The organism is Nocardiopsis alborubida (assembly GCF_012396365.1).
Classification (GTDB): Bacteria; Actinomycetota; Actinomycetes; order Streptosporangiales; family Streptosporangiaceae; genus Nocardiopsis; species Nocardiopsis alborubida.
Window position 1 is genome coordinate 112520 of record NZ_JAAXPG010000002.1, and the last position, 54487, is coordinate 167006.

Here is a 54487-nt window from a genome sequence, read left to right on the forward strand (position 1 = left end):
CTTCGCCATGAGCACTCGCTGCATTGCCCAGACGCGTACTCCGGTATCCCAGTCCGGCCGCAGAGTTACGTGCCGTCCGCGCCTCTTGCTCTCCCCTGGTGTCGGGGCAGCCAATACGTGGCGGCGCTCGGCGTCACAGAGGGTCTTCAGTGCGTTGAAGGCGTGCTCTCCGGACGGCACGTCCGTGCTGAGCTGGGAGACGAAGAAGGACGTGGTGTCGAAGTTCGACAGGAATCCAAGCTGGCCGGTGAACATGGGGGCGGGCAAGGTGGTCCTCCTGGTGGTTGTGTGCCGTGGCGCTCGCGGGGATCGAACCCGCGACCTCTCGTGCGTCGCCCTGCGCCGGGCCTGTCGCCTGGGTCTGCCCTCCCGGTGGTCGCGATGCGGAGTCGAACCGCGGGCAGTCAGAACGCCGAGTGCTCTACCGCTGAGCTAGAGCGCCGAAGTGATGGTCGTGCATCGGAATGGTGGTGACCCCAGACGGACTCGAGCCGCTCGCACCGCAGTCGCGGCGCGTCCTCGTGCGGTAGTTCGGCACGAGGTCCTGCATCGCCCGTCCAGGGAAGCGGTGAAGATCTTCTTCGGGGAAACCCCGGCGAGGCTGTGCCGAGCCCTGCGGAACGTCGGCGGAATCGCTCCTCCGGGCTGCACAGGTGGCAGTGAACAGGCCCAGGTCCAGGTGCAGTCACACCGGGCGTAGAGGACCTCGCGTGCGTCGGACTTGGCCGCGACGGCCGCATCGGCCCCCGTCCGTGCAGTGCTGCCCTGGTCCATATGTGGTCGGACATGGTGTTTTCCTTCAGATGAAGATCTGGGTACCGCGCACGATCTCGATGGCCGGGATTCTCAGGCGGTGGCCGCCGACGGGGTAGGCGGGATGGTCGGAGGCGACGACGATGCAGTCCCACGAGCCGGAGTGGCGCTTGCGCGGCCGTGGCTCGCGCTGGCGGCCAATGGCCGGTTCGGTCTCGGCGTGGAACTGGAAGGGCACTACGACGACGCGGTATTCACTCTCCCCGGTAACCCTCCAGGGCAGTTCGATGAGCAGGTCCTGGGGCCACTCGAGGATGGTCACGGGCAGCGTCGACAGCGCGTGGGTCTTCGAGCCGGTCGCGGCGGAGGCCAGACGCTCGCGCTCCTGTTCTGCGGTCTCGGTGAAAGGACGGGTGAATGCCATGGTGATCAGTGCTCCTTGTCGGCCTTCTGCTGGGGTCGGTTGTTCAGGCGGGCCTTCGTCGAGACGGCTTCGACCTCGTCGCCGGACTTGGCGATGCGCGTGGTCATGACGGCCTCCCGGGGGTGATGACGTCTTTACGAAGAAGCTCCCGAGCTCGGCTGCGCCGAGCCTGACGAGCACGAGAAGTGCGGTGACAAGCCTCGGAGTCGTGAACCACCCGCGCCTCGTCCTCCATGGGGTCTTCATCCAGGAGCACCCACGGACCCGCATGCTGGTCCGGATCGTCGACCAGCGGACCGTTCGGCGGGGTGGTGACCACCATGTACGAACCGGGCCCGGGGACGAAAACAGTGGGGCCCGTGCCCTCGCGCGCGAGCGGAAGATCTGCGTGCGCCAGAGCCCGGGCCAGAGCGATGACCACGCCGAATCAAGTCACCTCGCCCCATAGCTCGACCGCCTCCTTGGCGTCATCAGCGCTCAGAGCGGTGGCAGTCATCAATACCGGTTCCCAGGAACAGGGTTCATCGCTGCTGTCGACAACCGCCATGATCACGAACTCCCCGTCGTCGGTATCACGGAAGGCGTCCAAGGTAGCCGCAGACGTGAGCGTGGGGAACGAGCCGATGACAGCTCGGGTGGTGGGCAGCCAAGGGTCATCAACGGTCAGAGCACGGTCGGCTACGGTCTTGTCGAGACCGCGGGACTCTTCGTTCCAGGCCATGAGCGGGCACGGTCATGGATGGCTCCGATCTCGTCAACGATGGGCCCACCGCTGCCGCGAGCGGCTTGCGCTCGGTCATCCCCGACCAGCGATGCGTGGCTCGGTCACAGCCGGTCCCATCGTGGTCATGCGCGGCAGGGTTGTGGCCCCGGCACTGCGCCCATCGCCGGGCTGCCTCAGCCCGGCGATGGGCGGGGTTCCCCCGGGTAGCAGCACCTCGCGATCGCTCTTCGCGTCAGCGATGGTCGCGGGACTTCTTCGTCTCGGTGGTTGCCCGGCCCGCGCTTCTGATGTCAGCGGCCAGGGCTGAGATGAAGCGGGCGACGTGGGCGGGCCAGGTCAGGGTGAGCCGGACGCGGCCGGCCCACGAGCGCCGCATGGCGACGCGGTTCTCCGTGGGCTCCTGGCGGCACAGGTTCCACCAGTAGAAGTAGCCGAGACCGGTCACGACGCCAATCACCAGGGAGATGTAGAGCCAGGCGGTGAACAGGAACGTGATGATGGGCATGTCAGCCCCTTTCGGTGATGGGTTCGGTAAGGCCTTGATCAGCTGATCGCACGGAGGTCTGGTGTCAGGGTTCGGGCGCCTCGACGCCGAGCGCGACGCAGAGGTTGTTGACCTCGCCGCAGGGTTAGTCGGGGGAACTTGTCGGTCATGCCGACCTCGACGACTGGACAACCTCCGCCAACCTTTACGTCGTAGATCGATACAGGCACCGTGGGTCGGCTTAGGTGATCACCTCGGTGACCTGGCTGCCCGCGACCTTCCAGGTTGTGCGCAGGTACTCAGCGAAGGTCTCGTCGGTGACTATCGCCCCTGTTCCCGCTCCGTCCTCGGCGAATATGAAGCCGCCGTGGGTGATGTCGGAGACGATCTGGCCGGTCCTCACCGAGGTCCCGTACGGGGTCGTGCGGGTGATGCGCACCCGGTCCCCGCGCGCCAGCTCAACCATCACCGCTCACCGGCCATCGCGGTCTCCAGCTCGCTGGCGCGGCGGGCGTCGATCAGGGTTTTGCGCTGCGCGGTGGAGGTGTCCTGTGTGGTGTGCATGGCGAAGCGGTCCTTTCGTGTGGTTTTGTCTGCGGGTCCTGAGCACGTTTGTCGAGACGCTCGGCTGGGAAACACCAGCCGAGCGTCTCGCTAAGCTCCTCCAGGCGGCCAACTAACTTCACGTGTTGCGACGACCGTTGGAATCCGCCATGCCGAACAGGGGCTATGGAGTCCAGAAACGTCATGCACAGGAGTCGCACACCAGGAGCGATCGCCCCTCACGGTCGGTGCTGGCCTCCTCCCAGAGACCGGCCAGCGCCCGCGCGCGGGCATCGTCCTCGTCGTGGCCATGCATGAGGCTGACGCAGCCACTCTCAGCGGTGTGGTCGGGGGAGGCGCAGCCCTCTACATCAGGACCATCACAGTCACATTCCAGTAGGTAGCAGTAGTACGGCAGCTGCACCGGGGTGTACGTCGGAGCCCAGTAGCGACCGTGGGAGGCGGCACTCTCCTGGGTGGGGAAGTGCTCCACGACCTCGGTCACCCGGGACTGGGTGTAGTGATGGCCCGCAGCGTCTTGCAAGATCCAGCATTGAGTGCGGTTCATGGTTTTGCCTTTGATCAGCTGGTTGGGTGGTGATCTGGGTGTGCAGGGAATTCTGGAGGAACCCCAGGGTGGCGACAGCGTGGGCCATCGCCTCGCCGGGTTCCTCGTCGGCTCGCAGACCGGCCAGGGTGGCCCGGTCCGCGGCTAGGCGCCGGGCGATCTGACGGCGAGCCCGGGAAAGAAAGAGCCCCGGTCACGGAGCGCTGGCTCCGTGACCGGGGCTCTCAGGCGTGCTCAGCGGGTTCGCACCGGGCAGCGGCGCGGCCGATCGACTCAGTACGGAAGCTCGTTGACTATGGCGTTGCCCTGGGCCTGTGCGACCCGAGCGGGCACGGCCATCGGCTGGCCGGCGGCGGGCTGCGGCTGGGCCTGAGCGGGCACCGCGACAGGAGTCTGCTGGACGGTCTGCGCAGGCTGAGCGACCACGGGCTGTGGCTGCTGCGGGGCAGCGGACGGGGCCGACTGCGCGGGGGCCTGGTTCCGGGAGGCCTTGGCCTGGGCGCGAGCCTCGCGGATGGACTTCGGTTCGACGAACCAGATGTCGTCGACAATGACCTTCGGACCGGCGTAAACCATCTGACCGGTCTTCTTGTCGCGGTACGAGCCGTCCTCGAGGTGGTAGGCGATGTTGACGATGTCGCCCTCGCGCATCGCGGCGAAGGGAGTCTTGGTCGCATCGGTGGTCTCGCGGATGTAGGTCTCGAAGGGGACCTTCTGCGAGCCCCAGTTGCCGTCGCGGGACTTGAAGTTGTTGTCCATGTAGCCGCTGAACTTGATGTTCTTCGAGCCGTTGGCGTTGCTGAAGGCGACGGGGTCGGCGGCGAGACGAACGGTGGCGTGGCCGAAGTTGTTGGGATTGGTCATGTCAATCTCCTCATGTGAGCTGCTGTGCGGGGCCCGGGAGTCGGGCCTCGCACAGCGGTCGGTCGTGCTGTTGATCCCTTCCAATGCCCCCTGCGGATCGACTTCGTCGATCGAGAGGTCTCATTTTCGAGAGAGCTTCCGGATCAGCTGCGCTGATCGACTCTCCCCGCCCCCTCCTTCAGTCCAGGAGCACCCGGACCTCGTAGGCGGTGGAGCTGAAGGGGCCGACGACCAGTCGGTCCTCGATCTCAATCAGCCCCTGCTCCTCCAGGGACTCGGCCAGGCCCGCGTGCTCCGACCAGCCCTTGACGAACACGCAGCCGTCGGCCGGCAACAGGCCGTAGCTGGCGAGGCTGGTCGACAGGGGTTCCGGGCCCTCGTCGGTCTCGAGCACGAGTACGGAGCGCTCGGCATCGTGAATGAGCCTGCCGGTCAGCTCGATGCCGACGGGGAAGGCGACGGTGGTGTCCTCGCGGACTGCTGCGGTCGTCATGAGCGGTGGGCTCCGTTCCTTCAGGACGTGGTGGGACAGCGGTACGAACCGGAGGCAGTCGGTGCGCCATTGATCGGGATGTCGACAGGGAGAGAGCGGGCCCCGGGTGCTTCCAGCAGCGGTCTGGTTCGAACGTGCAGTGACCCTCCCGGGTCGACTCCGTCGGCCCCTCCCCCGAACCCCGTGACCAAGCCGGGGAGTCCGCCCCCCGGTTCGGCAGGCACATAGGACCTCTCGTCATGGACTCCGAGGCGGCTGCGCCGCCTGGTCCCCCTCGCGCTGTGGCCGCCGGTGCATGCGGAGCCGATCGAGGACAAACATCTTCCATTGATCAATCACTTCCACAATGGATGAATGATTGCATAGCATGTTCTCGAAGACCAGTGGAAACGACACCGTCGACGATTGGTTCGATGGAGGATGGACGACGAGGATGGGATCACGGATCTGGAGGATGGCCGCCGCGCCGCTGGCGGCGCTCGTGGCCGCAGGGCTGGGCCTGGCCGGCTGTGGCGGCGGGGCGAAGGAGACGGCGAGCCCGCCGCCGAAGACGACCGCGGCCCCGGTGACCGACGAAGAGCTGGGCGAGGCCCTCGGCGCGCTGGTCGGCCACGGCCAGCCGTCGAGCTCCGACGAGGGAGCCTGCTTCGCCGAAGCCGTCAAGGACTCAGGTGTGTCCGAGGCTGGCCAGGCCTTCATCGTCGAGATCGGCGGTGACGACCTCGCCGCCGTTGCGAAGGGTCTGCGAGCAAAGAAACTGGGTGACGACGCCGAGGCGCTGCTGTCGAAAGACATGCGCGCGAGCTTCGACGCCTGCGTCGACGACCAGTTCCCTGACGCAGGGAAGGAGGCCCCGGACTACGTGGCCCCCGAGACGCCGAAACCCGCCGAGCAAGGCAAGCCGGACCTGCAGGCCAAGTACGAGGTCGATGAGCAGGTCGACATCCGCTCGTCGACCGAGCTGGTCGACGGCGTGGTCTCGATGTTCTCCTCCTTCGCCCTGGACGACGAGCAGAGGACCATGTACTCCGAGTCCGGCGAGTGCATGGCCAATGTGGTCTTCACGTCGGGGCTGAGCCAGGAGTCCCTGCACTTCATCGCCGGCGGGGCTCCGATCGGCACCGGTTCGATCGCCGAGCACCTGGCCAACGACGAGGACAAAGAGACCTGGCGCTCCGACGCCTTTCGAGCCGCGCTGGTCGACTGCTCCGAGGACGATGACGAGGCGGAGCCGTCGAGCGCTCCCGGCGGAGCGGGCAGCGGCCAGCGCTCGAGCAGCACGGGCGGGCCCGGCTCAGGGAGCTGATTGGTCTCGCAGACTCGTCGTCCTTGTCGTTGAACGAGGAAAAGGGGCCCTGCGACGACGGCGCCGCAGGGCCCCTTTTCCTCGCCCGCGTCGGGTCTCCGCCACCCGCCGCCCCGACCGGGAGTCGCGGGAGTCGCCGGAGTGCGAGCGGCGGAAGGGGCATGGAAGGCGCAGAATCCCGTGCAGGCGCAACTCTTCCCTCTATTGCCAACGGCAACTAATACCTATTGACATCACGAATTTCCATAAGCATCTGATTGACGATTAGAATTGATTGCAAGGCCAGTCGAATTGGCGAAGGAGGAACACGTGACGATCACTCGGGACCGCAGGCGTGCCGCCGGGTCTGAGGCGGGGCGGGACGGTGAGCGGGAGCGCGTCGGGATCAGGCTGAGCTCGGCCGACAGGGAGCGGGCGGCCTACTGGGCCGACAAGCGCGGCTACCCCTCAGTCAACGAGTACATGGCCACCGCCGTGATCGAGAAGATCCGTAGGGAGAACGGCGACTTCGACGTCCCCGACCTCCTCACAGGCAGGCTCAACCAGCTCATCGACGAGAACAAGGCGCTGTCGACGAACGTGGCCAACCTCGAGCGCGTGTTCACCAGCAGCCTGGACAGCCTCATCGGCCTGACCAGGGGCGAGACCTACTTGTCGGACCAGTACGAGGACGGCGAGCTATGAGCGGGGGCGGAGAGCTCGACGACGCCCTGACGCCGACGGTGACGAGCGAGGCGATGGACGTCGACACCTCGTTCCTCGACGCCTACCGCTCCGGCGGGGCCGAGGGCCTGGCCCAGTACCGCCGCGAGGCCGAGGCGGCCGACTCCCTGGAGACCTCACAGGCGGTGGCCGACGAGCTCGACGACTTCGCGGGCCGCTTCGACGCGTCCTCCGCCCAGCGCGGCGGGGCGTCGGCGAGCGCCCCCGCGACCCCTGGCTCCGAGGCGGGCACCGTAACTGCTCCTGAGCCCGGGGCGTTCCAGGCCGACGAGGAGGTCGAGCCCGAGCACGAGATGACGGGCCCGGTCAGCGCTCACGACAAGCAGATCGACGAGGACGCCCGCCGGGGTCAGGCCCTCGAGCACACCGATCTCCAGGAGGCCGTCCAGTCTGCAGCGGTCCGCGCCGGCGACGAGTCGACGGGCGGGGGCGAGCTGCCGATCACGGCGTTCAGGGTCGCCGACGTGGTCAGCCAGCCGACGGTGCGCGCCCTGCCCGAGGCGGTGATAATCGGCCTGCGCGAGCAGCTGCGGGGCGCCGCGGTGCGCGAGGCGGGCGCGTCCGACGACGAGGCGCAGGCCTTCGCCAAGCGTTTGTCCCAGGCCAGCCTCGTCACCGCGTTCCTGCTTGCCCACCTCGACCTGGGCATCGGGGTCGACGCCGCCACCGCGCGCGCTGCCGAGCTCTTCCGCTCGCGGGACCCGCTGCTGGGCCGGGTGGCCAGCCGCCTCGACGCCCTCATCACCGCCGAGGCCGCCCGCGGTGATCAACTGGACCAGGTGCGCGAGGACCTGCGCGAGGTACGGTCAACGGCTGACGTCCTCGAGCAGGTGCTCGCCTACTCCGTGGCCGACCGAACCGAGCACCTGGCCCGGGGCGCGGCCGGCGTCGGCGATCTCGATCTGCGCCACGACAGCGCAATCCGGCTGCGCGACCAGGCCCGCGAGGCGACGAGGAAGCAGCACCGGGTCGAGGCCGACCGTGACGGGCGGCGGCTGAAATGAGTGCCCGGTGCACGGCCAAGCACGGGAAATGAACGAATCGACGGCGGGGAAGGAGGCCGTGTTTGGCTGGGACCCTGTTCCCGCAGCGCCAGCGCTGCAAGAGCAGTTCTGGTCTGCGAGCAGAGGGGGTCTCGGTTAGAGTCGCGCCCATGACCTCGTTGGAACGCCCTGATCAGGTCCCGTCCGGCTCCCCTTCCGCGCCGCGGTTGGTGGTGTTGAGGGGTAACTCCGCCTCAGGCAAGTCCACCGTGGCCCAGACCCTACGGGCCGCATACGGGCGGGGGCTCGCGATCATCCCCCAGGACGTGGTGCGCCGCGACATCCTCAGAGAGCGTGACCGCCCAGGCGCTGTAAACGTCGAACTCATCAACCTCATGGCCCGCCACTCCCTGAGCTACGGATTCCATGTGGTGCTGGAGGGCATCTTCTACGTTGCCCACTACGGGGACATGCTCACCCGCCTGATCCGCGACCACCCGGGTGTGGCCCACTGCTACTACTTCGACATCCCTTTCCAGACCACCCTGGAGCGGCATGCCACTAAACCTGTCGCGAAGGTGGTCGGGGAAGCCGAGCTGCGTCAGTGGTGGCGGCCCCGGGACCTGCTTCCCGGCGGGGTGGAGGAGATCGTCGACGAACACAGCAGCCTCGATCAGACCGTGGCGCGGATCCTGAAGGACAGCGGCCTGGCACCCCGGGAAAATCGGGTCTGAAGGCCCCTTCGCTGCTGTGAACCGGTGGGCTCGCCGCTGTGTCCTGGTTGTCACCGAAGCTCCCTATTATGCCTGCCTACCAGCACCAAGGCAGGCGGGAGAATCCCATGCCCCTGACCCCGACACAGGGAACGATTCTGGCTGCGATCCACGCCCTGACCACCGAACACAAATACGCACCGACGCTGCGCGAGATCGCCGACCGGGCGGGCATGGCCAGCGCCTCTGCTGTCTCCCGCCAGATCGACCGCCTGGTCGAACTGGGCTATGTCGAGCGCCAGCCCGGAACCTCGCGCAGTATCCGCCTGGCCCAGGGCATCACCCACGCAGCAGTACCGCCCAGCCCCGAAGACCCGGTCGGGGCCGTGTGCGATGCCGACCAGCGCGCCCGCCAGGCCGAACGTGCCCTGTCCGCCGCGCAGGCTGAGATCGGCCACTCCCGTAAGCGTGGGGCCCGCTGGAAAGCCGAAGCGAAAGCGGTGCGTGCTCTGCACCGGGTGGTGCCTGAACACCCCCGCGCCCTGCTGGAGGGGCACGCCCCCGACCGGGAGTGCATCGAGTGCGGCCGCAACGTCGACCTCGACACCAACCGCCATCACTGGGACCTGGACTCGAGCTCGTGGCGGTGCACCGCCCGCGGCGCCCGCTCACCGATGGTGTGCGGCCACTGCCGAGACCACCACGGCCGACCGGTGCCCGCGCCCTGCCCGACCATCGAGGCGATGAACCAGGCCTGACCCTGGCCCTCACCCGAGGCGCAGCACCGCGAGGTACTTGGGTCCCTGCTCGTGGATGGTGTCCCAGCGCCACGGCGAGGGGCCGATGAGACGTTCGAGTTCGTGCGGGTCCAGCAGCAGGTAGTCGAACCATTCGGTGGCCAAGACACCGGCCCGGACACGCATGCGTATCTGGCCGGGCATACGCCCCCGGGCCCTGTTGCGGTCCTGGTAGGCGGTGTGCTCGGGGTCGCTACCAGCAGGGTCCATGCCGGTGCCGAGCAGGAGGGCGCCGGGGCGGGCCAGCGACGCCAGCTGACGCAACACCGCCGGGGCCGCCTGCTCGCTTTGGAGGAGTCCGAGGTTGTTACCCATTATGTGGAATCAGATTTGTCAACCTCCGTCCGGGCCTGCCCCGATGACTGCCAGAGGTGTACCTGTTCACTCCTGGCACGAGTGGCCAGGGCGGTCAGCGCACCGAGCATTGCCAGGGCTCCCAGTACCGCGAACGCCGCCGGATATCCGCCCATCGGGCCCGCCAAGGCGGCGCCTGCCCAGGGCGCCAGCGCGATGGCCAGCATGAGTGGGGTGTGCATGATGCCGTTGAGGACCGCGTAATGCTCTGTTCCCCAACGGTCGGCTACAGCGGTTGCCTGTAGGAGAGTGAGAATGCCGCGTGCCATCCCTGCCAGCACGGCGATGGCCAGGACCAGTCCCAAGGGCCCCGGCGTCAGTGCCAGGAGAAGAGTGGTCACCGAGCACGCCCCCAGCACGGCCACGGCGCGGACGACCGGGCCGGTCCCCCGTTCCAGGGGCGCGTAGACCAGGCGGCCGAGCACCTGCCCCACTCCGCCGAGTCCCAGGGCCCAGGCCGCCTCTGTCGTGCCGAATCCTCGGCCTTCCAGGAGGGGGATCAGGTTGACCACGACCGCGAAGACGGTGAAGGACCCCAGAGCCAGGGCCGACGTCAGAGCCCAGAACGCCCGGGTGCGTACAACAGCGCGCGCGTTCTGTCCTCGGCTGGTCGGCTCCTCGCCCCTGGCGGGGAGCGAGTCTTGGGGGAGAGCGAAGGCGTGCAGGGGAACGACCACGACGAGGAGCACGAGCGCGAGGACCAGATAGGTGTTCCTCCACCCCCAGGCCCCCTCCAGGAGCGCGGCCAGGGGAGCGAAGATGGTGCTGGCCAGCCCGGCGACCAGAGTCAAGGCCGTCAGAGCCTGCACCTTGCGTTCCGCGTACCAGTGGGTCAGAGCGGCGAAGGCCGGCGGGTAGAACAGGCCGGCCATCGCTCCTCCCGCCACGAGCCAGGCAGCGGCGAATCCCCACAGGTTCGGTGCCAGTGCGATGGCCGCTGTGGCGGGAGCCGAGAGCAGGGCTGCGGCCGTCATCGCCGGGCGCGGACCCCGGGTCTGTACCCAGCGTCCCACCGGGATCCCCGCCAGCCCCGCCACGACCTGGGAGGCGGAGAACAGCGCGGTCACCGTGGTCAGGGACCACCCGGTATCGGCGGCGATGCTCGGGGCCAGGACCGGGAAGGCGTAGAACAGCACCCCGTAACTGGTGGTCACGGTGATGCACAAGGCCACCAGACCCCGGCGTGCCCCGACCGTGGGAGTGATCGTGGGCACGCCGGAGACCTGGGAGGAGGCACGTGTCACGAGACTCGGAGCGGTTCGGCCGACTCGGCCTTCTGCGACGAGGCGTCGGAGCAGCCGCTGCTCTCCGCTGCGGGCTCCTGCACAGCCCCGGGCACAGGACCACAGGAACCCTCGGCGTCAGTCGTGGTGGCGGCGGGGTCCTCGGACACTCCGGCTCCACTACAGACTCCGGTCTCGGGCAGCGTCAGTTCCACCCGGGCGGCGGCCTCGTGGTCCCCGGCCAGGTGGGCGGCGATGCTGCGCACCTGCTCGTAACCGGTCAGGGCCAGGAAGGTGGGGGCGCGCCCGTAGGACTTGATCCCCGCCAGGAAGAGCCCCTCCTCCGGGTGGGAGAGCTCGGCCGCGCCGTGGGGGTAGACGGTGCCGCACGAGTGCTGGTTGGGGTCGATGAGCGGGGCCAGCTCCACGGGTGCCTGCAAGGTGGCATCCAGGCCCAGGCGGACCTCGGACAGGAAGGACAGGTCGGGGCGGAACCCGGTCAGCGCCACCACCTCGTCCACAGGCTCCAGCTCCCGGCCGCCCTCGTCGACGAGCACGAGGCTTTCGCCCGCCGAGCGCACCTGGGCGGTGCGGAAACCGGTGACCACCCGAATGTGCCCTGCCTCGACCGCGGCCTTGGCCCGCTGCCCGAGCTCCCCGCGCGCGGCGAGCTGGTCAGCGTCCCCGCCGCCGAAAGCGTCACCGATCTCCCCGCGGCGCAGCACCCACACGGCCCGGGTCGCGGGCTCCTGCTCAGCGAGCGAGGCCAGCGCGACCAGGGCGGTCAGCGCCGAGTGCCCGCGCCCGGCCACGGCCGTGGTGCGGCCCACGTACCGCGCACGGACGTCGGGGTCGGCCAGGTCGGGGACGAGGTAGGAGATCCGCTCGGCGGCTTCCGCCTCGCCCAGCGCGGGCAGGCCGTCGCCGCCCACCGGGTTGGGGGAGCCCCAGGTGCCGGAGGCGTCGACGACCGCGCGGGCCAGCACGCGCTCCTCGCCCCGCTCGGTGCGGACCCGGACGGTGAAGGGCTGCTCGGCGCGGTCGGCGTCCACCACCCGGTCCCGGCCCAGGCGGCTCACCCCGGTCACCTCGGCACCGAAGCGGACCCGCTCACCCAGGGCCTGGGCCAGCGGGGCCAGGTAGGCCTGGATCCACTCGCGGCCGGTGGGGTAGACCGCGTCGTCGGGGCGCTGCCAACCGGCGGCGATGAGCAGCTTCTCGGCGGCCGGGTCGACCAGGTCGCGCCACATCGAGAACAGGCGCACGTGCCCCCACTCGGCCACCGCGGCACCGGCGGAGCCCCCCTTCTCCAAGACCAGGAGCGGCTGTTCATGCGCGACCAGCTCGGCTGCTGCCGCCAGTCCTGCGGGGCCGGCTCCGATCACTACGACGGGACGCTCGTCAGCCATGACGCCTCTCCTGTTTCATCGACTTGTGTCTATGAATCAGGACTCTATCGATGGAAATCGATGGACGCAACCATAGATCATCGTCGATAATGAGGGCATGACCGTTGCGCCGCTCGAACACACCGAAGGCTCGCTTGCCTCGACTGACGCCGAGACCTATGCCGCCTGGTTCGCCTGCCTGGCCGAACCCGTGCGCGTCCAGCTCCTCCACGCCATCGCCACCACCCCGGGATCGGTCAGCGTGGGCGAGCTCGCCGAACTGGTGGACATCCGCCAGCCCACGGTCTCCCACCACCTGCGCAAACTCGCCGACGTCGGCTTCGTGACCCTGACCAAGGTGGGCACGTCCACCCGGGTCGCCATCAACCCGGACTGCTGCACGGGCCTACCGCACGCCGCCGACGCGGTCATGGGCATGCTCAATGCCCGACCCTGCTGCCCCACCGACCTGCCCGCCGACGTCGCCACCCGCGCCATGGCCGACGCCGATCTGAACGCGGTCCGGGAGATCTACGCCCAGGGCATCGCCACCGGCGACGCCACCTTCGAGACCGAGGCCCCCGACGTGGGCGCGTTGAAGGCCACGTGGCTTTCCGGGCACCGCTGGGTGGCCGAGGCCGACGGCCACGTGGTCGGCTGGGCCGCGGCCTCGCCCGTCTCCGATCGCGAGGTCTATGCCGGGGTGGCCGAGACGTCGGTGTACGTCGCCGAGGGCGCGCGCGGCCGCGGTGTGGGCAAGGCGCTGCTGTACCGGCAGGTCACCGAGGCTGACGACGGCGGCCTGTGGACCCTGCAGGCCTCGATCTTCCCCGAGAATCGCGCCGGCCTGGCTCTGCACCACCAGTCGGGCTTTCGCACGGTCGGCCTGCGCGAACGCATCGCCCGCCACCACGGCCGCTGGCGCGACACCGTCCTGCTGGAGCGCCGCCGGGACCAAGAGAGCGACGCCTGCGCCGTGGCCCGCACCAACGGTTCCGATCGCCCGACCTCCTGATCCGCCACCGCGCCCGTCCCTCCAGCAAGGAGATCCATGCCTGCCCCCACCGCTTCGGACTGGGTCCGACAAGCCCGTCTGGCACACGTCGAGGAGATGTCCCGGCTCCCCAGACCCGGGTTGGCCCACGTGCGCGACCTCAGCGCCGCCGGCCTGCGGGCGCGGCTGTACCTGCCCGCCACGGGGGTCGCTCCGCCGGTGCTGGTCTACTTCCACGGCGGAGGATGGGTCCTCGGAGACGTCGACTCCTACGACCCGGTCGCGCGTACCCTCGCCCTGGCTTGTGGAGCGGCCGTCGTCTCCGTGGACTATCGCAGACCACCCGAGCATCCCTTCCCCGCAGCGATCGACGACGCCGAGGCCGCTGTCCGCTGGGTCGCGGCCAACGCCGAAGCCCTCGGCCTGGACCAGACCCGTATAGGAGTCGCCGGTGACAGCGCGGGCGGACAGATCACCGCAGCTACCGCTCTGCGCCTGGCCTCCCACCCCGACCCGCTGAAACTGGCCGTGCAACTACTCGTCTATCCCGCACTGGACCTGAGAGCAGCCCCGCCCGCAGGACCTTCCTCCTCCGCCGAAGCCACCAGAAAGCTGCTCGACCGGATGTTCGCCCTCTACCTGGACGGGGCCGACCGCACTCGTCCCGAGGTGTCGCCGCTGCTGGCTTCCGACCTGGGCGGGCTGCCCACCACGGTTCTCGTCACCGCCGAACACGATCCCCTGCGGAGGCAGGGGGAGGAGTTCGCGCATCGTGTCCTCACAGCTGGTGTGCCGACGTCCTTTGTCTCCGGCCGTGGGCTCGCGCACGGGTTCCTGGGACGCGAACCCGGCCCAGGCTCCCCGGCCTCGGCCACCCACCGCGCGGGGCGGCATGTCCGCGACGCATTCACCATGGAGCCTGACCGCGCCAAGTGACCCGCCTGTTCTCACCGGATACCCACCGTGGCCCGCCACAGGCGCCGATCTACCCGTTCAGCAGGCGGAAACCGAGGCGGTGATTGCGGTGGGCAGGAGGTGTGCCGTGTGTTTTGGCTCTCAGAGAGGGGGGATCGAGGCGGCGGCGCCAGCAATGGGCGAGGTCTGGAATCACCTAAGGACGTCCACTCGGTACTCACTCCGGAGAGTGGTCGGATGGGATTCAAACAGTGACCCCCAACTCCCGCAGGAGCGTGCGCACGCGCTGCTCGATGTCGTCGCGGATGGGGCGGACTGCTTCCACGCCCTGGCCCGCGGGGTCGGGCAGGGTCCAGTCGAGGTAGCGCTTGCCGGGGAAGACCGGGCACACGTCGCCGCAGCCCATGGTGATGCACACGTCCAAGGCCTCGACGGCGTCGGTGGTCAGGATTTTGGGGCTCTGGTCGGTGATGTCGATGCCGACCTCGTCCATGGCCGCCACGACGGCGGGGTTGACGGTCTCCGCGGGCGCCGAACCCGCCGAGCGCACCTCCACCCGGTCGCCGGCCAGGTGCCGTAGCCAGGCGGCGGCCATCTGGGAGCGGCCCGCGTTGTGGACGCAAACGAAGAGCACGGACGGGGTGTCGGCCATGGGGATCCCACTTTCTTCTCCGGATCTAACCTGGTCGTCGGTCCAGGTCAGTGAATGATTCGCATCAGCCTCGAATGATATGACATCATCAGTACATGCTGACATCAGTAAAAACTGATTTAATCAGGGTGTTGGGAGACCCGCTGCGCCTGCGTATCGTCTCCCTGCTCGCCCACGAGACCCTCTGTACCACGCACCTGGTCGAGGAGACCGGCGCGAGGCAGACCAACCTGTCCAACCACTTGCGCATTTTGCGCGAGACCGGTGTGGTCGAGACCGAGCCCTGCGGGCGCTACACCTACTACCGGCTCCGCCCCGAGGCCCTGGAGACGCTCGCCGGGGCCCTGGGCGACCTCGCCGCCACCGCCCGCCAAACCATCGCCACCGACACCAAGAGGGCCTGCCCATGACCCGCGCAGACACGTCGACCACCGCCTCCGGCTCCGTCGTAGCCAAGCTCTCCATCCTCGACCGGTTCCTGGCGGTGTGGATCCTGCTCGCCATGGCCATCGGCCTGGGGCTGGGGCGCCTGGCCCCCGGCCTGAACGGGGTGCTGGCCTCCATGGAGGTCGGCGGGATCTCCCTGCCCATCGCTCTGGGCCTGCTGATCATGATGTACCCGGTGCTGGCCAAGGTGCGCTACGACCGCCTGGACACCGTCACCCGCGACCGCCGCCTGCTCATCTCCTCCTTGGTCATCAACTGGGTGGTCGGACCGGCGGTGATGTTCGCGCTGGCGTGGATCTTCCTGGCCGACCTGCCCGAGTACCGCACCGGACTGATCATCGTCGGCCTGGCCCGGTGCATCGCCATGGTCATCATCTGGAACGACCTGGCCTGCGGGCACCGCGAGGCCGCCGCCGTCCTGGTGGCCCTGAACTCGATCTTCCAGGTGCTGGTCTTCGGCGCGCTGGGCTGGTTCTACCTCGACGTGCTCCCCGGGTGGCTGGGTCTGGACACCGGCGGCATCGACGTCTCCCCGTGGATGATCGCGCTCAACGTCGTGATCTTCCTCGGCATCCCGCTGGCGGCCGGCTTCCTGACCCGCACGCTCGGTGAGAAGAAGATGGGTCGGGAGCGCTACGAGTCGGCGTTCCTGCCCAAGATCGGCCCCTGGGCGCTGTACGGGCTGCTGTTCACCATCGTGCTGCTGTTCGCCCTCCAGGGCGAGACCATCACCAGCCAGCCCCTGGACGTGGTGCGCATCGCGATCCCGCTGCTGGCCTACTTCGCCATCATGTGGTTCGGCACCTTCGCGCTGGGCAAGGCGATCGGGATGGACTACGACCGCACCACCACGCTGGCCTTCACGGCGGCGGGCAACAACTTCGAACTGGCCATCGCCGTGGCCATCGCCACGTTCGGTGTCACCTCGGGCCAGGCCCTGGCCGGGGTCGTCGGACCGCTGATCGAGGTGCCGGTCCTCATCGCCCTGGTCTATGTCTCCCTGGCCTGGCGCAAGCGGTTCGCCCCCGAACGGCGATAACGCGTCGATCCTTTCCCTGAGCGGGGTCCGCCCGGCCCGATGCGCCGGACGGACCCCGCCGTCGTGTTCACACGGTGATCTCCAGCTCGGCCAGCAGGGCGCGAACCCGCTCCTCGACCTCGTCGCGGATCGACCGCACGGCGGCCAGGTCCTGGCCTTCGGGGTCGGCCAGGGTCCACTCCTGGTAGCGCTTGCCCGGGAAGATTGGGCAGGCGTCCCCGCAGCCCATGCTCACCACCACGTCGGCGGCACGCACCACCTCATCGGTCCAGGGCTTGGGGAACTCGGTGGAGATGTTGATGCCGATCTCGTCCATGGCCTTCACCGCGACCGGGTTGACCTCCTGGCCCGGCTCAGACCCTCCCGACCAGGCGATCGCCCGCTCCCCGGCCAGGTGTTGGAAGAAGCCCAGCGCCATCTGGCTGCGCCCGGCGTTGTGCGTGCACAAAAACAGCACGACGGGGCGGCCGTCGTCCACCTTGTGCTCGATCCGCGCCACGGCGCTCAGGCGCTGGCGGGCGAAGCGCTCGGCCAGCAGCGGCAGGAACTGGGCGATGGTGGCCCGGGCCGCGAACTGGTCGTAGCTGGAGTGCAGGAACCGTTCGATGGTCTCGGTGTTGAACACCCCCGCGAACTCCTCGGCGAGGTTGTTGGAGGCTACCCCCAAGGCGTACTGCTGGTCGACGGTGAACTGGCGGGACTGGGCGGTCATGGCGTTCCTTCCGGATGGACGGCGGGCGCGAGCCGCTCGACGCGGTCGCTGATCTGGGCGAAGGCGTCCTCGAACGCCTCCTCGGTGCCGGTGGGCACCGGGTCGGGGACCGACCAGTGCAGCCGGGTGTGGGTGCGGGGCAGCTCCTCGTGAGCGCTGTCGCAGACCGCCACCACCAGGTCGTCCTCGCGGAGTACGTCGTGAACGTGGGCGGTGCGGTCGGCCTTCAGGTCCAGGCCGTGACGATGGGCGGCAACGACCGCGCCCTCGTGTACGCGTGGTCCGGGGCGGGTCCCGGCCGAGACAGCGGGAACGGGGCTGCGGTGCTGCCACAGGGCGGCGGCCAACTGGGAGCGGGCCGTGTTGTGGGTGCACACGAACACCACACGCGGAGCCCGCAGCAGAGCGGCCGGGGCCAAGGCGGTGAGCGCCTCAGGGAGGAGGCGGATGTAGACACGGCGGTGGTCGGCCTCAGAGCGGGTGCGGATGATGACGTCGGCCTCGGCCAACACCCGTAGGTGGTGAGCAATGAGGTTGGACCGCATCCCCAACCGCTCGCCCAGCTCCGAGGGCGAGGCGTCCCCGGTGCACAGGGTGTCGGTGATGGCCAGGCGGGCGGGATCGGCCAAGGCGGCGTGGAGCGCGGCCCGCCGCTCTAGCGGAAGCTCAGTGTTCATTGACTCAATAGTCACTGAGCTACCTCATGAGGTCAACTGTCTCCATCGGATGTACGCCTGGTGTTCGCCCGGCCGTCACCCACAGTCGCGTTGCCGCACCGCGACTCAGCTCACAGCAGGTTGCTCTTCCCCTCGTAATCGCAGGCTCACCCAGCAACGCGGCAACCCACGCACTGCGAGGCGGGACCTTCTCGCCAGTGAAGGGTTGACCGCTCCGATGCCTTACCCGTGTGCCTGACCACTCTCGTCGGCGGCCAGGTCCATGACGGTGAAGGCGACCTCGTTCAGGGTGGGGGCTCGAGCCCCCACGTTGGTGGCGTGGACCTCGAACCGGGCACGCTACGACGTCCACCTTGGCCAATACGGGCCGCATCCGAGTGTCAGGTGCCGTCGTTCTGCTGTACCGGCGGGTCGAGGTTGGCCGCGCATGGATGCTCGCCAGCATGAGACTGCTTTCCAGTCCGGGTGATCTGAACGATCGGCAGGAGCGTCGCTGCCCCAGGAAGGCCGATTTCGCGGGGAGTCGAGCCTGAGGGCGTTGGAACGTCCGTGAGTCGATTGAGCAGGTTGTCGAGTGCAGCTTGCCCCTCGTCCACAGCTGCGCGTTCGTCCTCACTCAACGGGATCGAGGCAACCATGCGCTGGAGATTCTCCTTCGCTTCCAGGAGCTGCCCCCTCGACGAGTCCTTCGGGGTGTAGAAGTCGCACTTCGCGCAGGCCATGCGGTGGGGGCACTGCTCGAAGAACGTGTAGGTGCACAGGCCGTGGCCGAGATCGTAGTACTGCCACGGTTGCCCGGCAGCGGCCGCGCCGGAGGTGACGGCGTCCCGGTCGACCAGGACTTCGATGGTGCGGACGTTGCGCTCGAAGTAGCCGGCGTCTCGGTAGGCCCTGGCCAGCGTGTTCGGAGTGATGTTGGCGTAGTGCTGGGTGGTGTCGACCGACCGGTGTCCCAGCCACGCCTGGAGTTCGAACAACGTCATGGGTTCCTTGGCGTTGTAGAGCTGGGAGGCGATCGTGGAGCGGGCGCGGTGGCTGGTGATGTTGCCGCGCACATCGGCGGCTGGCACGCCGGCCTTGCGGCAGAGCAAGGGGATGATGGTGGAATTGATGTAGGTCTTGGCCACAGCTTTGGCACGGTACGCGAACAGAAAGTGCACCTGTTCGGAGGTCTTGCGGTCCAGCATGGTCGGCTGCTCAGGACGAGCATTCTGCCACGCCTCAATCGTCTGTCCCAGCAGCGGATCGATGGGGGGCATTCCCCCTGGAGTGTGGACACCTGATGATCAGGCAGCGAGCTCCAGGCTAACCGCTCGCTGCTCGTAGACAAGCGGGCTGAGCTGGCCGTTCGCTGAGTGCCGTCTACGGGTGTTGTACCGGCCAATCCAGGAGGACACCGCCAGACGGGCCACCTGAACACTCGGCCACCGCTTCAGCCCCCTCCCGTCCAACGTCTCGCGCTTGAGGCTGGCGTTGAACGACTCCGCGACGCCGCTCGGCCCGAACCGAGTGTCTCTCGTCCCGCGAGGCGGCGGGTAGCGCGGGCTCGCAGAAGACGGGCTCGCACACCTCGATGCCCAGACCGATGACTGCGCGGCTCCGGTCAGGCCGTCCGTCGTCTTGTCGCTCGCCGTAGCGGGAGATCGGTGACTTGACCTTACGGGTGCTGACCCGCAGCCGCCGAGCGGGCAACAGAGCGGCCAGGACCCGGCGCCCGATGGGACCGACCAGGTCAGCGGCCACGCTGATGACGCCGACGGCCTGGACCACGTGCTCGCGTGCCGCCTGGAGAGCGATGGTGAAGGAGCACCGGTCCGGATCCGTCCTGGGACGCGACTGGGCGGCATCGACCATCTGCGTGCGCAACGCCTGGTAGAGCACCAGTAGCGCCCACATTTCCTGCTCCACCCCCACCGGGTCGCCTGAGCGCAGGATCCGGCCGCCCATGAGCGTGTGCCGCAGCGCGTAGTAGGCCGATTCGTGCTCCCACCGCTGGTGATAGAGGCCGATCAGGGCGGGAGCCGGGTAGCGGCGCGGGTCGGTCAACGTTGTGACCAGCCGATAGGAGGAAGCGAACTCGGTCCCGTCATCACAGGTCACCCTCACCCGGGCGTCGATGACGCGGACCCGGACCCTCCCGATCACCGACAGGTAGGAGCCGTCGCGCAGGCGGGACAGGGCCGGTGTGCGCCGGTTGGAACGCAGCCTGCCCAAGACCTGGGCCCCGGTGCTGGTGACGTCGGCGAGGAAGTCGTTGCCGTCGAACCCCTTGTCCCAGAGCACGAGCATGCCCGGATCCAGCAGGTGCAGCAGCCGCCGGGCGTAGCTGGTCTCTCCCTCGGCCGTGGGGCCAAAGACCGCGCCGATCAGGGCTCGGGTCCCGGTCTCCACGAGTGTCACGAGTTCGAGCATGGGGTAGCCGTTGCGGTCCGAGGCGCCGAAGCGGGCCCGGTTGCGTTCGGTGTCAGGGGCCTTCAGCGAGGAGCACCCGTCGAAGGAGACCGTCCGGTAGGGGCTGAACCGTACTCCCAGGGTGCTGGGCCGGGCCAGGGGGCCGGAGAGTACGTCGAAGAGCGCCCGCATGGGGGCGATGCCCACTCTGCGGCGCAGGTCACGCAGCGCCTTGGCTGTGGGTGAGACGAGGGGTATGCCGGTCAGGGCGGTGGTCATCTTGTCCCAGACCAGTTTGTATCCGACTTCGGGGAACAGGCACATGGCCAGGAGGAAGTAGACGCCGACTCTGCAGGGCAGGGCGCGTAGTCGCTGCTGGACACTGCGGGTCTGTTCGAGCATGGCATCGACGACCTCAGCGACGGTGCTGGGCTGGTGACGATGGTTCACCGCCTCACGGCGGCCATGAGCGTGGAGGGACGGGCGTGAGGGCGCGCGATCGGCGAAGGAAGACCTGAACCTTCCCCTCACATATCCAGGGGCGTCCTGTGTGATCGGCGCGATGGCGTGGAGCGGGCGACAGTTCACCGTGGTGCGAGACAACCAAGCAGCGTCACTGTCAGGGTGTTCGTGCATGCTGACAGAGGTGCCGTCCCCGCCGATTCGGCTGACGGGGACAGCACCGTCTCAGCGCTTCTTCAGGGAGACAAGGACAGCGTTCCACTCGCCTCCGGAAACTTCTAACGCACCCAAGGATCGATAGGCGGTATCACGTACGGCACACCTCTTCCCCTCCCGGGTCTCCACGCAGTTGCCGCCGGAGCTGCCGCTGTAGGACGACTTCTTCCAGTCCACCCCTGCATCCGACGTGCTCTCCCTATCTGCCGTACTCATGCTCGTTCGAGGACGTCGCGAACTTCAGGAACGTCACGAAAGCTCTGCAACACCGATCGCACCACACGTTCGCGCTCCGCCGTGCGATCACTGCCCAGCCCGCGGGCGTGCGCGATCATCCTTGCCGCCACCCGTGCCGCCTCCTCGGGTTCGTTGGCGTCGGCGTAGGCCACCGCCAACCAGGACAGGTACAGCGCCATCTCTCGACCGTGGGTGGAGTCATACCGCTCCAGGACCTGTTCGAGCAGGGGCACAGCCCGCAGGGGCCGGTGGAGTTCGGTGTGGACCCGGGCCTCCATGATCTGGAGTTCTCCTTCGTCTACCCAGTACAGCCACTCCGGCTCGGCTCGTCCCGAGTCGTGTTGAGACAGAGCCTCTGAGGCCTGCGCCAGGGCCCGGACCGCTGAGCGGATATCGGCCCTCTTGGCGTGTGCCCAGGCGAGACGGTCCCAGTACAGGGCGCGGGCTCTGGCCGGGGCGGTGGGTCCGGCTTCCTCGATGGCCGCTTGCGCCAGTTCGACCCCACGGTCTTCGGCGCCGGTGTTGGTGAGTTGGTAGGCGAGGGAGCCGGCGAGCTGTGCGGCCAGGGTGGTGTCTTGGGCCTCGCGTGCGGCTCGCAGGCCGAGGCGGTAGACGCGTTCGGCGCGTTCGTGTTGTCCGGCGTCGGAGGCGATCCAGCCGGTGATCTGGGCCAGTTCTCCGACTGCGGTGCGCAGTTCTCGCCCCACGGTGTCGGTGTGGGTGCTGGTGTCGAGCAGGGTGGTGGCGGTGGACAACTCTCTCAGAGCGGGGGCGAGGAGATCGTTCCCGGCGATCACATCGTCGGCCAGCCGCAGTGCGTGGACACGTTGCGCGAGCCGCTCGACGGTGGTGTGGGAGATGCGTCGCCCGTGGCCGACGTGGAGTTGCGCGGCGAGGTCACGGGTGGGGAGGAAGGAGTCCACGTTGACTGGAGCAACGGGGGCTGGTTGAGAGGAGGTTCCCGTAGGGGTGGGTGGTCCCCCGAGCCCGTCGAGTGCCTGAGCGATGCGGTCGTGGTGCTTGAGTTCGATCTTGCCCGAGATGATGTCGGAGATGGTGGACTGCGCCAGGCCGGTCATCCGTGACAGAGCGGTCTGGGACAGGTCGGTGTTCCACCGCACCAGGCGGATGACGGCGGAGGCGTCCCGCTCCGCCCACGCCTGCCGCATCTCAGGCAGTTCCCACACCTCAGGCGGGATGCACCGGCACTGGTGCCGTCCGCCCGTTCTGCGTGGTCGGCCGCACGACCCACAAAGGACCTCGGTCGCGTCATCGGGCATGGCTACCTATTCGACGAAGGGGCCGTTCGTCGCTGGAGACGACGTGCCACGGGGGGTGGTCATGAAGTCGGGGGTTCCATCACGATCGTCCACCCCAGGCGGGGATGGTTCGATGTGGCGTGACACCACGTTCGTGCATGCTGGGACCGTTGCCGCCCCCGCCGATTCGGCCGGCGGGGACGGCAACGCCTCAGTGTCCCTTCACAGCACCCAGCATCGCGTTCCACTCTGAGCGGGAGAAAGGCAGGTGCTCCTGGTCCGGGGTCTTGGTGTCGCGTATCGCGACTGCCGAGCCGTCAGGGCGCTGTCCGATCTCTGCGCACTGGCCACCCGACCCACCGCTGTAGGTCGACTTGCGCCAGTTCACCCATGTATCCAATGTGCTCTCTCCCTAACTGCCGTACTTATCGTCCAGCAGGTGCTGGACAAGCTGACGAGTCTGCTCTGGGCCCAGGGCCCTCTGTTGGATCTTCTCGAACAGCCCGTGGTAGTGCTCGGTGTCCACAGGGCGCTCCAAGAAGAGTCCTCCGCGGGCGTACTCGATGTAGACGGCGTCCCCTGAGACCACGTCGTCGATGATCACGGGGAAACGCAGGATGACGAAGTTCCCCTCGGTTCCGGCGTGGGCTCCTGCGTTGAAGGGGAGACAGCGCAGATCCACGTTCGGAAGCCGGGACACTTCCAGCAGGTGCGCGAGCTGTTCGCGCATCACTTCAACTCCACCGACCTCGCGGTGCAGAGCTGATTCGTTGAAGACAGCGGTCACCTGGAGTGGGTGATCCTCGGTGAGACGTCGCTGGCGGCGCACTCGCGCGGTGACGTGGTCGTTGATCTGTTGGGGGTCATGGCCGTTGGGCATGGCCTCGATGAGCGCCCGCGCGTACTCGGGTGTCTGCGCCAGCCCTGGGATCAGACCGTCGTCGTAGTTGTAGACCGCCTCCGCCTCGGACTCCGCTCCCAGGTAGGGCGCGAACCAGTCAGGGACGCTTGGCCACCAGCGGTCGAGGTCGCGCTCCTTGGCCAGCTCCACCAGGCGATCACGATCGGCCGGGTCCATGCCATACATGTCCGCGAGCGCGTAGACCACGGGCGGCGGCCATGGGTGTTCGGAGCGCTCGTACTTGCTCAGAGTCCCTGCGGAGAACCCCATCTGGGCGGCTGCCGTCGTTCCTTGGATGCCCTTGGTCCGCCGAGCTTCACGCATGACCCGGGAGAGGGTTCTTCGGATGATTCCTACGCGTGGCGGCACGGGGGTTCCTCCTGGGTGGTGGTGACGGCGTCCCAAGTTTGACGCATGCACCCACGAAGAACCAAACGACGAAAACTCTATATTGGAAATTTTCGTACGCAGGGGTTGCGTTGACGATGTTGGTTGTTGAGAATCAGAGCGTACAGGGAAGCCCCCTCTCTGTGAGGTGGTTTCGGGGCTTCCTCGACGGCTGCGCCCCTACGACTCGGCCGTGCACCACCGCTTGTGAGCGGGTGTCCGCACTTGCCGTTACGGAAACGGCATCGCGGACCGTGGCTTCCGACTTCAGAGGTGACCTGTGTTCGTCTCCCCGCACCAGACCCATGAGATACATCTGAGCTGCCGTCCGACTTCCGTAGCCGCTGGCCGAGAACACGCGATCGGTCTCCTTCCTCCGGAGACCGATGTTGGGGTCCGCGACGACGTACTCCTCGTGACGAGTGAGCTGGTGTCCAACGCGGTCCGCGAAGGAACCACCTCCACCTCCCCGGGGTTGGTTGGCGTGAGCGCCGACCTGGTCGAGGACGGCCTGATGACCCTCACCGTGGAAGTCACCAACCCCCACAGCGAGACGGTCGACCCCCTCCAGGAACAGGACCCGGACCCGGACGCCGAACACGGGCGCGGTCTGGTCATCGTCGACGCGTTCACCGACTCCTGGGGAACCCGGCTCGACGAGGCGGGCCGCCTGGTGGTGTGGGCGATGTGGTCCTGGCTCTCCCCCACCCTGCTCGACCGGGGGTGGCTGGCCGGATGGGAGCCGACCCGCGACACGGCCGGACGAGTGCGGGCCCACCACGACGACGAGGCCCTGACCCTGCGCGGTGGGACGACGCTCGCGTCCCTGCACCGACCCATCGCCTCCGTCAACCAGGTCCTCGCCCTGCGCGCGCACTACCCGGGGTGGGAGATCACCTACGACCGCACCGAGACCAGACCCATCTGGTTCACGGCCCGCCGCCGCACCCCCGCCACCCACCGCACCCACGGCGTCCTCGACACCCTCACCGCCCGCACTTCCGCCGAGCTGGGCGACCGGCTCGCCGCCCAGCGCTACGCCACCAGCCGCGCCGACCGCCACCGCGCACACCGCGCCGTCGGCTGACCCACCACACCCCGAACGGAGACCCCTGTGATGACCATCGCCCTGTCCCAGAAGCCCACGTCCCCCCAGCGGCTGATCCTGGACCGGGAACGCTGCGGCCCCACCCGGGCCTTCTCCCCCGCCCTCCTGCCCGGGGCGGTACAGACCCGGGACTACGCCCGCGCCGTGATCACCACCTGCGCCCACGACACCGACCCGGTGACAGTGCGGCGTGCTTTGGAGGTGCGGATGCAGCGCCATGAGGAACTCCTCCACGGCGCCGGGCACCACCGGACCTACGTCATCACCGAGCTGGCTCTGGTGTGTGGGCTGGTGGAGGAGACGGTGATGGAGGCCCAGCTCGCCCACCTGCGCCGTGTGGCGGGGCTGGGGCATGTGGACCTGAGGCTGTTGCCCGCCGACACCGCCGAGCCGTGGACCCTAGGCTTCGTGCTCCGTGATGGGCAGGTCAGCCTCGAAGGCCCCTCCGGGCTGATCGCGTTGGCCCCTGCTGCCGCCCCGTTCTACGAGGCCCACTTCGAGCAGCTGGTCGCGGCCTCCCAGACACTCACGCCCCACTCCTTCTGAGAGGGCCTTTCGTGACCGGCCGTCCGTCGCCTTCCCCGGTCGGACGGCCCCTACGCCAGAGTCCGCGGACAGGGGGAAGACGCGGGCCTCCACGCCACCCTTCGCCTCCCAGGGTCGGGCCTGGCCCTTCGTCCAGGCCCCGCCCCTCCCCTTCTCTCGTCCCCGCGGACAGGAACCCCGCCATGCGACTGCGCCCCGACCATCCCCGCGTCCACCACCTGCTCCAGACCTCGCGCGCCGTGTTCCGGTTACAGACTCGCCCCCACCGCCCCGGACCCCGGGCCAGGCTCACCAGGGCCCCCGCCCCTCACCGGCCGGGGACCCTCGCCGTCCCCGGGACGGTGGTGCGCTCGCGCACCCTCACCCGCATCGTGGTGGTGGATGAGGTGTGGAGCGGCCCCCTACCGGTTCACCGGGTAGCCGGAGTCCACGCCTGCGGTGTGGTGCCCGGGGAGGTCCTGCGTCTGCTGCACACCGGCCCGCAACGCGCCCTGGTCGAGGGGATGGACGACTTCGTGCTGTGCGACGACACCCTCCTCGCCTTGGACTTCGACGGCTTCGACTTCGAAGGTCTGGCAGTGGAGGTGCTGACCTCCCCGGCCCTGGTGGCAGCAGCCCGGCGTGATGCCGACCGGCTGCGCGCGGAGGCCACTCCCTACGCCACCTACCTGGCGCGGAGCCCGGCACTGTGCCCCTGACCGGTGCGGTGCGGGCGAGGCCCACCCAGGCGCACCCACGGCGCCACGGGGAGGAGACCCCTGCACCGCACCACCCACCCCCTACGACACGACCCCACGACCCAAGGACCCCCTTGTTGCCGACCACCACTCCGCCCGCCCTCGTGGAAACCCTGACCGGGCGCACTCTGGCGCTGGCCGCCGCCGGTGAGGACATCCCCCGCGCCACCGCCGTGAAGCTGACTGGCTTGAAGCCGCGGCGCTTGGGGTTGCTGATCGACGAGGGCACCCTGCGCCCCAGCCCACGCCGCACCCACATCCTCACCCGCAGCCTGGTGGACTACCTGGTGCGCACCACCGACGGCCTCGTCACGCTCTTCGACCTCCTCCACCACAACACGGAGCGGGCGGGCGTGGCTTCGCGGTTGCAGGGCAAACAGGTCTCCTCTGCCCGTTCCCGCCTCACCCAGGCCGCCGACCAGCACGGCCTCCCCCGGTGCCTGCTGCGCCTGACCTCCATGCCCCCCATCACCCCCTCATGGGAGAAGTGGTACCGGGGGGAGCAGGGGCAGGCGTTGGCCGACATGCACACCTGGCACCAACGGCTCCGCGACCGCGAGCGCCGTGTCGCACGGCACGCCCCCCACGGCGCGGACCGCACCCGGGTGGTGTGGGTGGCGCCCACCACCCCCACCCCCTACACCCGCTACCTGCGCGAACGGCTGGCCTACCGCGCGAACGCCGGTCAGCAGGTCCGTGTGGCGAACTGCGCGCACGTCGCCTCCTTGGAGCGCGCCGGCCCCCTCCCCGAGATCGAGGTGTACGTCTCCGGAGTCATCCTCGTGCACCACCACACGATGCTCGGGGCCCCTGACGGCACCACACATCTGACCGACCCCGAGCTGGCGCGAGGGCTGATCGCGGTGATCGACGAGCTCGCCTCCACCGGCCGACCGCTGCACAACCACTCCTTCCACCTCGCGAGGAGGGACACGTGAGCGTCGACGCCCGGTCTTGGCGCAGCGACGCCTGGCCCCGCCCCGACGATGCCCCTGGGCCAGCGCACGCACCCAATACCTGCCGGGGGTACGTGGAGCGCGTGTTCTCCCCCTGCGAGGACACCTCGGCCACCGAGGCGCACGGGGGCCGTGCGCCCCATCCTGGCTTCCCCCGTTGGTTCCTGTCCTTCCTCACCCGCTCCTGACCGTTTCCCACACCGAATCGAGGCCTCTCATGCCCACCCCCGCCTCCCTTAGGGAGACCGCCCGACACCTTCAGGCCCAAGGCGAACTCGTTGAAGCCGAACAGGTTCTTCAGCAAGCCGAGCACCTGCTCGCCTCCACCGGGGACCGCGCCGCCCGCGCCCAGGTCCATGAGGAACTCGGGGTCCTGGCGCTGCACCGAGGGGATGCCGCTCTGGCGCAGAAGCGGTTCCTGCGGGTCCTGGAGACGGCCGGGGATGTGGGGTGGGAGGAGCGGGTGTGGCGTGTGCGCAGAAGGATGGGGGAGGTCGCCCTCGCCGTCGGTGACCATGCCAAGGCGGTCAAGGACCTCACCGCAGCATGGGATCGGGCCACCGACTACCAGGACATGGACCAGATCGTGGGGATCTCCGCCCCTCTGACCCGGGCCCTGCTGGCAGTGGGAGAGACCGGCCGGGCCCGCCAGGTGGTGGAGGTCGCCCTGCCCCACGCGCAACGCCAGCACCTGGGCGCGCACGTGGAAGAACTGTGCGCCCTTCAGCCGCTCACGCTCGGGGGTGATCGGTGCGGGTGAACGTGGGCTCGGTGATCCGTGCCAGGCGAGAACACCGCGGATGGTCGCTCACTGACCTGGCCAACATGGTGGGCATCGGCCAGGCACTCATCGAACAGTTGGAGGCAGGGCGGCCTCTGCCAGGGCGCCCCGATGTCGTGCACGCGGTCCTCGACGTCCTGGACATCACCGCGCAGGTGGTGTGGCGGCAGGTACTGGGGGCGGCTGGCGCCCGTACCGCCCAGGTCGATGTCGGCTGGGTGCCGATGACGGTGGAGATGGCGGTCATAGCCGACGTCGCGACCCCAGAGCGCATGGAGGAGGCGTGCGAGAGCGTGTACGGGACGAGCAACCGCCCGCCGGGACTCGTGGTCGCCTCCCACAGCAACGGACCAGAGGGGGAGGGTGAGGAGAGGTCGCTGGAGCTCGCCGCCACCATGGGCGCATGGTTTGGCCCCGCCTACCAGGTGCGGAATGGGGCAGGGTTCTCCCTGTTTTGGGATCCGAGCCTGCTCACCCTCCAGAGGTGGGACATCGACCTTCCAGCCGCGAAAGTGCGGACAGCGGCGGGAACGACCCTGACCATCACCCCCCAAGCGAGGGCTGTGACGCATGGCCAGGCCACTCTGGTGTGCCCCACGGATCCACTTCCCGAACGGGCAGCGTTGCGACCGCTGAGCACACACCTGTGGGCCACACCCGACCTCCACAACGCCGTCATACCCGACAGCACACGCCAGAGCGGTCCCATCACCTCGACGGCCTTCCTCCTCCCCCTGACGCGGGGGAACTCCTTCTCCTCGGCGAACTGATCGGATCCCAGGCCGTGGCTGCGGACTCCACCGGAGCATCCCGGGGACCGCGCACGGACCCGTGTTCAGGCATTCCGCACTGTTCTACCTTCCAGCCCAAAGCGCAGGCAGGGAAGTTGTCCGGATGCGAAAAACCACTGGCGTTCACCGTGGTTGAGAGATCACCCAGGGCTACTGTCCTCCGGAGGGGGAAGAGGGGGAGAGACGGGTAAGCCCACGCCCAAGCCGCACGTCGGAGTACGGAAAACGCTGCACGGATCAGTTCCCGCACTTCCCCGCGAAGGAGCGTGTCCGCTTGGTCGAGTGTGTGCCAGCAAACGGCGCTTAGCTGAGGATCACTCAGCCTCAGCTCGCGTGTCACCCGTGGAGTGACCCGCACGGTTATCCATGGCCTCCGACCTGGCCCCGTCAACGGGACCGTTCCGAGGAATTGATCCCGATTTCCATGCCATGTCCGGTCACGTAAGTTCGGTACATGGGATGTACGGAGGGTTCGGGGGACGGTAGCGGCCGTTGGACCGTTCATGGTGAACGCACCATCTACGACAACCGGTGGGTGCGGTTGGGCAAGGCGGACATCACCACGCCCTCCGGATCCAGGTTCGAGCACCACACGGTCACCCTGCCCTCGGCCGCGGTGATCGCCATCGTGGACCGGTCCGATGAGCATGTCCTGATGAGCTACCGGCACCGGTTCGTGCCCGACGTGTGGGGGTGGGAGCTACCCGGCGGGCTCCTGGACCCCGAGGAGACACCGGAGCAGACGGCCGTACGCGAGGCTCTGGAGGAGACCGGCCACCGGGTCGGCTCGGTGGAACACGTGGCCACGTTCGAGCCGATGATCGGCACGGTCCGCAGCCCCCACCACGTGTTCGTCGGCCGTGACGCCGAACTGGTCGCGGACCCGACCGAGTTCGACGAGGGCGTCTACGAGTGGGTGCCCTTGGCCAAGGTTCGCAGCCTGATCTCCGAGGGAGGCATCCAGAGTTCAGGTACCCTCGTCGCCCTGCTCCACATCCTCGCCTCCTGAGGCCGAGCTCAGCGGGAGCAGTCGGGCCAGTCGGGTTCGCTGGCGGACGGAGCCGGACTTGTCCGACAGCTCTGCTGCGCGTTCCACCTGCCGGCGTGCCTGGGTGGTGTCGCCGTGGGCGGTGTAGGCCAGGGCTAGGTCGGTGCGCAGTCCGGCCTCGGCGCGCCCGAGCTCCAAAGGGGCGATGCTGTCGAGCGCGCGAGTAAGGTCCTCGATCGCCTCACCATGTCCGAGACGTGCCAGACAGTGGCCGCGCCAGCGGAGCAGGTGGGTGTGGTCGAGCATGAGGAACGGCAGCGAAGGGTCGTGCGGTTCTGAGGGGAGGAGGGCGAAAGCGCACTCCAGGGCCCGCTGGGTCTCAGATTCCCGTCCCAACGCGGCGTGCACTTCACCTTCGGCAGCCCACAACCACGAGGACAACAGGGCAGGCAGCGAAGCCCCCAAGACGTCGCGTGTAGCCCCGAGAGCGGCGAGGGCTTCATACTCGCGCCCGCTGTCCAGAAGGACGTAGACCTGTTCGGCGCTCACGTGCGCCAGGACAGTCGCGTCCCCACTCTCCCTGGCCGCGGCCTTGGCGATCTCGTAGTAGCGCCAGGCAGTGGAGGAGCGTCCGGAGTCGAGGGCCTGCCATCCGGTCAGGGACGCAGCCTCGGCGAGGGCCCGGGCGAGGCCGCGCCGTACGGCGCTGGGGAGCGAGTGAAGCAGCAGGTCGTGCATTTGCTGGACATGGGCCTGGCTCTGGGCCAGAAGGTAGTGCGCTCCTAGTTTGCGGTCGATCAGCCGCAGGTTCTGTGTCTGGGCCTCGAAGAGCCCGATGAGAGCCCAGTCGATGGACGCGATCTCCAGCCGCTCTTGCACTTCTCCCAAAGGTTCTATGACCTGTGGCGTCACCGTGAGTTCGGTGGTGGCCTTCGGGGACACCGGAGGTCGAAGAATGTCGAGACCGTTGAAGACGGCGTCACGGCTGGATTGGCGGGCGATCTGCGACTTTCCCGAAACCGCTTCGGAGATCGTGGACTGCGAAACACCGAGGATCTGCGACAACTTCGTCTGTGAGAGCTCTGAGTTCCACAGCACCAACCGCACCACCGCTGCGGCGTCCCGCTCCGCCCATGCCCGCCGCATCTCAGGCACCTCCCACACCTCAGGCGGAATACACCGGCATCCGACCCTGACGGTTCCTGCCACCGGGCGGCCGCACGCCCGGCACACCACCGCCTCCGCCGCTGGCGTTGATGAACGACCGCTGGGGGGCGTCGCCATGGTGGGCCTGGACCTACCGGGTGAGGGGTGGGGGCACATGGAACAACGGTAACCACACACCGACGCCCATGGCCACGCATGTCCGAAAAAGGACCAACGCCAGCCACCAAGCCATTCCGCTTATACCATATCGGCCAATGAAAGACCATCGGCGGCGCCGATAAATAATATCGGTGCGCCGATACCTCAGGCCCATTTGCTCCTTGACGATGAACGGGTGCGGCAGCCCCTCGGCGGACCAGGCGAGAGAGCCAACGATCCGTGACCACCTCTGCTGCACGTCGTACGCGGAGCCGCCGGAAGCGAGCTGGTTAGGAAGCCCCGCGATACCGGTAATCCACGCGAACCACCTCCTTGAAATCGGAACTCCTGAGGACTGCCGATGGATACTCCCCCCGACCATGTCGTGCTCGTCGCCTCCGGCGGCCTGGACAGCACGACTCTGGCCCACCTCCTCCATGCCCGCGGATCCCAACTCACGTTCATGACCGTCGACTACGGTCAGCGCCACCGCATCGAACTGGCCTTCGCGAAGCGTGCTGCCTTGCGGCTCGGCGCGGACTTCGAGCAGGTCGACCTATCCGGCCTGACTCCGGTGTTGGCGGGTTCGTCCTTGACGGACCCCTCCGTGGAGGTACCGGACGGCCACTACACCGACGAGCGGATGGCCAGCACGGTCGTGCCCAACCGCAACGCCCTGATGCTGGACCTGGCGGTCGCTCTCGCTGTGTCCAGGGGCGCATCCGCTGCCGCGTTCGGCGCGCACGCCGGCGACCACCCCGTCTACCCGGACTGCCGCCCGGCGTTCGTCGAGGCGTTCGCACAGTCGGCGCGTGTGGCCAACGAGGGATTCCTCGACCCCGGGTTCCAGGTACTGGCACCGTTCCTGACCATGACGAAGGCACAGATCGTCTCCATCGGTGCCGAGCTCGGCGTGCCGTTCGAGGAGACGTGGTCGTGTTACCGCGGCCATGAGGCGGCGCACTGTGGCCGGTGTGGGACGTGCGTGGAGCGGCAGGAGGCGTTCTCCCTCGCCGGAGTCCAGGACCCCACGACCTATGCCAGCACCGACCACATCGCGACGGGGCGGTGAGCCTGTGTACCGCATCGCGAAGGAGTTCGGCTTCAGCGCCTCCCACCAGCTCCCCCAGCTGGATCCCGGGCACAAGTGCGCGCACCTGCACGGGCACAACTACACCGTCACCGTGTTCCTGTCCTCTCCCGGCTTGGACGAGCGGGGGTTCATCGTCGACTTCGCTGATCTGGCCCCGGTCAAGGCGTTCCTGGACTCCTGCTGGGACCACCGGCACCTGAACGACTGCGTTCCCGTCCCGCCCACCAGCGAGCACCTGGCGAGGTTCCTGTTCGACTGGTGCCGGGACAACCTCCCCCTACCAGGCGCGCAGGCGCTGGAAGCGGTGCGGGTGTCGGAGTCCGAGTCCACCTGGGCCGAGTACCAACCCGACTCGTCCGAAGCACCCCCGCAGAGCGAAGCGACGGAAGGAGCGGCATGAACAGGCGCAAGGAGGTGGAGAAGGCTCCCGATCAGCGGGACCTGCTCATCAGCGAGATATTCGGGCCGACCTTCCAGGGAGAAGGGGCCTCCCTGGGTCAGCGGGCCGCGTTCGTCCGGCTGGCCGGATGCAACCTCGACTGCGGCTTCAGCCAGGGCCCCGAGACCGCCACGATGCGGTGCGACACCCCCTACTCCTGGAACTGGGAGGCATTCGACAAGCGCAACCACAGCCACCGCACACCCCAGATGGAAGTGGTGGAGAAGGTCCGTGCGATCGGGGCCGACCTGGTCGTCTTCACCGGCGGTGAGCCGCTGCTCCAACAGCAGGCGTTGATCTGGGTGATGGACATGTGCCGCGCGCAAGGGATGCGGGTGGAGGTGGAGACCAACGGCACGCGCATCCCTGGGGAAGCCCTGATGGGCGTCGTCGACAGGTTCTCGGTCAGCCCGAAGCTGGCGGGCAGCGCGGTGCCCTACACGCAGCGGATCCGCCCGCAGGCCCTGCGCCGGTACATGTCCAGCGGCAAGGCCGTCTTCAAGTTCGTGGCCGCCGACCGGGACGACTTGGAGGAGGTGGCGGCTTTGGAGCGCGACCTGGGGCTGGCGCCGATCTGGATCATGCCCGAGGGCACGACGGCCGAGGCGGTGCTCGAACGCGGCCGGGAACTGGCCGATCCGGTGCTGGAGCGGGGATGGAACCTCACCACGCGCCTGCACACGCTGCTGTGGGGTGATGAGCGTGGACGCTGAGCCCCGCAGAGGGCCTGGACGGGGCCGTCGTTCCTCTCACCCCGGGTCGCGCGTGCAGTGGTGCAGACCAGAAAGCGGCGGTGTGGGGATCGTTCCTGCCGTCCAGACGAGCACCACCGTAACCCACGCCCGGCCCGCGCGCCACTCCCTCATGCCGTTGTTGGGGGAACGCCAGCTCGCCCAGGCCCTGCGCCGCGCCGCCCGCCACTCCTCCTCCCCGGGGGCGGACGGGATGACTTGGGGGGACTTCCGCAAGATCGCCGGACAGCGCGTCCCCGAGCTGGCCCGTGCCCTGCGCGAGGGCACGTGGGAGCCGCAGCCGGTGCGTCCCCTCACCGTCACCACCTACACCGGCAAGCTCATGCCCGCGGCCATCCCGACCATGCAGGACCGCGTCGTGCACGGAGCGCTGCGAGCGGCGGCGGAGCCGGTGTTGGAGGCGTGGGCGTTCCACGACTGGGTGTCCGGCTACCGCCCCAAGCGCAGCCGCATCACCGCCGTGCGCCACGCCGCCCGCCATATGGGGGCCGGCCTGGGGTGGGTGGCTGATGTGGATGTGCAACGGGTGAGCGAGGGCGGCGACGTTGAGGAGGTGATCGGATGGTTGGCCTCCTACGTCAAGGACGGCGCGTTCCTGGCCCGGTTCGCCACCGCGCTCCAGGGCCTGCCCTCACCGCTCGTCCCGGGTACCGGGTTGTGGCCGCTGCTGCTGAACCTGCGGCTGCACCGGGTCGATGTGCCCCTGTCCGACCTGCCCGTGGTGCGCTTCGCGGACAACTACTGCGTCTTCGCCTCCACCGAGGCCGAGGCCGAGCGGTCGATGGCGCGCATCGTCCAGGCCTTGGCCTCGGCCGGGTTGTCGCACCACCCGGGCAAGAGCCGCGTCCGGGCGGTGGTCAACCCCGAAGACCTGTTCCTGATCGGAGGCTGAGCGTGACACCTGCGTTCTCGGAGCCGACCTGGGTCCTGGTGCCCGGCGGTACCTGCCTGTTCGGTGACAATGCCAAGCCCCTACCGGTTCCGCCCCTGCTGTGGTCCACCACTCCGGTACCGCACGGCTGGGTCGAACAGGACCGGCAGGACCGTGCGGCCCTCCCGCTGACCGGTATCACCCATACCGAAGCCGCCGCCGTGGCGCGCCGGTTCGGGGGACGCCTGCCCACCTCGGTGGAGTGGGAGTGGATGGCCACAGGCCCCCGGCGTCGCCTCTCCCCCTGGGGCGAGGAGCCCTGGAGTCCCGGGCTGGCGAACCTGGCTCCGGCCGGGACGGGAGGGCCCAGCCCGGTCGGTGCGTACCCCGCAGGTGCGACCCCTGAGGGGGTACTGGATGTGGCGGGCAACGTGTGGGAGTGGACCAGCCGCACCACCATGGGCAACGGTGCGGTGATCCGCGGTGGCTCCTACGTCTCCCAGCCCCTCTACGCCCGCTGCACCTTCCTCAACGCCGCCCCGCGCGAACTGCGCTCGCCCGGCATCGGCGTGCGGGTGGTGCGAGAACCATGACAGGCCGCCTGCTGATCCTGGGATGCACCCGCGACAAGCTGGCGACCACGCGCCCCGTCCCCGCGATCGAGCTGTACACCGGGGACAGCGTGCCCCGGGTCCGCGACCGTCTGGACCCTGAGCGCCTGTCCCGCACCCTCTTCCTCTCGGGGCTGCACGGCCTCATCCCCGCCGACGCCCTCCTGCTCCCCTACGACCGGCGCCTGCGCCCTGAGGACACCGGTGTCCTCAGCGAAGCCTCCTGCTCCCGCCTGCTGGCGTTCGCATGCCTGCACGGGGTCCCCGAGGAGGTGCTCCTGGTCGCCGAGGCCGACTACCAGGCCCTGCTGGAACCGGTACTCGCCACGTGGGAGCGCACACGCATCACCCGCATCTTCGACCCCTGCGCCCGGGCCGACATCGCCCGGGTCCTGGACTCCTGGAGTTGGACATGACCAACCCGCCCTCCCTCAGACAGCTCCTCGCCACGCGAGGCAACGACCACCGCCCCCACACCTCGGCGTTCGAACACCGCACCGGCCTGGGCTGGCACACCCCCACCCCGCCCGACACCCCGGCGGCCCCGCTCTCAGTTGTCATCCCCGCCCACAACGTCGCCCACTGCCTGCCCCGGGTCCTGGACGCCCTCCAGCACCAGCGCACGGCCGGGCAGGTGGAGGTGATCGTGGTCGATGACGCCAGCACCGACGACACCCCCCGCATCATCACCGGCCACCCGCGTGTGGACCTCGCGCGACGCCTGCCCCGACGGGCCGGTGCCGCCTCGGCCCGCAACCTCGGTGTCGCGCTGGCCTCGGCGCAGACGGTCGTGTTCGTGGACGCCGACATGGTGCTGCCCGAGCACGTGCTGGCCGACATGGGTGCGCGCGCCACCGCCGAGGCGGTCCTGGTGGGCTTTCGCCACAACCACCCCGCCCACCTGCCGCCTCCGGCCTCGGGTGACCGGCCCGACCTGTACGCCGATCATCGGGTGAGCTGGCGGCCCCCGGCCGGCGTCCCCCTCATGTACTCGGGGACCGTGGTGGAAGAGGGGCGCGTCTTCCATCCGCTGGACGAGACCGAGGACCTGTGGGCCCTGGGTCACGGCGCTCTCTACTACGACTGGGACCTGTCCCGCATGGTCGTCACGGCGCTGGTGGGAGTGCCCCGCCAGGCCGTGCTGGAGGTGGGCGGCTTCGATCCGCGATTCGGACAGGTGGGGTGGGGGTGCGAGGACACGCACCTGGGCGCCAAGCTCATCGCCCACGGGCTGCTCGTGATCCCCGTGCGTCAGGCGGTCGGGTTCCACCTGGACCCCCCGGACGCCGAGGAACAGTGGAAGGGCAAGCTCGCCTCCTGGGCCGCGACGATGCACCTGTACCGCCGCCACCTCGATCAGCCGGTGCCCGACCGGGGCGCGGCGCTGTTCAACGAGCAGGTGTGCCCGCTGGTGGATGTGTGCGAGGTGCTGCGATGAGGCGCGTCTTCGCCGCCGCCTACCGGGGCGGGCGTTGCCTGGTGCACGACCCCGCGACCGGCCTCACGCACACCAGCCCCTCCCCTGTCTCGCTGGGGCGGGTGGAGTTGGACGAGGGCACCGTGTCCTCGTGGCCGATCGTCCACCCCGGCGAGGCCGGTGCCCGCGTCCCGATCAGTGTGTGCTGGTCCCCGCTGGTGCGCTGCAACCTGAGCTGCCCGCACTGCCTGGACGACAAGACGCTGGCCGAGCAGTCGTCGGCCGACCGGTTGCGTATCGCGCGGGTCCTGGCCGGATCCCAGGTCATGGGCGTGGACATCTCCGGCGGCGAACCGCTCCTACTGCGGGACCTGAGTTCGCTGTGCGAGGTGTTGACCGGGGCTGGCCTGGTCGTCAGCCTCACCACCAACGGGTGGCACCTGGAGCGCCGGGCCCCTGAGTTGCGGGGCCGGGTGGACGCTGTCGCCGTCAGCCTGGACGGCCCCACCGCTGACGTGCACGACTCCTGGCGCGGGAAGGGGAGTTTCGACCGCGTCCTCGCGGGTGTGCGCGCCTGTGCCCGGCTGGGGCTGCGTGTCCAGCTCCAGACCGTGCTCATGGCCGACACCACCTCCCATGCCCAACAGGTGGTGGACCTGGCCGGGGAGCTGGAGGCGGGTGGGGTGACGTTCTTGCAGATGCTGCCCATCGGTGACGGCGCGGCGCTCGCCCCCTCCCAGATGCTCAGCGACACCGACGCGCGGAAGGTCGTGGACGGCCTCACCACCCCCCAGGGGGTGCGAGTCCGGTTGCGGCGGCGCGATGCTGCAGGCGGGTTCAGTGTGATCCGCGCCGACGGACGCCTGTGGCGCAACGCCCCCTCCGCCGAAGGGATCGGTGCGTTGAGGGTGCTGCGCGAGGTGGAGGACCTGGCGCTCGACGGCAGGGACGGTTCGGCATGACGCACCCTTCTCCCGCCCCGACCGGACGCCGTTACTTCGGGCACCGCAGGATCCACCACGTCACAGAGAGGCGATTCAACCAGGCCATCACCCACCTCGCTGAGCAGGTGCGCTTGGCCCACCCACGGGTGGGGCTCGTCGTCGGAGTCGCCCGCGGCGGCACACGGGCCGCCACGGCCCTCGCCGGGCTCCTGGGCGTACCGTCCACCCTCGTCTTCGCCCGCCACAACACGAGCGAGGCCACCCATCTGCCCGCCTCCGGCGACGTCACGGTCGACCTCACCGACCTCCCCCTTCGCCTGTCCGACATGGCGGAAGGCACGGACGTCCTGGTGGTCGACGACATCTGCGGCAGCGGCGCCACCCTCCAGGCCCTACGCCGCGCTCTGTCCCCTCATCTGGGCGCGGACACCGCACCGGTCGAGGCGGTGCTGTGCCGCAACCTCGGCAGTGCCCATGCCCCCGATCTGGTGGTGTGGGAGGTCGATGACTGGGTGCTCTTCCCCTGGGAAGACCGGCCCGCATCTGCCCTGCCGCTGGTCGAGATTCCCGCACCTTCGGAAGGGAAAAGCTGATGCGACGCTCCTTCGCGTTCGTCCTACTCTCCTATGCCCCCGACGTCGCCGCAGGCATGGAGCGGGCCACGGCCGGGCTCGCCCACGGCCTCACCCAGACGGGCCACGACGCCGTCATCATCACCGCCGCCCAGGTGCCCGACCGCTTCCCCGGGGGCGAACGCCTGCACTCTCTGCCCTTGCCTCCCTCCGGGGAGGATGAGCACCTGCGGCGGTTCATCGTCGAGAACCAGGCCGCCGTCCACCGCGAGTTGGGCGCGGTGTTCACCGCCCACCGGGTGGACACGGTGATCTATGTCGACGCCCTGTGGGGCATGGGTCGGGCCATGTCCGACCACCCGGCGCGTCGCGTCCTGGCGGTGCATGTGGTCGGGCACGACGAAGACCTCGCGCCGGCCCTTGCGGCGGCCGACGCCGTTATCGCCCCCTCCCCCACCGTGATCCGCCAGGCCACCGAACGCGGGTACCGGACCGGAGACTGGAAGGTGGTACCCAACAGCCTGCACCGGGAGCCCCCATCCGCACCATCGCCCGCCCGGGTCGAGGAACGGCGCACCTGGGGTCCGGTGCGCGTGCTCGCGCGCCTGGGTCCGGAGAAGGGGGTCGACCGCCTGTTGGCCGCACCTGCTCCCCGCGGGCACAGGGTCGACATCGCCCTGGCGCCCGCCCCCTTCGCCTCCTCCGTTGGGGTCCAACAGCGGCTCCTGGACACGTGTCGACGCCTGGCCGATCGCCAACCACAGGTCCGCGTTGTCGGTGGCGTGCGGTGGGAGCGAGTCCCGGTGTGGTTGGGGCAGGCCGGGGTTGTGATCGTGCCCTCCCTCAAGGAGACCTTCGGCCTGGTCGCTCTGGAGGCCATGAGCGTCGGGGTTCCCGTCGTGGCCCACGACGTGGGCCACCTGCCCGACCTAGTCGGCACCGAAGAGACAGCCGGGGGTGTCCTCGTGCCCCTCGGCCGTGGTGCGGAGGGTTTGTGGGAAGCCGCCCGCGACCTGCTCGCGAATCCGGTAACGTACCGTGCCAGAGCACAGGCTGCGTACTACCGCGCGCGGGACTTCCGGCCGTCCACCGTCGCTGAGTCATGCCTGAAAGCGGTACCCCGATGACGAACACGCCCCTGCTCCTGGTCGATGGCCACAACCTGTTGTGGCGCGCGGCCTTCGGCTTTCCTGCGGAGATCCGCTCCCGCGACAAGTCCCGTGACCTGACCGCCGTCTTCGGGTTCTTCGCCTTGCTGCGTGTGGCGATCCGCGACGAATTCCCCGACCTGCCCGAGGTCCTGGTGGTGTTCGACGGCGAGCACGGCAGCGACGACCGCAAGCAGGACGACGCCGACTACAAGGCCAACCGCCCCGCCGACGGTGAGGCCCTCAAACCGATCCTGGCCCTGCCGCACGTCAAACAGGGCCTGGACCTGCACGGCATCGCGTGGGTCGAGATCGAGGACGCCGAGGCCGACGACGTCATCGCCACCCTGGTGCATCTGGATCCGCAACGGCCGACCCGGATCTTCTCCACCGACCGCGACTACTACCAGTTGCTCACCGACCAGGTGCACGTGCTCAACACCTGCATGCACCCCGGCAAACGCCACATCGGCCCTGCCCAGGTGAGTGAGCGCTACGGCATCAGCCCCGCGCAGTGGGCGTCCTTGCGTGCCCTGAGCGGGGACAAGAGCGACAACATCCCCGGTGTCACCGGCATCGGGGACAAGACCGCCGCCAGACTTCTGGCCAACGGCGCCCAAGTCCAGGACCTGCCCGCCTCGGGCAGGCTCACCGGCCGGGCCGGGGAGCGTGTCCGCGCCCAGTGGGAGCAGGTGCTCACCTGGCACCGGATGATCACCATGGACACCTCCGTCCCCCTCCCGGCCAAACCCACCGGAAACCCCTCCCCCCTGCTGCCCGCACCCGCCGCGGTCGTGGAGGAACTGGGGCTGTGGTGAGGCCGCCCGAGTCGGTGATGACGGTCATGGCCCACCCCGACGACGCCGAACTGTGGGCCGGGGCGTACCTGGCGCTGTGCGCCCGCACCGGTTCCCAGGTCACCGTCGCCCTGCCCCGCCATGACCCCGAACGCGACGCCGAGGCCGAGGCCGGGGCCGCCGTGCTCGGCGCGCGGGTGCGGTTGCTCGACCACGCCGACCGTGCCGGCCTGGCCGCCCTTCTGGAGCAGGAGCGGCCCGAGGTGGTCATCACGCACCCGGTGCGCGATGTCCACCCCGACCACCGTCGTGTGGCCGAGGCGCTGCTCGGAGCGCTCCCTGAGGTGGTGATCTCCACCGGGCACCCCCGACGCGTCTACACCGCCGACTCCTACAACGGGCTCACCCTGGATGGCCCGATCTCTCCTGCGACCGTGATCGATGTCAGCGAGACCTTCGAGGTCAAGCTGCGGGCCCTGGAACAGCACCGATCCCAACCGATCGCCGACCACTTCGGGCCCATGGCCCGCACGCTCGCGTACCTGTGGGGCGCGCGCATCGGTATGACGTACGCGGAGAACTACACCCCTTTGCCCGTCCTGGGCCGTCTTCCGTACGCCATCCACCTGTAATCGTTCTCCGGCGAACCACACAGGAGTACCGCATGCCTGGACTCGACTCTGCCGTGTACCAGTACAGCACTCTGACCTCCCCTGCCCAGACCGCCGCCGCCCAGACCCTCCTCGCCTCCGGGAAACTCAGCTCGATCGGCGGTCACCACCTTCAACAGCTCGAATCCCGCGTGGCCATGATGACTGGCCGTTCCGGAGCAATGTCCTGCGCCAGCGCTTCCGCGGCCGTTGAACTGGTCCTGCGCGCTCTGGACCTGGGACCGGGAGATGAGGTGATTGTCCCGGAGGTGGCCTGGGTGTCGTTGGGGGCAGCCATCGACCACGTGGGCGCGCAAGTGCAGGTGGCGCCGGCGGGTACGGACCTCACTCCTCGGTGGGAGGATCTGGTCCCGCTCATCGGCCCGTCCACCCGGGCTGTGATCCTCGCGCACCTGCGTGGGCGCCCCGCAGCGGACATCGACCGCATCACCGAGGAACTTCGGCGCCGGGACATCCTCATGATCGAGGACTGCGCCCAAGCCTGGGGAGTCACTGCAGCAGGTCGCCCTGCTGGTGCGCGCGGTACCGTCGCGGTCTTCTCCTTGAACCATCACAAGCTCGTCTCCACCGGAGAGGGCGGCGTCGTGGTCACCGACGACACCGCCCTGCTGGAGCGGCTGCGGGCCCTGGCCGGGGACACCCGCATCGCACTTACCGGCCGGTGGCGGACCAGTCTGCGCCTCAGCGAACTCCACGCGGCCCTGGCCCTGCCCCAGCTCGACTTCCTCCCCGAGCTGACCGGGCACCTGCGCCGACTCCAACACCAGCTCAGCGTCGCCGCCTCGGCCTCACCGCTCACCGTCCAGGTCCTCCCCCAGCCGGGAAGGGGCGAGGAGGGGAACGGTTGCCTGCTGGGGATGTGGGTGCACGATGTCCAGACGGCACGGGAGTTGTCCGACCGGTTCTTCTCGCTGGGCGTCCCTTCCTGGCATCCGAGTGAGGGCGACCTGCACCTGGCCTCCTCCTGGCCCACTCACGCCACGGGATCGCGCGTCGATCTCGGCTCCTACCTCGACATCGGTGTCCCCTACCTGCCTGAAGAACACCACGACGCGTTCCTGGCCGTGTTCACCGACACCCTGTCCGAGGTGGCCCACACACGCGGCGGTGCGCATGCCTGAACACCCTCCTGTCCAGTGTGTGATCGTGGGGTGCGGGATGGTCGCCCAGGAGTACATGGCCACCCTCACCGCCCACCCCGACCTGGTGCGGGTGACGGCGTGCGCGGACCTGGACCTCGACCGCGCCCGCGCCTTCGCCGACCGTCACGACCTGACGCCGGTCACGGTCGAACAGGCCGTGGAGGGCAGGGCAGGCGACCTCGTCGTCATCCTCACCCCACCCCACACTCACCTTGCGCTAGCGGAACAGGCGGTGGCGGCAGGGGTCGCGGTGTACCTGGAAAAGCCCTTCGGGGATGACGCGGCGGCCGCGCGCCGCCTCCTGGACCGTGCCCAGGCGCAGGGCGTGGCCCTCGGGTGCGCGCCGGACACGATCCTGGCTCCGCCGGCGCGCCTGGCGGCGCAGCTCATCGAGGAAGGGAGACTCGGGTCCGTCACCAGTGCCAGCGCCACGCTGGTGGGGCCAGGCCCGGAGAGCTGGCACCCGGCACCCCAGGCCCTGTACGGGCAGGGTGCCGGGCCGTTGCGGGACATGGGGCCCTACTACCTAAGCATGCTGGTCCACCTGCTCGGCCCCGTCTCCACCGTGCACGGTTCCGCACAGCACCACCGCACCCCCCGCCACACCCCCGGCGGCGAGAGCTTCCCTGCACAGTCTCCGACCCACGTCAACGCCCTACTCGGGTTCACCTCCGGTGCCTCGGCCACGCTCACGGTCGGATGGGACGGGTCCATCTCCGCTACACCGCACCTGGAGGTCCGCGGGACCGAAGCGACCCTGACGCTCCCCGACCCTAACTTCCACCACGGCGCCCTGAGGCTGCGCCGCTCCTGGCGCGATCCCTGGGAGGAGCTCCACCCGCCCGCGGCCGACCCACCGCCCGGCCGCGGCATCGGTGTCCTGGCCACCGCCCGCCACCTCACCACATCCCATCCCCAGTGGGACAGCGCCGAGCTAGCGCTCCACGTCCTCCACCTCATCGAAACCATCGAGCACGCGGCCACCCGCGAGCCCTGCCCGGTTCCCGCCCACACACGATGACAGAAGAGGCGCCATGGTCCACCGCTCCACACCCCACCTGCGGGACAGCACCCATGCCTACCCACAGGAAACAGCCTGGTGCCGCCTGTCCCAGTACCTGGGCGAGGGCTTCCAGCCCCGCCTGCTGGACTTCGACGAACTCCGCCGGCACCTCGACCGGGAGTGGTACGACCTCGGCCCGAACTTCTACACCCACAGCCAGGGCTACCTCTACGACCTGACCCACTTCCACTACATGGAGGCCAAGCGCACCTTCCTCCACTCCCTGCGGTCCTTCGCCGTCCACCACCGGCTCACCACGATCGCGGACGTGGGCTGCGGCATCGGCCTGGACGCCCAGGCGCTCCTGCACGCGAGGTACGACGTCGATGCCTACGACCTGGACAACCCGTCCCTGGCGTACGCGCGGTGGCGCTTCGACCGTGATGGGGGAACAGGTGAACGCATTCACACCCTCACCGAGTTCCCCCGACGCGTCTACGACCTGGTGTACGCGGTCGACGTGATCGGTCACAGCTCCGATCCGAACGCCACTCTTGGCCAGCTGTTTCGAGCCGGACGGTACGTCTGTGTCACGTTGCCGCCCCATGATGATCGCCACCGCTACGGCCCAGCCGATCTGCATCCTCAACTGGACCACGAACAAGTGCTCCCTCTGATGCAGCGCCTTGGTGAACTGGTCCGGGTGGAAGGCACACCGGGGAGCACGATTTCCTTCTGGCGAAGCCTTCGCCCTCAGCGGCCACTAGCGGGAATGTGCCCGTGAATGGTGAGCAGTTCTTGGAAAAATCCCTCAGAAACTTCTCGAACGCCTTTCTCCTTAAGCTCGGCAACACCAAAGCGATAGACCTCATAACGAGCTAGCCTCAGTTTCCTATCTTCGGCAACCATGGAGGCGTACCGACCAGCATCGGCCTCCCCGTGCTCGTCGGAATAGTGGTGTCGACCATCAATTTCTACCACAACTCGAACACCACCGGGCATCAGCAGCAAAAAGTCCATACGTTGCCGCGCGAGAGCACCCTCACGCCGCCCGAGTTGCTTACGCGTGTAAGGGTCGTAGTGCATATATACTTGAGGAATGAGAGCGGGTATATCGTAATCATACTTGCCGTACAGGCTTGCATAGCCTTTGAAGAAATCCGCCTCTACACCGTTGTGCCGCATGGACCGCAGCAAGCGCTCGTAAAGTGATATTGCATTTTTCCGCTCCATTCCCTCGGTGAGTTTTTCGCGGTCAGTCCACCAGGTGACCAGCTCACGCCAGGTTAGTCCACGTTCAGTCAGCGGTCGATTGTATACCAGACAGTACTGCTCGTTTTTGGTGATGCGAATAACGTTGTTTAGCGCATCGGTGAGAACAATCTCAGGCTTGGGTCCGTCTGCCGAAAAAATTAGATTCTTCAGATCACCAGATACACCGCGGACACCCAAGCGCCCTACCAACTTGGCGAGTTCGTCACCGCCAAACTCATCGACGATCTGGCGCGCAATGTCCACCAGTTCGGGCATGCCGCGTGTGTGCAGACGATGGCGGACGTAAGCGGCTTTGCTGTGGTGCGGATCCTCGTCTTCACGCTGAAGATCCAACCCCAGGGCTACACACACTTGGGCCAGATCATAGGACTTGATGTGCTGCTTGAGAGTGTCGGCGATCTCCTCACGAAGCATGTGCGGAGTCACACGGCCAGTTTGGAGAGTAGAGGGAACAGGACTCACAGCACCTCGCATTGGGAAAGAGAGGGGGCCCAACGGACCACACCAAAACTAAAATCGGCAACCACATCAGAATCTTCGATGCCCACGAAGGCCGATTATGGTCATTTGGTCGACATATAAAAACAGCGGTACCGACCGCTGAAGCTCATCTCTGTCACGGTGCTCAGGCAGCTGGAGTCCACGGCCATGGACGCTTCCCTCGCCGACCGCGCAGGCAGTCGATCCGGAGTTGGGCTTCTGTGCGCATCCGTTCCTGTGAGGAGTGTTGGACGAAGTACAGGGTCATGCGGAGTTCGCGCAGGTCGCGCATGACGGTGAAGCCGGGCCAGTCGGTGACGTCGTGGCCGCCGTAGACGCGGACGAAGCAGTCGTACTGCTCCTGATCGAGCCAAGGCACCGAGTTGGTCTTGATGGCGGTGGAGACCAGGTCCCATTCAGGTGGTCCCACCGAGCAGCGCTCCAGGTCGAGCAGAACTGAGCCGTGGGCGTGCCGAGCGACGTTGCCGATCCAGGCATCGCCGTGGACCACGGTGTGCTGGCGCCCGTCCGGGAGCTGGGACCAGGCTTCGCGGAGGGACTCCAAGCGGTTCCTCAACCAGACTACGTCGTCGGGGGCAAGGCCTACGGCGTCATCGATGCGCTGGGGCAGGCGAACGAACGGGTCGAGTTCCCCGAGGGCGAGATGGGTAGGGACAGGCAATGAGTGAAGGCCGCGCAGGAGGTACGCGACGTCCTTCACTGTTCCGGAGGTGTGTTCGGGCAACACTTCCCAGAAGGTGACCGCGCGGCCTTCGACGACGATGGGCTGCTCCACGTCTAGGGGTGTGGTGACGGGGAACCCGTGATCGGTAAGCCAGCGAGCGACCACGACCTCACGTCGCGCCGCCTGTTCCTGTCCGGGGCGGGCGATGCGGGCGACCAGGTCAGGGAAGCCGATGACCGCGTTCTCACCGATGCGGATGGGTGAAGCGGTGGCGAGGGATCGGTTCAGGCCGGCGTGAGCCAGGGCCTGGCTGAGGATGCGGTCGTACTCGGTTGTGTGCGGGAGTGTCATGGGTGGGCCTCGATGCGGTCCGTGATGTGTCGGCTCAGGTCGACGAAATGGTGGGACGTGGTGATGGCGAGCTCTCTCAGGTCGTCCTCGGCGCGGCGGGATTGGACCTGCCCCATGTCCTCCAGGGCGCGCAGTACTGTCCCATGCCCCTGCTCGGGGGCAGTGCGCATCTGGAGGGAGGCGAGTTTGATGCCGGAGATGGCACGGGAACGGCGGTAGGCGTCGGTGTGACCGTCGACCGCCGCCTGGAGTCGTTCCTGCGCTGCGGGCATCGGGTGCAGCCGGGCGATGGCCAAGTCCCACAGGGCGTGTCCGGTGTCTCCTGCATGTTGGGCGGCGTCGTAGTAACCCATCCACACTGGGGATGGCACCCCGCTTTCGGAGGCGAATGCTTCGTCGGCGCTACCTATCGCGGCCAGGGTTTGTTGTTTGTCCCCGAGTTTGGCAAAGGCGCGGGCGTGGGCGGTGAGGAGCATCGCGACTTCGGGTGGGGAGAGTCGGTCGGATCGCACCAAGGCAAGTTCGGCGTAGGTGAGACCTGTATCGGGATCGCCGCACCAGATCTCCTGGCGGGAGCGGTGGGAGAGGATCTTGGCGCGCAGATGCCAGTCGTTGGCGTGTTCGGCTGCCTGGGTGGCGAAGGCGAACATCTTTCGGGCGTCGTCGTGAGCGTAGGCGTCGAAGGCCACGAAGCCGCAGACCATGGCGAGTCGGGCGACGGCTGAGAAGGTGCCGGAGCGCAGGTGGACAGGGATGTCACGGTCCAGTAAGCCGATCGCCCAGCCGAGGTGGGCGTTGACGGCAGCGCGTGCGCTGCTACCGCCGTAGGTGTGATCCCATCCGGAGAAGACGGTGGATGCTTGGTTGATCTGGTCAAGATCTTGGTGTTGGACGGTGGCGAAATCTGTTCGCAGGTGGGGGAGCTCGAGGAAGGGAACGAGCGCGGCACCGGTGCCGACCACTTCGAGGAAACGTCGTCGCTTCACATCTTCCAGCTTCCCCGCTGATCCTGCTTCAAGGCCACCGTCCATGGGTTCGTTCTGGATGACCGTGGTCTCATTGGGACGGCAAGCCGGGGTATTGGGGAGAGGCCGAAGTGCGCCGAGTCCTTCGAGGGCGGTGTTGATCTTGTCGGATCTCTTCAACACCAGCTTGCCCGAGATGATGTCGGAGAGCGTGGACTGAGCCAGACCGGTGAGCTTGACCAACGCCATCAAGGACAGGTCGGTGTTCCACCGCACCAAACGAATCACCGCGGAGGCATCCCTCTCCTGCCACGCCTGACACATCTCAGGCAGGTCCCACACCTCAGACGGGATACACCGGCACGCGGATCTGGCAGCTGCCGCCACAGGACGACCACACGCCCGGCACACCACCATCTCCGCCCCAGACGCCCCCACACGTCCTTCGGGTTTCGTCGCGGCATCGGGCCCCCGCCTGCCGGGTGAGAAGTGGGTCATAGAACAACGGTAACCACACTCCGACCACAAGGCCACGCGTGTCCGGAAAAGGACTAACGGCAACCGCGAAACCATTCCGGCAGTACCACATTGGTTGCTATTTGACCATCGACGGCGCCGATACTTTTTATCGGCACACCGATACCCCTGATCCGTGTGAACTCCCACGATGGGGCGCATGAGCACAGCCCGCCTCCAGGCGCCAGGACCATCGACCTCTGACGGTCCACCACAGCGTCTGCACGATGAGATCACCGTACTCGCCGAAGAGCAGGGTGTTGACGTGTTCGTCTTCGCCATCGACGGCCGCCTCCTCGACACAAGCCCCGGGTGCCCCGCAACGATCGAGCAGGTCGCCGCCACCAGCTCAGGAGTCGTGAACCTTTCTCGCGGCTACGCCTCACGAGGAGATCGCGGCGGGGTGGAACGTCTGGTGACCCGCTACGAGAAGGGCGTCCTGATCCTGCTCCCCGTCAACGAGGCGGTGTGGGCGGGCTGTCTCACCGATCGCAACCGGGTGAAAAACACGGCTCACACCTTGGCCCTGTTCACCGAACGGGCCGCTCCGCTGGCGCCCCGTGAGGTGGGGTTGAATCTGCCCGCGGTAGCGCTGTCGGCGACCGGGAACGAGGTCCGACGATGACCGCCTCCCGCCCCCTCCAGACTTCAGGCGCCACTCCCCCGTACGTTCCGGAAAATCCGCTGCTGCCCATCATCGGAGAGCACACCCTCGTGCGCACGATCGGAACCAGCGGTGTGTTTCCCGAAGCGACCGAGCTGGACCATCTGGTTGCGTCCCTGTGGCGACTCGTCCACGACCTCGGAGGTACCCGCACACATCCGTTGTCGGTGTTGGAGATCGCCTCACGGTCCGGGCTCAGCCGCGGCACGGTGATCCTGGCCGTCGCCGAGCTGCTGCGTCGCCACCGGATTCGGGTGAGCCGTCCTCACACCGCCCCTCGCACCCCGATCGAGGAGGTGCGCGACGGCCTATCCTCCACCCACTACGATCCCGCTCTACGGTCAGCGAAGGTGCTGGTGCTGGGCACACCCGAGGCCTTGGCCCGCCAGTTCGTGGGGGCCTGCTCACACACCCGTCCCCTGGCGGTGCAGGAGATGGTGGTCGTCACCCGCGATGGCAGTGCCACGCCCCGCCCCCGACCGTTGTTGATCTCCATGGGGACGCTCCCGATCAGTTCCCTGCACCTGTGCTTGCTCGCCCTTCCCGAGCCCGGGGTGTGGGATGCGCTGTGGCCGAGCGCGGTCCGGGACGCCTGCGGCACGATCCTGGTGACCCACCCAGATCACCTGGGCGCCGCCGACCGGTCCCTGATGTTGCTGCGCCGTTTGGAGTCACCGGTGCAAGTGGTGCTCCACCATCCCGACGACACCGATCCCGAACCGGTATCCGCAGCCAAGGGCCTCGGGCTCTCCACTGATGAGATGACGCTGGCCGACGTCCGGTCGGTCCCGGCCGCCCGCGCGGCGCTGCGCGACCTCGTTCGTCAGGATTCTCGGCGCCCTCACCGTGTCCACCTGCGTACCCCGTTCCCTCCCCCCAACCACGCGTCCACGAACGGACGCACCGAGGAAGGTCCTCAATGAGGAAGGTTCTGATCGTGAGGACCGGTACCTCCGGCCTCCAACTCTCCCGTGGCCTGATTCGCTTCGGCTACCACGACACGGTCAGCAGGGGGGAGAGCCGCTCCGCCAGGCCCAGCATCACCCAGTTCACGCCTCCCAGCGCTTTGGCCCACGAGGAGGCGACCGGCCTCATCGACCCTGACCCCGGGCTGGCCGCCTCCACGCTCGATGTGGGCCAGGGCCAGGTGACCGTCACCGACGCACGCTCGCGTCCCGCGACCCGGTCGTCCCTGCACCAGCTCCTGCGGCGCCTGGAGATCTCATGAAGATCCTGATCGTCGGCGCGAGTCAGGGAGGCCTCCAGACCGCGCACCGACTACTGCACTACGGGGCCGACGTCACGCTGATCACCGCACGCTCCACGCTGGAGATGCGCCATGGGCGGGCGCAGATGACCCAGTTGACCCTGCCCGCGGTGCGCCGGGCCGAGCAGGAACTGGAGCTGGACCTGTGGTCCGGCATCGCCCCGACCTACCGCACGGTCGCCCTGACCACCGTCACCGCTGATGGCACTGTCGGAGGGTTCACCGGCGACCTGGACGATGAGGGCGTAGCCGTGGACCCGCGGGTGAAAATGGCCGACTGGACCGAGTATTTCGAGGACAAGGGCGGCAAGGTAGTCATCCATGGCGCTACCGTCACCGACCTGGAATACTTCACGCGCATGTTCGACGCGGTCCTGGTCGCGGTGGGCGCTGGGGAGCTGGGCCAGCTCTTCGCCACCGATCCCACCCGGCCACTGGCCGCCGAAGCTCAGGTGGTCTCCCAGGCCTACGTCCACGACTGGCCCACAGCCCCGGGCCAAGACCTGGAGGTCTACTCCGCCGAGGCGGGAGTGGTCTACGTCATTCCGACCCTGATCAGCGACGGACCCGCCCACTCGGTCATGGTTGCCGCCCGCCCCGGCGGGGCGCTGGATTTGTCCACCGATCGTGCCCACCGGCCTGACGTGCACACCCTGCTCCCCCAACGTCTGGAAATGGTGTTGCCGGAGCTGGCCGAGCGCTACCGGGAAACCGACTTGGCCGAGGGCTCGGCTGCCTCCACCCTGGTCCGCCAGGTCACTCCGGTCGTGCGCACTCCTGTCGCATCCCTGGGTGAGGGATTCGTGGTGGGGATGGGCGATGCGGTGGTGACCACCGAGCCGCGCACCGGGCAGGGGTGGGCGATCTCCACCAAGGGCGCACGCCACCTCACCGAGCAGATGATCACCCGCTTCGATCAGTACGGCGGGTTCGACCAAGCCTTCTTCACCGACACCTTCTCCACCTTCTGGCAGGAGGAGATCCGTCACACCTCGGCCTTCTCCCGCATGGTCAACGACTTCCACACCGGCCGCCTGTCCCCGACCGTGCTGGAGGCCATGGCCCGTGCCAGCACCGACGCTGCCTACGCCGACCAGTGGGTGCAGGGCTTCAACAATCCCCGCGTCCTCACCGACCTGCTCCGTCTCTGATCTCCCCAGCGAAGGATCCCGCCGCCATGCCTGAGCAGCCCCCCACGACCCATGCCTGGATCTCCGCGCCCAACCCGCGGCTGTACAGCCTGACCAACCTCAATCGCTACGGCCGCTTGATCGTGGACAAGTCGCACCGCCTCGCGTGGAAGCTCGACAACGCTGAACTGCTGGACCTGTACCTGCGCCACGTCTCGGATCGGCACCTGGAGATCGGCCCTGCGGACATGCACTTCCTCAGCCGCACCCCCGCGCCCGCCATGGAGCATCAGTGGCGCGTGGACGTTCTCGACATCAACGAGGCCCCGCTGAACATGGCTCGGGAACGGCTTGCGGGTCGGGCTCGGGTGGGTACGCACCAGCACGACGTTCTTGCCACCCCCTGGCCCCTGTCGGACCAGTCGGTGGGCTCGCTGGCCTGTGGCAACGTTCTGCACTGCGTACCCGGAAAGAGCTTCGCGGCCAAGGCAACCGCCATCGACGAGATGTCCCGGGTGCTGAACGACACCGGGGTGGCCTGGGGGTACACGCTGCTGGGAGCCCAGGACCCGGCGCTCTCCCCGAATCTGCTCGCCCGCTACCTGATGTACCGCTACAACCGTGCGGACAACGTCTTTCACAACATTGGTGACCGCCTCACCGATCTGAGCCGCGAGCTGGACTTGCGCTTCACCGAGGTGCGCCTGTGGGTGATGGGGTGTGCTGCGGTGTGGGCCGTTAGGGGGCCGCGCCGATGACCACCACCGCCTCTACCAACCGAGAGCCCGTCGCAATTATCGGCATGGGTTGTCGCCTTCCTGGTGGCATCGCTACCCCCACCCAGCTGTGGGAGGCCCTGGTCCAAGGACTGGACTGTGTCACCCGCGTTCCTGACGAGCGGTGGAAACAGATGGTCGAACGTCTGCACCCCGATCAGGTCCCGGCCGAGCCGTTCCCTGCCGGGGTCGTGGACGTCGACGCCTTCGATCACGCGTTCTTCGGCATCGGTCCAGACGAGGCCGCGGAAATGGACCCTCAACAGAAGCTGCTGATGGAGACCGCTCACGAAGCGCTCGCCGACGCCTCCCTGCGCCCCTCTTCTCTGGCCGCATCGGCGACGGGGGTGTACGTCGGGGCGGCCAGTACCGACCAGGCCTCGGTCAACTTCGGCCCCGGGCACCGGGCCGGGGTCAACACCGGTTCCGGGGCCGGAATGGCAATCCTGGCCAATCGCATCTCCTACCTGCTTGACCTGGACGGGCCGTCGCTGGCCTTCGACACCGCCTGCTCCTCCTCTTTGACCGCGCTGCACTACGCGGTGCGTGACCTGCGTGCCGGGGCGGTGGAGGTCGCGATCGTCGCTGGAACCAACATCCTCACCAGTCCGGTGATCACCGCCGGCTTCGTCGAGGCCGGAGTACTGTCCCCGGACGGTCGGTGCAGGCCCTTCGATTTCCGGGCCAACGGGTACGTGCGCTCGGAGGGCACGGTGGTGCTCGTGCTCACCCGTGCGGCAATCGCGCAAGGGCAGGGACATCGGGTGTGGGCGCACGTGGCCGGAACCGCGATCGGTCACGGTGGTGCCTCCCGCCATCTGTTGCGCCCGCGGGTCGACCGGCAGGCGGCGGTGATCCGCCAGGCGCTGGCCGACGCCGCAGTACGCCCCGCCCAGGTGGGGTGGGTGCAGGCACACGGCACCGGTACCCGCGCCGGGGATCGCATCGAAGCCGAAGGTATCGCTCAGGCTTTGGGCCGGGACAAGCCTGTACCGGTGGGGTCGGTCAAGGCCGCGCTGGGCCACCTCGAAGGCGGCGCCGGGACGCTGGGGGTGATGGTCACCGCTCTGGCCGTCCACCACGGCAAGGTCCCACCGACCTTGCATCACAGCACCTTGCGTCACCGGTTGGAAGGGCTGGTGCGGGTGCCCACCACCGTGGAAGACTGGCCTGCGGACGCACCTTCCCGGCAGGAGGAGACGCGTGTGGCCGGGGTGTCCTCGTTCGGGTTCGGTGGGGCCAATGCCCACGCCATCGTCACCAGTGCCCCAGCCATGGAACCACCGCCGGAGCAGGATCCGATGCCGTTACCCGAGACCGTGCTGGTCTCCGCGCGCAGCCCGGTGGCGCTCTCCTCGGCCGCCGGCCGATTGGCCGAGCGCGCCCCGCAGGGACGGTCTGTGGGCACGGTGGCCGACACCGCTTTGGCCCACGGCATCCACCATCCGCACCGAGCTGCTGTGGTCGCCTCCGACCTGGGCGCCCTGGTCCAGGGACTGCGCAGCATCCAGGACGGAGTCCCCAACGCCGACGTGATCGGCCCTGGTTGCACCCCCCAGCTGAGGCCACGATTGGTGTTCGTCTACACCGGGCACGGCGGCCACCACCCCGATGCCGGAGCTGAGCTGCTGCGTGTGCCCGCCTTCGCCCACGCTCTGCACCAAGCGCGCGTCACAGTGGAAGCCCACACCGGCTCGCCGGTGTGGCAGCCCGGTCAGAACATCGAGGGATTCGCAGACGCCCAGCACTGCACGTACCTGGTGCAGGTCGGACTCACCGCGCTGCTGGCCGAACGCGGCATCACCCCCAACGCGGTCATGGGGCACTCGGTCGGAGAGATCGCGGCCGCCCTCACCGCCGGAGCCCTGCCTCAAGATGCAGCTGCGCGGGTGCTCGCTCACCGCAGCCGCCTGCTCCGCGGGCTTTTCGAGGCGGGCGGGCTGCTGGCCCTGCGCGCCGGAGCGAAGGAGACCGAGGAGTTTCTGGCCGCCTACGGCGGACGTGTGTCCATCGCCTCCTACAGTGCACCGCGGGTCCAGGTCGTGGCCGGGCCGGATGCTGACCTGCTGAACCTGCACGCCCATCTGGACGTTGAGGGGGTGTGGTCGAGGCCGGTGGCCGACGTCATCCCCGCTCACTCCCCCGCGGTGGACCCGTTCGTTCCCGAACTGGAGCAGGCCCTGTCCGGGCTGCGTGTCCAGGTCCCTGGGGTGCCGATCATCTCCACCGCCTACCCCGGCGATGACACGGCCGAGGCGGGGCTGTGGGGTCCGGCGTACTGGGCAGCGCAGGCACGCCAGCCAGTGCGGTTCACCGATGCCCTCCACCGAGCCGTCGATGCTTCCGACGGTGGGCCGGTGGTGTTCGTGGAGATCGGACCCAAGGGACTGTTGGTCGAGCACATCGCCCACACCGTGGATGCCTCACACCACACCGTGGCCGTCACCACCGACCCCACCGGGCTCGCCCGCGCGGTCGGAGAGCTCTACACCCTGGGCGTCGCCCCCGCCGAGCCAACCAGCCGCGCGCACCCGCACATGGTTATCCCACCTGGGTGGGACCACACCACTGGTCCGAATACCGGAGCCGAGTCCGACCGGTCCCGAACACCGCTCCCGGGTGGGGTGAAGGAGCACCTGGTAGCGGAGATCTCCCGTTTGCTGCACCTGCCTGACGGTGTGGATCTGTCCTGCTCGTGGCTCGACCTAGGGATGGAGAGCCACCAACTGCTCCAGCTCACCTCACGGCTACGCCGCGTCCACCACTGGCGCCAGGTCGACATCCAGCTGTTTCTGCCCGAGCGGCCCCTGAGTCGGGTCCTGGAGGACCTCCAAGCCCTACTCCCAGCACCGTCGACCATCTCCGAAGGGCGCCCATCCGTTCTCCCCTGACCCTGGAGCGGCGCCCAAGGGTGTCCTCGCCCTCAGCGGGGCCAGGGCGAGGACACCCACACACCCACGACTTCGCAGGGGGAGTTCTCCGTGTCGGCACAGTGCGCCAGGTAGCCGCTGTCTAACGCACTACAGAAAGGTGGCCCAGTAGGTCCAGAACGCCTGACCGACCAGGCCGATGATCGCCAGCGCCCACACGGTGAGCACCACGGTGTGGTTACGTGCCAGCAGGTCCACGGGGCGGCACAGCACGGAAGGCACGGGCAGGCACGCGGAGCGCACGTTGTGCAGGGTGACGTACCAGAAGAGCGGGATCGTCACCGCCCACACGACCATGCAGTACGGGCACAGCGCGCCGATGCGGTACAGGCTCTGGAAGATCAGCCAGTGCACGAAGACCACCCCGAACAGCACACCCGCCTGGAGCCCGAGCCAGAACCAACGGTCGAAGCGCGCTCCGGCGAGCAACGCCACACCCACGGTGGTGACCACGGCGAAACAGGCAACACCGATCACCGGATTCGGGATGCCGAACACCCCGGCCTGCGGGGTGGCCATGACAGTGCCGCAGGACAGCACCGGATTGATGCTGCACGCGGGCACGTGTTCCGGGTCGGCCAGCACCCGGACCTTCTCCACCAACAGGGCCGTCGACGCGAGGAGCCCGACGGCGCCGCCCAGGGCGAGCAGCCAGGGCAGGGCCCGACTGATGACGGTGGCCTCGGCTCCGGGCTGGGGAAGCGCCGCCTCGCGCACTGTGGTGTTGGTGCTCATCCTTCCAGCTCCGCGTCGATCCTCGCCGAGAGTGCCTCGTAGCTGGGCATGCTCGGGGTCGGGCGTCCGTTGACGAAGATGGTCGGGGTGCCTTGAACGCCGAGGGCGACGCCGTCCTCGAAGTCAGACCTCACCCGCTCCAGGGTTTCGGGGGACTCCATGGTCCGGACGAACTCGTCCATGTCCAGGCCCAGGTCCTCGGCGAAGCCCACGAACACCTCGGCCTGGGACTCCTGGGACTCGCCCCACTCGGCCTGGGTCTCGTACATCCGGACGTACATCTCCTCCAACGCGCCCTGCTGGGCGGCGGCCTCCACCGCCGCGGCGGCGGGCTCGGAGTTGGTGTGCCCGGGCAGGGGGAAGTAGCGGATGACCATGTTGATCCGCCCGTCGTAGTCCTCGCGGATCTGCT

At 68.4% G+C, this 54487-nt stretch carries 63 protein-coding genes, 1 tRNA gene and 1 pseudogene (2 of these 65 cut by a window edge); 37 read left to right on the forward strand and 28 right to left on the reverse strand.

The window, feature by feature from the left end; translation table 11 throughout:
• The 9 genes from HGB44_RS02735 to HGB44_RS02775 form a co-directional block, all read right to left on the reverse strand.
• Positions 1 to 267, reverse strand: partial view of an NADAR family protein gene (locus tag HGB44_RS02735; RefSeq protein WP_168443911.1) — the 5' portion only. Its footprint begins 183 nt before the window's first position; the window shows 267 of its 450 coding nt (coding positions 1-267); it begins with the start codon at positions 265 to 267; the stop codon falls past the left edge of the window.
• A 27-nt stretch (positions 268 to 294) separates the two neighbouring features.
• Positions 295 to 442: transfer RNA gene (locus tag HGB44_RS02740), tRNA-OTHER, on the reverse strand.
• A gap of 357 nt (positions 443 to 799) precedes the next feature.
• Complete coding sequence (locus HGB44_RS02745) at positions 800 to 1177, reverse strand: hypothetical protein (RefSeq protein WP_061080730.1); 378 nt, start codon at positions 1175 to 1177, stop codon at positions 800 to 802.
• A gap of 427 nt (positions 1178 to 1604) precedes the next feature.
• A complete protein-coding gene (locus HGB44_RS02750; protein ID WP_061080731.1) occupies positions 1605 to 1898 on the reverse strand; it encodes a hypothetical protein in 294 nt (97 codons plus the stop codon).
• Between the two features lie 235 nt (positions 1899 to 2133).
• On the reverse strand, positions 2134 to 2406 hold the full coding sequence (locus tag HGB44_RS02755) for a hypothetical protein (RefSeq protein ID WP_061080732.1): 273 nt from the start codon (positions 2404 to 2406) through the stop codon (positions 2134 to 2136).
• Between the two features lie 220 nt (positions 2407 to 2626).
• On the reverse strand, positions 2627 to 2851 hold the full coding sequence (locus HGB44_RS02760) for a hypothetical protein (RefSeq protein WP_061080733.1): 225 nt from the start codon (positions 2849 to 2851) through the stop codon (positions 2627 to 2629).
• 279 nt (positions 2852 to 3130) lie between these two features.
• Positions 3131 to 3472 (reverse strand): hypothetical protein, encoded by a 342-nt coding sequence (locus HGB44_RS02765; RefSeq protein ID WP_061080734.1) that lies wholly within the window; start codon positions 3470 to 3472, stop codon positions 3131 to 3133.
• Between the two features lie 297 nt (positions 3473 to 3769).
• Entirely contained in the window at positions 3770 to 4360 is a 591-nt protein-coding gene (locus HGB44_RS02770) for a hypothetical protein (RefSeq protein ID WP_061080735.1), read from the reverse strand.
• Positions 4361 to 4538: 178 nt separating this feature from the next.
• Complete coding sequence (locus HGB44_RS02775) at positions 4539 to 4853, reverse strand: hypothetical protein (RefSeq protein ID WP_061080736.1); 315 nt, start codon at positions 4851 to 4853, stop codon at positions 4539 to 4541.
• A gap of 367 nt (positions 4854 to 5220) precedes the next feature.
• On the opposite strand from HGB44_RS02775, the gene HGB44_RS02780 reads away from it, so the two are divergent.
• The 5 genes from HGB44_RS02780 to HGB44_RS02800 all read left to right on the forward strand — a co-directional run bounded on the left by HGB44_RS02780 (position 5221) and on the right by HGB44_RS02800 (position 9336).
• Positions 5221 to 6159 carry a hypothetical protein gene (locus HGB44_RS02780; RefSeq protein ID WP_168443912.1) on the forward strand — a complete coding sequence of 313 codons (939 nt, stop codon included), beginning with the start codon at positions 5221 to 5223 and terminating at the stop codon, positions 6157 to 6159.
• A gap of 309 nt (positions 6160 to 6468) precedes the next feature.
• On the forward strand, positions 6469 to 6843 hold the full coding sequence (locus tag HGB44_RS02785; RefSeq protein WP_210751113.1) for a hypothetical protein: 375 nt from the start codon (positions 6469 to 6471) through the stop codon (positions 6841 to 6843).
• A complete protein-coding gene (locus HGB44_RS02790; protein ID WP_061080738.1) occupies positions 6840 to 7886 on the forward strand; it encodes a hypothetical protein in 1047 nt (348 codons plus the stop codon). The genes HGB44_RS02785 and HGB44_RS02790 overlap by 4 nt, the downstream gene beginning before the upstream one ends.
• 149 nt (positions 7887 to 8035) lie before the next feature.
• The gene (locus tag HGB44_RS02795) at positions 8036 to 8599 is read left to right on the forward strand and encodes an AAA family ATPase (RefSeq protein ID WP_061080788.1); all 564 of its coding nucleotides are present in this window, start codon (positions 8036 to 8038) and stop codon (positions 8597 to 8599) included.
• Between the two features lie 107 nt (positions 8600 to 8706).
• Positions 8707 to 9336 carry a LexA family protein gene (locus HGB44_RS02800; protein ID WP_061080739.1) on the forward strand — a complete coding sequence of 210 codons (630 nt, stop codon included), beginning with the start codon at positions 8707 to 8709 and terminating at the stop codon, positions 9334 to 9336.
• 9 nt (positions 9337 to 9345) lie between these two features.
• On the opposite strand, the gene HGB44_RS02805 is transcribed toward HGB44_RS02800, so the two are convergent.
• The 3 genes from HGB44_RS02805 to HGB44_RS02815 are packed head-to-tail and all read right to left on the reverse strand — an operon-like array spanning position 9346 to position 12361.
• Positions 9346 to 9690 carry a hypothetical protein gene (locus tag HGB44_RS02805; RefSeq protein ID WP_061080740.1) on the reverse strand — a complete coding sequence of 115 codons (345 nt, stop codon included), beginning with the start codon at positions 9688 to 9690 and terminating at the stop codon, positions 9346 to 9348.
• Positions 9690 to 10943 carry an MFS transporter gene (locus tag HGB44_RS02810; protein ID WP_082768372.1) on the reverse strand — a complete coding sequence of 418 codons (1254 nt, stop codon included), beginning with the start codon at positions 10941 to 10943 and terminating at the stop codon, positions 9690 to 9692. Before HGB44_RS02810 ends, HGB44_RS02805 begins: the two co-directional genes overlap by 1 nt.
• Positions 10944 to 10969: 26 nt before the next feature.
• Positions 10970 to 12361, reverse strand: coding sequence for an NAD(P)-binding domain-containing protein (locus HGB44_RS02815; protein WP_061080742.1), 1392 nt, complete (start codon positions 12359 to 12361; stop codon positions 10970 to 10972).
• Positions 12362 to 12458: 97 nt separating this feature from the next.
• On the opposite strand from HGB44_RS02815, the gene HGB44_RS02820 reads away from it, so the two are divergent.
• Together HGB44_RS02820 and HGB44_RS02825 are read left to right on the forward strand one after the other, a co-directional pair.
• On the forward strand, positions 12459 to 13355 hold the full coding sequence (locus HGB44_RS02820) for a helix-turn-helix domain-containing GNAT family N-acetyltransferase (RefSeq protein ID WP_061080743.1): 897 nt from the start codon (positions 12459 to 12461) through the stop codon (positions 13353 to 13355).
• Positions 13356 to 13391: 36 nt separating this feature from the next.
• A complete protein-coding gene (locus tag HGB44_RS02825; protein ID WP_082768373.1) occupies positions 13392 to 14270 on the forward strand; it encodes an alpha/beta hydrolase in 879 nt (292 codons plus the stop codon).
• Positions 14271 to 14493: 223 nt separating this feature from the next.
• On the opposite strand, the gene HGB44_RS02830 is transcribed toward HGB44_RS02825, so the two are convergent.
• Positions 14494 to 14901, reverse strand: a complete 408-nt coding sequence (locus HGB44_RS02830) for an arsenate reductase ArsC (RefSeq protein WP_061080745.1) — start codon at positions 14899 to 14901, stop codon at positions 14494 to 14496.
• Between the two features lie 95 nt (positions 14902 to 14996).
• Between HGB44_RS02830 and HGB44_RS02835 the strand changes: the two genes are divergently transcribed.
• Together HGB44_RS02835 and arsB are read left to right on the forward strand one after the other, a co-directional pair.
• Positions 14997 to 15311 carry an ArsR/SmtB family transcription factor gene (locus HGB44_RS02835; RefSeq protein ID WP_061080746.1) on the forward strand — a complete coding sequence of 105 codons (315 nt, stop codon included), beginning with the start codon at positions 14997 to 14999 and terminating at the stop codon, positions 15309 to 15311.
• Positions 15308 to 16387, forward strand: coding sequence for an ACR3 family arsenite efflux transporter (arsB, locus tag HGB44_RS02840; RefSeq protein ID WP_061080747.1), 1080 nt, complete (start codon positions 15308 to 15310; stop codon positions 16385 to 16387). Before HGB44_RS02835 ends, arsB begins: the two co-directional genes overlap by 4 nt.
• 67 nt (positions 16388 to 16454) lie before the next feature.
• Here the strand turns inward: arsB and HGB44_RS31735 are convergent, their stop codons facing one another.
• The 9 genes and pseudogenes from HGB44_RS31735 to HGB44_RS02880 all read right to left on the reverse strand — a co-directional run bounded on the left by HGB44_RS31735 (position 16455) and on the right by HGB44_RS02880 (position 23611).
• Positions 16455 to 17099: an arsenate reductase ArsC gene (locus tag HGB44_RS31735; protein WP_061080748.1), complete on the reverse strand. Its 645-nt coding sequence runs from the start codon at positions 17097 to 17099 to the stop codon at positions 16455 to 16457.
• Positions 17096 to 17776, reverse strand: coding sequence for an arsenate reductase/protein-tyrosine-phosphatase family protein (locus tag HGB44_RS02850; RefSeq protein WP_061080749.1), 681 nt, complete (start codon positions 17774 to 17776; stop codon positions 17096 to 17098). The genes HGB44_RS31735 and HGB44_RS02850 overlap by 4 nt, the downstream gene beginning before the upstream one ends.
• A 380-nt stretch (positions 17777 to 18156) precedes the next feature.
• Positions 18157 to 19035 (reverse strand): tyrosine-type recombinase/integrase, encoded by an 879-nt coding sequence (locus tag HGB44_RS02855; RefSeq protein ID WP_210751114.1) that lies wholly within the window; start codon positions 19033 to 19035, stop codon positions 18157 to 18159.
• A gap of 27 nt (positions 19036 to 19062) precedes the next feature.
• The gene (locus HGB44_RS32815) at positions 19063 to 19623 is read right to left on the reverse strand and encodes an integrase core domain-containing protein (RefSeq protein ID WP_394327813.1); all 561 of its coding nucleotides are present in this window, start codon (positions 19621 to 19623) and stop codon (positions 19063 to 19065) included.
• 16 nt (positions 19624 to 19639) lie between these two features.
• A pseudogene (locus HGB44_RS31745) lies at positions 19640 to 20803 on the reverse strand (IS4 family transposase); the annotation flags it as partial.
• A 51-nt stretch (positions 20804 to 20854) separates the two neighbouring features.
• Positions 20855 to 21061, reverse strand: coding sequence for a DUF397 domain-containing protein (locus HGB44_RS02865; RefSeq protein WP_082768374.1), 207 nt, complete (start codon positions 21059 to 21061; stop codon positions 20855 to 20857).
• Positions 21058 to 22251, reverse strand: a complete 1194-nt coding sequence (locus HGB44_RS31750) for a helix-turn-helix domain-containing protein (protein ID WP_061080750.1) — start codon at positions 22249 to 22251, stop codon at positions 21058 to 21060. The genes HGB44_RS02865 and HGB44_RS31750 overlap by 4 nt, the downstream gene beginning before the upstream one ends.
• Positions 22252 to 22552: 301 nt before the next feature.
• Positions 22553 to 22729 carry a DUF397 domain-containing protein gene (locus tag HGB44_RS02875; RefSeq protein WP_017562608.1) on the reverse strand — a complete coding sequence of 59 codons (177 nt, stop codon included), beginning with the start codon at positions 22727 to 22729 and terminating at the stop codon, positions 22553 to 22555.
• Between the two features lie 24 nt (positions 22730 to 22753).
• Positions 22754 to 23611 carry a helix-turn-helix domain-containing protein gene (locus tag HGB44_RS02880; protein ID WP_168443914.1) on the reverse strand — a complete coding sequence of 286 codons (858 nt, stop codon included), beginning with the start codon at positions 23609 to 23611 and terminating at the stop codon, positions 22754 to 22756.
• A 379-nt stretch (positions 23612 to 23990) separates the two neighbouring features.
• On the opposite strand from HGB44_RS02880, the gene HGB44_RS02885 reads away from it, so the two are divergent.
• From HGB44_RS02885 to HGB44_RS02915, 7 genes are all read left to right on the forward strand, one after another.
• Positions 23991 to 24716 carry an ATP-binding protein gene (locus HGB44_RS02885; RefSeq protein ID WP_082768379.1) on the forward strand — a complete coding sequence of 242 codons (726 nt, stop codon included), beginning with the start codon at positions 23991 to 23993 and terminating at the stop codon, positions 24714 to 24716.
• Positions 24717 to 24746: 30 nt separating this feature from the next.
• On the forward strand, positions 24747 to 25283 hold the full coding sequence (locus HGB44_RS02890) for a Scr1 family TA system antitoxin-like transcriptional regulator (protein ID WP_210751116.1): 537 nt from the start codon (positions 24747 to 24749) through the stop codon (positions 25281 to 25283).
• Positions 25284 to 25465: 182 nt separating this feature from the next.
• Positions 25466 to 25981, forward strand: a complete 516-nt coding sequence (locus tag HGB44_RS02895; RefSeq protein WP_061080754.1) for a DUF6879 family protein — start codon at positions 25466 to 25468, stop codon at positions 25979 to 25981.
• 116 nt (positions 25982 to 26097) lie between these two features.
• Positions 26098 to 26958, forward strand: coding sequence for a DUF6879 family protein (locus HGB44_RS02900; protein WP_061080755.1), 861 nt, complete (start codon positions 26098 to 26100; stop codon positions 26956 to 26958).
• 235 nt (positions 26959 to 27193) lie between these two features.
• Entirely contained in the window at positions 27194 to 27736 is a 543-nt protein-coding gene (locus HGB44_RS02905; RefSeq protein WP_231972438.1) for a tetratricopeptide repeat protein, read from the forward strand.
• A gap of 11 nt (positions 27737 to 27747) precedes the next feature.
• Positions 27748 to 28527: a helix-turn-helix domain-containing protein gene (locus HGB44_RS02910; RefSeq protein ID WP_231972439.1), complete on the forward strand. Its 780-nt coding sequence runs from the start codon at positions 27748 to 27750 to the stop codon at positions 28525 to 28527.
• Positions 28528 to 29002: 475 nt separating this feature from the next.
• The gene (locus HGB44_RS02915) at positions 29003 to 29557 is read left to right on the forward strand and encodes an NUDIX hydrolase (RefSeq protein ID WP_061080757.1); all 555 of its coding nucleotides are present in this window, start codon (positions 29003 to 29005) and stop codon (positions 29555 to 29557) included.
• Here the strand turns inward: HGB44_RS02915 and HGB44_RS02920 are convergent.
• On the reverse strand, positions 29516 to 30682 hold the full coding sequence (locus HGB44_RS02920; protein ID WP_210751133.1) for a tetratricopeptide repeat protein: 1167 nt from the start codon (positions 30680 to 30682) through the stop codon (positions 29516 to 29518). The genes HGB44_RS02915 and HGB44_RS02920 overlap by 42 nt on opposite strands.
• 520 nt (positions 30683 to 31202) lie before the next feature.
• Here HGB44_RS02920 and queC point away from each other — a divergent pair.
• The 15 genes from queC to HGB44_RS02995 all read left to right on the forward strand — a co-directional run bounded on the left by queC (position 31203) and on the right by HGB44_RS02995 (position 43085).
• Entirely contained in the window at positions 31203 to 31913 is a 711-nt protein-coding gene (gene queC, locus HGB44_RS02925) for a 7-cyano-7-deazaguanine synthase QueC (protein ID WP_061080759.1), read from the forward strand.
• A gap of 4 nt (positions 31914 to 31917) precedes the next feature.
• Positions 31918 to 32334: a 6-pyruvoyl trahydropterin synthase family protein gene (locus HGB44_RS02930; protein WP_061080760.1), complete on the forward strand. Its 417-nt coding sequence runs from the start codon at positions 31918 to 31920 to the stop codon at positions 32332 to 32334.
• A complete protein-coding gene (locus HGB44_RS02935) occupies positions 32331 to 33086 on the forward strand; it encodes a 7-carboxy-7-deazaguanine synthase QueE (RefSeq protein ID WP_061080761.1) in 756 nt (251 codons plus the stop codon). The genes HGB44_RS02930 and HGB44_RS02935 overlap by 4 nt, the downstream gene beginning before the upstream one ends.
• Before the next feature lie 82 nt (positions 33087 to 33168).
• A complete protein-coding gene (locus HGB44_RS02940; RefSeq protein ID WP_231972440.1) occupies positions 33169 to 34017 on the forward strand; it encodes a reverse transcriptase domain-containing protein in 849 nt (282 codons plus the stop codon).
• 2 nt (positions 34018 to 34019) lie between these two features.
• On the forward strand, positions 34020 to 34589 hold the full coding sequence (locus tag HGB44_RS02945) for a formylglycine-generating enzyme family protein (protein WP_061080762.1): 570 nt from the start codon (positions 34020 to 34022) through the stop codon (positions 34587 to 34589).
• Positions 34586 to 35023, forward strand: coding sequence for a hypothetical protein (locus HGB44_RS02950; RefSeq protein ID WP_061080763.1), 438 nt, complete (start codon positions 34586 to 34588; stop codon positions 35021 to 35023). The genes HGB44_RS02945 and HGB44_RS02950 overlap by 4 nt, the downstream gene beginning before the upstream one ends.
• On the forward strand, positions 35020 to 36045 hold the full coding sequence (locus HGB44_RS02955) for a glycosyltransferase family 2 protein (RefSeq protein ID WP_061080764.1): 1026 nt from the start codon (positions 35020 to 35022) through the stop codon (positions 36043 to 36045). The genes HGB44_RS02950 and HGB44_RS02955 overlap by 4 nt, the downstream gene beginning before the upstream one ends.
• Complete coding sequence (locus HGB44_RS02960) at positions 36042 to 36986, forward strand: radical SAM protein (protein WP_061080765.1); 945 nt, start codon at positions 36042 to 36044, stop codon at positions 36984 to 36986. The genes HGB44_RS02955 and HGB44_RS02960 overlap by 4 nt, the downstream gene beginning before the upstream one ends.
• A complete protein-coding gene (locus HGB44_RS02965; protein WP_061080766.1) occupies positions 36983 to 37561 on the forward strand; it encodes a phosphoribosyltransferase in 579 nt (192 codons plus the stop codon). Before HGB44_RS02960 ends, HGB44_RS02965 begins: the two co-directional genes overlap by 4 nt.
• Positions 37561 to 38667, forward strand: a complete 1107-nt coding sequence (locus HGB44_RS02970) for a glycosyltransferase family 4 protein (RefSeq protein WP_061080767.1) — start codon at positions 37561 to 37563, stop codon at positions 38665 to 38667. The genes HGB44_RS02965 and HGB44_RS02970 overlap by 1 nt, the downstream gene beginning before the upstream one ends.
• The gene (locus HGB44_RS02975; RefSeq protein ID WP_210751118.1) at positions 38664 to 39506 is read left to right on the forward strand and encodes a 5'-3' exonuclease; all 843 of its coding nucleotides are present in this window, start codon (positions 38664 to 38666) and stop codon (positions 39504 to 39506) included. The genes HGB44_RS02970 and HGB44_RS02975 overlap by 4 nt, the downstream gene beginning before the upstream one ends.
• A complete protein-coding gene (locus HGB44_RS02980) occupies positions 39500 to 40117 on the forward strand; it encodes a PIG-L deacetylase family protein (RefSeq protein ID WP_231972441.1) in 618 nt (205 codons plus the stop codon). The genes HGB44_RS02975 and HGB44_RS02980 overlap by 7 nt, the downstream gene beginning before the upstream one ends.
• A 32-nt stretch (positions 40118 to 40149) precedes the next feature.
• Positions 40150 to 41277: an aminotransferase class I/II-fold pyridoxal phosphate-dependent enzyme gene (locus HGB44_RS02985; protein ID WP_061080768.1), complete on the forward strand. Its 1128-nt coding sequence runs from the start codon at positions 40150 to 40152 to the stop codon at positions 41275 to 41277.
• Positions 41278 to 41296: 19 nt separating this feature from the next.
• Positions 41297 to 42319 (forward strand): Gfo/Idh/MocA family protein, encoded by a 1023-nt coding sequence (locus tag HGB44_RS02990; RefSeq protein WP_061080769.1) that lies wholly within the window; start codon positions 41297 to 41299, stop codon positions 42317 to 42319.
• Between the two features lie 13 nt (positions 42320 to 42332).
• Positions 42333 to 43085: a class I SAM-dependent methyltransferase gene (locus HGB44_RS02995; protein ID WP_061080770.1), complete on the forward strand. Its 753-nt coding sequence runs from the start codon at positions 42333 to 42335 to the stop codon at positions 43083 to 43085.
• Here HGB44_RS02995 and HGB44_RS03000 read toward each other — a convergent pair.
• From HGB44_RS03000 to HGB44_RS03010, 3 genes are all read right to left on the reverse strand, one after another.
• Complete coding sequence (locus HGB44_RS03000; RefSeq protein WP_168443915.1) at positions 43055 to 44002, reverse strand: hypothetical protein; 948 nt, start codon at positions 44000 to 44002, stop codon at positions 43055 to 43057. The genes HGB44_RS02995 and HGB44_RS03000 overlap by 31 nt on opposite strands.
• Before the next feature lie 199 nt (positions 44003 to 44201).
• Positions 44202 to 45092 (reverse strand): phosphotransferase family protein, encoded by an 891-nt coding sequence (locus HGB44_RS03005; protein WP_082768376.1) that lies wholly within the window; start codon positions 45090 to 45092, stop codon positions 44202 to 44204.
• Positions 45089 to 46345, reverse strand: coding sequence for an XRE family transcriptional regulator (locus tag HGB44_RS03010; protein ID WP_168443916.1), 1257 nt, complete (start codon positions 46343 to 46345; stop codon positions 45089 to 45091). Before HGB44_RS03010 ends, HGB44_RS03005 begins: the two co-directional genes overlap by 4 nt.
• A gap of 388 nt (positions 46346 to 46733) precedes the next feature.
• Here HGB44_RS03010 and HGB44_RS03015 point away from each other — a divergent pair, with 388 nt between their 5' ends.
• The 6 genes from HGB44_RS03015 to HGB44_RS03040 are packed head-to-tail and all read left to right on the forward strand — an operon-like array spanning position 46734 to position 53301.
• A complete protein-coding gene (locus HGB44_RS03015; RefSeq protein WP_168443917.1) occupies positions 46734 to 47198 on the forward strand; it encodes a roadblock/LC7 domain-containing protein in 465 nt (154 codons plus the stop codon).
• Positions 47195 to 48160 carry a cyclic nucleotide-binding domain-containing protein gene (locus tag HGB44_RS03020; protein WP_061080773.1) on the forward strand — a complete coding sequence of 322 codons (966 nt, stop codon included), beginning with the start codon at positions 47195 to 47197 and terminating at the stop codon, positions 48158 to 48160. Before HGB44_RS03015 ends, HGB44_RS03020 begins: the two co-directional genes overlap by 4 nt.
• On the forward strand, positions 48157 to 48465 hold the full coding sequence (locus HGB44_RS03025) for a hypothetical protein (RefSeq protein WP_061080774.1): 309 nt from the start codon (positions 48157 to 48159) through the stop codon (positions 48463 to 48465). Before HGB44_RS03020 ends, HGB44_RS03025 begins: the two co-directional genes overlap by 4 nt.
• Entirely contained in the window at positions 48462 to 49655 is a 1194-nt protein-coding gene (locus tag HGB44_RS03030; RefSeq protein WP_061080775.1) for a styrene monooxygenase/indole monooxygenase family protein, read from the forward strand. The genes HGB44_RS03025 and HGB44_RS03030 overlap by 4 nt, the downstream gene beginning before the upstream one ends.
• Before the next feature lie 26 nt (positions 49656 to 49681).
• The gene (locus HGB44_RS03035) at positions 49682 to 50392 is read left to right on the forward strand and encodes a class I SAM-dependent methyltransferase (protein ID WP_061080776.1); all 711 of its coding nucleotides are present in this window, start codon (positions 49682 to 49684) and stop codon (positions 50390 to 50392) included.
• Positions 50389 to 53301, forward strand: a complete 2913-nt coding sequence (locus HGB44_RS03040) for a type I polyketide synthase (protein ID WP_082768378.1) — start codon at positions 50389 to 50391, stop codon at positions 53299 to 53301. The genes HGB44_RS03035 and HGB44_RS03040 overlap by 4 nt, the downstream gene beginning before the upstream one ends.
• 129 nt (positions 53302 to 53430) lie before the next feature.
• Here the strand turns inward: HGB44_RS03040 and HGB44_RS03045 are convergent, their stop codons facing one another.
• A complete protein-coding gene (locus tag HGB44_RS03045; RefSeq protein ID WP_061080778.1) occupies positions 53431 to 54075 on the reverse strand; it encodes a vitamin K epoxide reductase family protein in 645 nt (214 codons plus the stop codon).
• Positions 54072 to 54487, reverse strand: the 3' portion of a protein-coding gene (locus HGB44_RS03050) for a DsbA family protein (protein WP_061080779.1). It continues 280 nt past the right edge of the window; only the last 416 of its 696 coding nucleotides appear in the window; its start codon lies beyond the right edge, outside the window; the stop codon is at positions 54072 to 54074. The genes HGB44_RS03045 and HGB44_RS03050 overlap by 4 nt, the downstream gene beginning before the upstream one ends.

Bases quoted from the DNA above. Each gene is read 5' to 3' on its own strand.
- HGB44_RS02755 (WP_061080732.1), bottom strand. From the start codon at position 2,406: ATGCCCATCATCACGTTCCTGTTCACCGCCTGGCTCTACATCTCCCTG.
- HGB44_RS03030 (WP_061080775.1), top strand. From the start codon at position 48,462: ATGAAGATCCTGATCGTCGGCGCGAGTCAGGGAGGCCTCCAGACCGCG.
- HGB44_RS03025 (WP_061080774.1), top strand. From the start codon at position 48,157: ATGAGGAAGGTTCTGATCGTGAGGACCGGTACCTCCGGCCTCCAACTC.
- HGB44_RS02985 (WP_061080768.1), top strand. From the start codon at position 40,150: ATGCCTGGACTCGACTCTGCCGTGTACCAGTACAGCACTCTGACCTCC.
- HGB44_RS02960 (WP_061080765.1), top strand. From the start codon at position 36,042: ATGAGGCGCGTCTTCGCCGCCGCCTACCGGGGCGGGCGTTGCCTGGTG.
- HGB44_RS31750 (WP_061080750.1), bottom strand. From the start codon at position 22,251: ATGCGGCAGGCGTGGGCGGAGCGGGACGCCTCCGCCGTCATCCGCCTG.
- HGB44_RS02975 (WP_210751118.1), top strand. From the start codon at position 38,664: ATGACGAACACGCCCCTGCTCCTGGTCGATGGCCACAACCTGTTGTGG.
- HGB44_RS03045 (WP_061080778.1), bottom strand. From the start codon at position 54,075: ATGAGCACCAACACCACAGTGCGCGAGGCGGCGCTTCCCCAGCCCGGA.
- HGB44_RS02830 (WP_061080745.1), bottom strand. From the start codon at position 14,901: ATGGCCGACACCCCGTCCGTGCTCTTCGTTTGCGTCCACAACGCGGGC.
- HGB44_RS02920 (WP_210751133.1), bottom strand. From the start codon at position 30,682: ATGCGGCGGGCATGGGCGGAGCGGGACGCCGCAGCGGTGGTGCGGTTG.
- HGB44_RS02950 (WP_061080763.1), top strand. From the start codon at position 34,586: ATGACAGGCCGCCTGCTGATCCTGGGATGCACCCGCGACAAGCTGGCG.
- HGB44_RS03020 (WP_061080773.1), top strand. From the start codon at position 47,195: ATGACCGCCTCCCGCCCCCTCCAGACTTCAGGCGCCACTCCCCCGTAC.
- arsB (WP_061080747.1), top strand. From the start codon at position 15,308: ATGACCCGCGCAGACACGTCGACCACCGCCTCCGGCTCCGTCGTAGCC.
- HGB44_RS02770 (WP_061080735.1), bottom strand. From the start codon at position 4,360: ATGACCAATCCCAACAACTTCGGCCACGCCACCGTTCGTCTCGCCGCC.
- HGB44_RS02850 (WP_061080749.1), bottom strand. From the start codon at position 17,776: ATGAACACTGAGCTTCCGCTAGAGCGGCGGGCCGCGCTCCACGCCGCC.
- HGB44_RS32815 (WP_394327813.1), bottom strand. From the start codon at position 19,623: ATGCCGCCCAGTCGCGTCCCAGGACGGATCCGGACCGGTGCTCCTTCA.
- HGB44_RS03040 (WP_082768378.1), top strand. From the start codon at position 50,389: ATGACCACCACCGCCTCTACCAACCGAGAGCCCGTCGCAATTATCGGC.
- HGB44_RS02955 (WP_061080764.1), top strand. From the start codon at position 35,020: ATGACCAACCCGCCCTCCCTCAGACAGCTCCTCGCCACGCGAGGCAAC.
- HGB44_RS02745 (WP_061080730.1), bottom strand. From the start codon at position 1,177: ATGGCATTCACCCGTCCTTTCACCGAGACCGCAGAACAGGAGCGCGAG.
- HGB44_RS02805 (WP_061080740.1), bottom strand. From the start codon at position 9,690: ATGGGTAACAACCTCGGACTCCTCCAAAGCGAGCAGGCGGCCCCGGCG.
- HGB44_RS02795 (WP_061080788.1), top strand. From the start codon at position 8,036: ATGACCTCGTTGGAACGCCCTGATCAGGTCCCGTCCGGCTCCCCTTCC.
- HGB44_RS02815 (WP_061080742.1), bottom strand. From the start codon at position 12,361: ATGGCTGACGAGCGTCCCGTCGTAGTGATCGGAGCCGGCCCCGCAGGA.
- HGB44_RS02865 (WP_082768374.1), bottom strand. From the start codon at position 21,061: ATGAGTACGGCAGATAGGGAGAGCACGTCGGATGCAGGGGTGGACTGG.
- HGB44_RS31735 (WP_061080748.1), bottom strand. From the start codon at position 17,099: ATGACCGCCCAGTCCCGCCAGTTCACCGTCGACCAGCAGTACGCCTTG.
- queC (WP_061080759.1), top strand. From the start codon at position 31,203: ATGGATACTCCCCCCGACCATGTCGTGCTCGTCGCCTCCGGCGGCCTG.
- HGB44_RS02895 (WP_061080754.1), top strand. From the start codon at position 25,466: ATGCGACTGCGCCCCGACCATCCCCGCGTCCACCACCTGCTCCAGACC.
- HGB44_RS02855 (WP_210751114.1), bottom strand. From the start codon at position 19,035: ATGCCCCCCATCGATCCGCTGCTGGGACAGACGATTGAGGCGTGGCAG.
- HGB44_RS02905 (WP_231972438.1), top strand. From the start codon at position 27,194: ATGCCCACCCCCGCCTCCCTTAGGGAGACCGCCCGACACCTTCAGGCC.
- HGB44_RS03035 (WP_061080776.1), top strand. From the start codon at position 49,682: ATGCCTGAGCAGCCCCCCACGACCCATGCCTGGATCTCCGCGCCCAAC.
- HGB44_RS02790 (WP_061080738.1), top strand. From the start codon at position 6,840: ATGAGCGGGGGCGGAGAGCTCGACGACGCCCTGACGCCGACGGTGACG.
- HGB44_RS02825 (WP_082768373.1), top strand. From the start codon at position 13,392: ATGCCTGCCCCCACCGCTTCGGACTGGGTCCGACAAGCCCGTCTGGCA.
- HGB44_RS02775 (WP_061080736.1), bottom strand. From the start codon at position 4,853: ATGACGACCGCAGCAGTCCGCGAGGACACCACCGTCGCCTTCCCCGTC.
- HGB44_RS02820 (WP_061080743.1), top strand. From the start codon at position 12,459: ATGACCGTTGCGCCGCTCGAACACACCGAAGGCTCGCTTGCCTCGACT.
- HGB44_RS02750 (WP_061080731.1), bottom strand. From the start codon at position 1,898: ATGGCCTGGAACGAAGAGTCCCGCGGTCTCGACAAGACCGTAGCCGAC.
- HGB44_RS02890 (WP_210751116.1), top strand. From the start codon at position 24,747: ATGACCATCGCCCTGTCCCAGAAGCCCACGTCCCCCCAGCGGCTGATC.
- HGB44_RS02935 (WP_061080761.1), top strand. From the start codon at position 32,331: ATGAACAGGCGCAAGGAGGTGGAGAAGGCTCCCGATCAGCGGGACCTG.
- HGB44_RS03005 (WP_082768376.1), bottom strand. From the start codon at position 45,092: ATGACACTCCCGCACACAACCGAGTACGACCGCATCCTCAGCCAGGCC.
- HGB44_RS02970 (WP_061080767.1), top strand. From the start codon at position 37,561: ATGCGACGCTCCTTCGCGTTCGTCCTACTCTCCTATGCCCCCGACGTC.
- HGB44_RS02995 (WP_061080770.1), top strand. From the start codon at position 42,333: ATGGTCCACCGCTCCACACCCCACCTGCGGGACAGCACCCATGCCTAC.
- HGB44_RS03015 (WP_168443917.1), top strand. From the start codon at position 46,734: ATGAGCACAGCCCGCCTCCAGGCGCCAGGACCATCGACCTCTGACGGT.
- HGB44_RS02760 (WP_061080733.1), bottom strand. From the start codon at position 2,851: ATGGTTGAGCTGGCGCGCGGGGACCGGGTGCGCATCACCCGCACGACC.
- HGB44_RS02835 (WP_061080746.1), top strand. From the start codon at position 14,997: ATGCTGACATCAGTAAAAACTGATTTAATCAGGGTGTTGGGAGACCCG.
- HGB44_RS02800 (WP_061080739.1), top strand. From the start codon at position 8,707: ATGCCCCTGACCCCGACACAGGGAACGATTCTGGCTGCGATCCACGCC.
- HGB44_RS02780 (WP_168443912.1), top strand. From the start codon at position 5,221: ATGTTCTCGAAGACCAGTGGAAACGACACCGTCGACGATTGGTTCGAT.
- HGB44_RS02915 (WP_061080757.1), top strand. From the start codon at position 29,003: ATGGGATGTACGGAGGGTTCGGGGGACGGTAGCGGCCGTTGGACCGTT.
- HGB44_RS02965 (WP_061080766.1), top strand. From the start codon at position 36,983: ATGACGCACCCTTCTCCCGCCCCGACCGGACGCCGTTACTTCGGGCAC.